Raw genomic sequence first — 47,216 nt, forward strand, 5'->3', positions numbered from 1 at the left:
CGGCGCATGCTGCTTGCGCCAAATTGAATGGGACCGACGTGCGCTGGGTAGGGCCGAACGCGGCACTTTCCTGAAGCGGGAACGCGCCCAAAGGCGTGGATGCTATCAGCAGGCCAAGTGCGGTGCCGGCCAGAATCCGTGGTTGGCGTTTCATCGAAAACTCTCCTTATGGGGTCCCATCCTTGCCGAAACCTATCTTGCGCCGATTGGTTCCGGTTTGGCGTGAATAGAGGCCGCGCAGGGCGATTGGCCGCCCTTTTTAAGGCAACTTCGTGTCTTTCACCCGCCGCCGGCGCATTCCTCCCGTTGCCATGCTTGACCTTGCCGGCGGCTGGGGCCACATGCCGGGGATGGAAACGCCATTCTGGAAAACCAAATCCCTGGAGGCGATGAGCCCGACCGAGTGGGAATCGCTCTGCGACGGCTGCGGCAAATGCTGCCTGTCGAAGCTTGAGGATGAGGATTCTGGTGAGATTTACTGGACCAGCGTCGGCTGCCGGCTGTTCGACGCCCAGACCTGTCGCTGTTCGGACTACGCCAACCGGCTGGCACGCGTCCCCGACTGCGTCGGGCTGACGCCACAGAATGTCCGCACCATCAGCTGGCTGCCCAGCACTTGCGCATACCGGCTGGTGGCCGAGGGCCGCGATCTCTACTGGTGGCACCGGCTGGTGTCGGGCAGCGCCGAGACCGTGCATGAAGCCGGCATGTCGATGCGCGGCCGGGTCAAGGCGAGCGAAACCGATCTCGCCGAGCCGGAAGACTATTTTGATTACATGCTCGACGAGGAGCCGTAAGGCTCGCGCTGGGCCGACGAGCCAGAGGCTCGCGCTGGGACGACGAACCACAGGGTTCGCGCCGGGGACGCCTGACCCTCAGCCAATCGGTTGGATCGGAAACAGGCGGCGTTCCTATCGTTCACCGGGATGGGGACGAATGGTCGGCAATTTCCTTTTTCCCGCCACATGAACCAGAGATGAACGTCAGGTTCGCAAAGAGTTCAGACAGGCCAGCGCATTCTCCCTCCATCGGTTCACGAGGACGGGCGAAAGCCCGCAATAAAGGAGAGAAGACAATGTTCACCACCATCAAGACGGCAGCCCTTTCGGCTCTGGTCGGTCTCGGCACGCTGACGGCTATTCCCGCTCATGCCGACAGCCTCTATCTTGGCTTCGGCAACAACAACGACCCGCGTTTCGGCGTCTATACCGGCGACGACGGCTATCGCTATCGCCGTGATGAACGCCGCGGCGACTGGCGTGATGAACGCCGCGGCGGCTGGCGTCGTGGCTGTTCGCCGGACCGCGCGCTCGACAAGGCCGAACGCATGGGCCTCTACCGTGCCCGCATCGTCGACGTCAGCCGTCGTACGGTGAAGGTGATGGGCCGCCAGGACGGCGACCGCGTCGTGGTCGTGTTCGCCAACGAGCGCGGTTGCCCGGTTATCTACCGCTAAGGCTGAGGCCGGACTCATCCGTACTCATAGAAGCATGATCTTCTGCGTGGATGGGCCTGCTGCGACAATCAACCCGAGAACATGATCTTCTGCGAAGATCAGTTCGGACGGCATGATCCTCTGCGAGGATCAGCAGGGGGACACGACCTTCTGCGAAGGTCAAGCGGCATGATCCTCTGCGAGTATCAGCCGGAGACACGACCTTCTGCGAAGGTCGGTCTGGACTAACCGGCCCCCTTTCCGCCGGAAGGCGAAAAACCCCGCGGGGGCGATCCCGCGGGGTTTTTCATGCGCGTTGGTGGCTGGTGGTCGGATCCGTGGTCGGACAAGCCTCAGCCATGGATCGTCAGAGCCCGCTTACTTCAGTTCGAAGGTGACCGTGACCTGCACATTGTAGGAATTCTCGCCGGCCTGCACCGGAGCCGCGGCACCCGCGGCGTCGAAGGCCTTGGCGTTGATCGGCATCGGCGTCGGCGCGATGTTCTGGTCGGTGATCTCGAGCACCTTGCCGAGGCTGACGCCGGCGGCCCCGGCCAGCGTCTTGGCCTTGGCCATCGCATTGGCGACCGCCTTCTTGCGCGCTTCGGCGACTGTGGCCGCCGGGTTGTCATTGGTGAAGGCGATGCCGCCGCCCTGGTTGACGCCCAGCGACACCGCCTTGTCGAGGATCTCGCCGGTCTTGTCGACATCGCGCACCCGCACCGAAAGCGTGTTGGTCACCTGATAGGCGACCAGTTCGGCCTCTTGGCTGCCGTCCGGCTTGTTGGTGTAGTTGTAGCGCGGGTTGATCTGGATGCCTGCGGTCTGCAGGTCGCGGTCGTTGATGCCGGCCGATTTCATCGCCGCGATCACGGCGGCCATGGCGTCATTGTTGGCGTCGAGCGCGGCGCGCGCGGTCTTGGCCTCTCGCATGACGCTCAGCGTCAGGACCGCCAGATCGGGGGCTACGGTTGCCTCGCCTTCGCCTGACACGATGATGCGAGGCGGCGTCGGCAAATCGGTGGCTCCAGCCATCGCCGGAAAAGCGATTGCAGCGGTGAGCGCGAGAGGCAAAAGGCGTCTGGTCATGAAAATCTCCTTGGTCTGCGATCTACTCGCAAAGGTTGCGTAGAGCGAGATTATGGGTTGATTTGGGCGATCTGCGGAAGCCCGTCGGGAAAGCCTTGTGCGGCGACAGGAAAAACATTATCCAGCCGGCGTGGGGCCTGTAGCTCAATGGTTAGAGCCGGCGGCTCATAACCGCTTGGTTGGGGGTTCGAGTCCCTCCGGGCCCACCATTATCGTTATTTATCAATGGCTTATTGACCGGCTCGCTACGAAGTTCGCCAACAGGTTCGCCAAGCAGTGGTTTGCGCGTTACCAGCCGTACGACTCGGTCCATGCCTTGTACAGCCAAACGCACCTGCGACGCTTGCCGCGAATAGAGCTCTGCATGGTCGATGTCGTCGTGGCCGAGAACGTCCATCATCTGCCTCGTGGATGCCTCCGCTTCGGCGAGATAGACCCCCAGCGACTTCCTCAAACCGTGCAGCGTAAGGCCCTTCGGCAATCCGGCGAGAGCGCACCAGCGTGCCATGGCACCGGTCAGAGATTTGGGCGAGAAAGGATGGCCATAGCCCGTGACCAGGACTGTTTCGCCGCGCCGGTCCGCGGCGTCCAGGATCTTAGCCAGCATGGGAGTTACTGGAACGAAAAGCCGCTTGCCGCCGGTCCTTCCCGGGTTCTTGGCCTGAACAATATCAAATCCATCGAATTGGCGCTCGACACCATCGATCAGAACGCGGTGGGTTACGCGCTGGTCCCATCGCAAGCCTGCGACATCGCCTCGACGATTGCCAAGCCAAAGAGCAAGCCCGTAGCAAGTGCGCGCGGAAGTGCCGACTGGCAGCGCGCCTGGGAGACCGGTGAGGAAGCACAAGCGATGCCGTTCCCTGAAGCGCTTCACAGTCTTCAACGCCGCGCAGTGCGAAAATCTGCCGGATGGGGTCGCGATCGACGCGCCGCGCCCGGCTCTCCACCTGATCGAGCCGAGGGTCGAGGCCCTGATACGCGCGGCCAGAATCGACTTCCGCATCGGTGGCAACAGCGCTTTCTACATGCCGGCGCTCGATTATGTGCAGGTCCCGTCACCAGAGGATTTTTTCGAGCCTATCAACTGGCACCGCACGGCGCTGCATGAGCTTGGCCACGCTACCGGCCATATGTCTCGGCTGACCATGTCGAGCACGCGTTCCGAACGCATGGCCAAGTGGAACGATTCTCCGGATAGAGGAGCTGATGTTTCCGCAGCGTTCGCCGCCAATCCAGCGTGGACAGAGCAGGCGGCGTCTTTGCCTGCCGATCCAGTGGTGGCAGGAGGTGGAGTGCCGCGAACTGGAGGGCGCACCCCGTCATCTGGCGGGAAGCGGAGCGGCCGTTCAGGCCTCTACTACTATTGTCGGCGCGCCGGGCCTGGCATGGCCGATGATGCGAGCCGAAGGATAGCCGTCCGCGACGATCCACTCAACGAGCGCCGCTGCGCGGTCGGCCTCGCAAGCAACCAGCAACCCGCCCGAAGTCTGTGGATCCGTGAGAAGATGGCGTCGCCAGTCGGGCATGCCGGGAGGTAAGCTTATCGCGTCGCCATAACTCGCCCAGTTGCGCCGCGATGCGCCGGTAACGTGGCCGTCGACCGTGAGCGAGGCAGCTTCGGAAAAGAGCGGCACGTCGTGGCTGCAAATTATGAGCGTGCACCCGGAACCGCGTGCCATCTCGAGGGCATGTCCGAGCAAGCCAAATCCGGTCACGTCGGTTACGGCGTGGACGCTCGCATCCTGCGCCAGTTCCGATCCGATCCGGTTGAGAAGGGTGGTGGAGGCGATCATTTCGCGATAGCCGCTCTCGGAAAGCGCCTGCTTCTTGATGGCGGCGGAATAGATGCCGACGCCGAGCCCTTTCGTCAGGATCAAGGCGTCGCCCGGTCTGGCGTCAGAATTGCGTCGGATGTCCTCGGGTCGGCAGGTGCCGATGACTGCAAGGCCGTAAATCGGCTCCGGCGAGTCGATTGAGTGGCCGCCGGCAACTGGGATTCCGGCGTCGGCGCAGACAGCTTCGCCACCTCTGAGGATTTCGCGGACCATGACCGTCGGGATCTTGTCGAGAGGCATGCCGAGAATAGCCAACGCCATGATCGGCCGGCCACCCATCGCATAGATATCGGACAGGGCGTTGGTCGCGGCAATCCGACCAAAATCGTAGGGGTCATCTACCATAGGCATGAAGAAGTCGGTGGTCGCAATGACGCAAGTCGCGCTGTCGAGTTGCCAAACTGCCGCATCGTCGCCGGTCTCCGTGCCGACGAGAAGTTGATGATAGGGACTGGCAGCCGCCGGATCGGCGAGAAGCTGCTGCAGCACTGACGGCGCCAGCTTGCAGCCGCAACCGCCGCCATGGGCGAGGCTGGTCAGGCGCACAACGGGCGCTTTGGTGATTTCAGGCGAGAGGGCGATTGCCATGATCGTCTAGCCTCCTCTGCTAGCACGCTTTAGTGGGGATCAAAGTCAACCGGCATGGAAAATAAGATCGCCCAACGCATGGCACGTTTGGAGCACGCTTGCTTTCAGCGGATTTCGTTGAGTTAGAAAAGCCAAGGGCCCTATCCGGCGTGCGAGGCATCGCCGTCATTGGGTATCGATCGAAAGGCGCCCCGACCCGCGGGAGCTGTTTCATCGCCACGCCTTACTCTATGGCAATGCGTTCATTTTCGTCAATCGCAGTCGCGGTCACAATTCCGATTTGCGGGCCACAAACCTGTTGCAGGAAGGCGGTTCGGAGGGGCACTTTTGCTGCACCGTACGCGCCTTGTTCCTTGGCATTGATTTTATTTGGTCCGACACTAGTTAGTCGGATTGACCGTTGGTTCGAGTTGCCTTGTGGGGCATCGGCTTCGGGAGGAACCCATGAACATCAATCTTTCTCGACGCGCGTTCCTGCAAACAGCAGGCGCGGGCGTCGCCGGTACTTCGCTTGGAGCCCTCGGCTTCGGCGATAGCGAGGCCGCACACGCGGCGGCTATACGGCCGTTCAAGCTCGCGAACACCACCGAAACACGCAACACCTGTCCATACTGCTCGGTGGCTTGCGGCATAATCTTGTATTCGAAGGGCGATCTCAGAAAGGGCGAGCCGGCCGACATCACCCATATCGAGGGTGACACTGATCATCCGACCAATCGCGGCACCTTGTGCCCCAAAGGGTCGGCCCTGCTCGGATTTGTCAAGTCGCCGACCCGTCTGCAACATCCGATGATCCGCAGACCGGGCTCGGACAAGTTCGAGCCGATAAGCTGGGAAGATGCGCTCGGCCGCATCGCCCGCCTGATGAAGGACGATCGCGACAAGAACTTCGTCGCGATGAACAATGACGGCGTGACGGTCAACCGGTGGATCACCACCGGCTTCCTCGCCGCCTCGGCTTCGACCAATGAAACCGCGTTCGCGACCTACAAGGTGGTCCGCAGCGCGGGCATGCTGGTGTTCGACAACCAGGCACGTGTCTGACACGGCCCGACGGTGGCGAGTCTCGCCCCAACATTCGGCCGCGGCGCAATGACCAATTCCTGGACCGACATCAAGAACACGGATCTCGTCGTCATCATGGGCGGCAATGCCGCGGAAGCGCATCCTTGCGGCTTCAAATGGGTCACAGAGGCGAAGGCCAACCGCGGCGCCAAGCTCATCGTCGTCGACCCGCGCTTTACGCGCTCGGCTTCGGTGTCGGATGTTTACGCGCCGATCCGCCAGGGAACGGATATCGCCTTCCTGCTCGGGCTGATCAACTACTGCATCCAGAACGATAAGGTGCAATGGGACTATCTGAAGGCCTTCACTAACGCGACGTATGTCGTCAAGGAGGGCTTCACCTATCAGGACGGCCTCTTCTCTGGCTATAACGAGGCGAAGCGAGACTATGACAAGTCCAGTTGGGACTATGACATAGGCCCGGACGGCTTTGCCGTTGTCGACGCGACATTGGCCAATCCCCGCTGCGTCTGGAATCTGCTCAAGAAGCATGTCGCGGTCTACACGCCGAAGATGGTCGAGCGCATCTGCGGCACCCCGAAGGACCGGTTCCTGAAGGTGGCTGCGATGGTCGCCGAGACGTCGTCTCCGACCAAGGCGATGACCTCGATGTACGCGCTCGGCTGGACCCAGCACTCGAAGGGCTCGCAGAACATCCGCGCCATGGCGATGCTGCAGCTTGTTCTCGGCAACATTGGTATACGCGGCGGCGGCATGAACGCGCTTCGCGGTCACTCCAATATCCAGGGGCTGACCGACCTCGGGCTGATGTCGAACCTGCTGCCCGGTTATCTGACGCTGCCGACCGAGAAGGAGGTCGATCTGGCAGCCTACATGTCGACCCGAGGCTTCAAGCCGCTCCGGCCGAACCAGATGAGCTACTGGCAGAACTACAGGAAGTTCTTCGTAAGCTTCCAAAAGTCAATGTGGGGCAACGCGGCAACTCCGGAGAACGGCTTCGCCTATGACTACCTGCCGAAGCTCGACCTGCCGGGCTACGATCTGCTGCGGGCTTTCGAGCTGATGCACCAGGGCAAGATGAACGGCTATTTCTGCCAGGGCTTCAACCCGCTACAGGCAGCTCCGAACAAGAAGAAGGTGATCGAGTCCCTCTCGAAGCTCAAATACCTCGTCATCATGGATCCGTTGGACACCGAGACGGGCCGGTTCTGGGAGAACCACGGGCCGTACAACGATGTCGATCCGTCGCAGATTCAGACGGAAGTCTACCAGCTTCCCTCCACCTGCTTCGCCGAGGACGACGGCTCGCTGGTCAATTCGGGGCGCTGGCTGCAGTGGCATTGGGCCGGCGGCACGCCGCCCGGCGAGGCCAAACGCGATACCTGGATTATGGCGCAGCTCTATCTGCGCCTGAAGGAGCTCTACACCAAGGAAGGCGGCGCCTTCGCGGATCCGATCGTTAAGCTCAACTGGCCTTATGCCGATCCCGGCGATCCGAAGGCCGAGGAGCTTGCCCAGGAGATCAATGGCAGGGCGCTCGCCAGGGTAACCGACACGGCCGACCCGACAAAGGTGCTGGCCGAGGCCGGAAAGCTCTTGCCGGGCTTCGCCGCGCTGCGCGACGACGGCTCCACCTCCTGCGGCTGCTGGATCTATTCCGGCTGCTTCAACGAAAACGGCAACAACATGGCCAGGCGGGACACCACCGATCCTGACGAAACCGGCGCCTATTCCAAATGGGCGTTCTCATGGCCCGCCAACCGCCGCATTCTCTACAACAGGGCGTCGGCTGACCTCACCGGAAAGGCTTGGGATCCAAGCCGCAAGGTGATCGAATGGGACGGCACGAAATGGTCGGGCTACGATGTCCCCGACATCTTGCCAACGGCAAAGCCCGATCAAGTAGGCCCGTTCATCATGAATCCGGAAGGCGTCTCGCGCCTCTTTACCCGGGGCATGATGCGCGACGGACCATTCCCGGCGCACTACGAGCCATTCGAGTCGCCCATCGCGAACCCGATAGCTCCCAAAGTCCGCGGCAACCCCGCAGCGCGGGTGTTCGAAGGCGATATGGCCCAGTTCGCCGAATCGGCTTCGCAGGAGTTTCCCTACGCGGCGACCTCCTACCGACTGACCGAGCATTTCCACTTCTGGACCAAGCACGTCATCACCAATGCGGTGATGCAGCCGGAATTTTTCGTGGAAATTTCGGAACAGCTTGCGGCCGAGAAAGGCATCACCAAAGGCGGCTGGGTGCGCGTCTGGTCGAAGCGCGGTTCCGTTGTGGCGAAGGCCATGGTGACCAAACGGATCAGGCCGCTCACCTGCGATGGCAAGACCGTCCACATAGTCGGAATACCGCTGCACTGGGGCTTCACGGGAGCGGCGAAGAAAGGCTTTGGCCCCAACATGCTCACCCCCTTTGTCGGCGACGCCAACATCGAGACGCCGGAATACAAGGCGTTCCTTGTCAACATCGAGCCCGTCGCCGGGCCGGTAGCGTAGGAGGAGTAAGCGATGTTTCCTCCACTTCCAAATCCTTCGACGACGGATACCGCACCGCGTTTTTCCGACAAGGACCTCATCCGCCGCTCTGCCTCGACGGTTCCCGCGCCCGAGCAGCAATTGACGGAAGTCGCCAAGCTCATCGATGTTTCGAAGTGCATTGGCTGCAAGGCATGCCAGACGGCCTGCATCGGGTGGAACGACACGCATCCGGAGATCGGCCTCAATGCCGGCGTCTATGAGAATCCTGCCGATCTCACGCCGGACATGTTCACGCTGATGCGCTACAGCGAATGGGACAATCCCGAGACCAACGAACTCGAATGGCTGATCCGCAAGGATGGCTGTATGCATTGCGCTGATCCGGGCTGCCTCAAGGCTTGTCCGGCACCAGGCGCCATAGTGCAGTATTCGAACGGCATCGTCGATTTCGTCCATGAGAACTGCATCGGCTGCGGCTATTGCATCAAGGGTTGCCCGTTCAACATTCCGCGCATCTCCAAAGTCGATCACACGGCCTACAAATGCACGCTCTGCTCCGACCGCGTGGCTGTCGGCCAGGGACCAGCCTGCGCCAAGGCGTGCCCGACCCAGGCGATCGTGTTCGGCACGAAAGACGAGATGAAACAGCACGCCGACGGCCGCATCAAGGACCTGAAATCGCGCGGCTATTCGAATGCCGGCCTCTACGATCCGCCCGGCGTCGGAGGGACGCATGTGATGTATGTGCTGCACCATGCCGACCAGCCGGAGCTCTATTCGGGTCTGCCGAAGGAGCCGAAGATCAGTCCGCTGGTGGAGGCGTGGAAGGGCGTGACCAAATATGCCGGCCTCACCATTCTCGGCGTGGCGGCCGGCGTCGGCCTGCTTCACCATCTGGTCATGGGACCGAACCGGGTCTCCGAGACGGATGAGGAGCATGCCGAAGAGCTGACGGAAGGCAAAAACGATGGCCGCGTATGATGTGAAGCCTAACGAGCAGGTACATCCCGGCAAGCCAGTCATCGTGGACCGCTACACGGTGGGCGCGCGGATCAACCATTGGATCACGGCGGCCAGCCTGATCCTGCTCGCCTTGTCCGGCCTTGCCATGTTTCACCCGAGCCTGTTCTTCCTGTCGCGGCTGTTTGGCGGCGGCCAGTTCACGCGCTTCATTCACCCATGGATCGGCGTCTTGCTCTTCGTTAGCTTCCTTGGGCTTTTCCTTCGGTTCTGGAAGGCCAATTTGTGGAGGCCCGAGGACGGAACGTGGCTCGCCCGTTTCCGTGACGTGTTGTCCAATCACGAGGACAACGTCCCCGAAGTCGGCAAGTACAATGCCGGCCAGAAGCTCGTCTTCTGGTCAATGTCGATCCTCATCATCATCCTGATTTCGAGCGGCGTCGTCATCTGGCAACAATATTTCGCCGCTTACACCACGATCGGCCACCAGCGGATAGCGCTGCTTGTTCATTCGATCGCTGCCGTGGCGATCATCGGCGTCTGGATTATTCATTTCTACTCGGCCATCTGGGTACGCGGCACCATTCCCGCCATGACGCGCGGACGGGTGACCGGCGGCTGGGCGTGGCGGCATCATCGCAAATGGCTGCGGGAACTGATCGCAGGCAAGCCGAACGGACGTTCGGGATCGAATCCCGCCGAATGAGCGGGTATTTGTTTTTACGCAATTCCGGACGGAAAACCGTTATACACTTTTGGTGGAATTGCTCTGGAGCAGTGTCAAGCCGACCACGTGGCCCGTGAGGTTCGTGAGGTTGAAATGCCAAGGCAACAAGATCCGTCACGCCCTGACCCGACAGTAATCGGCGAAGTCTCGGCCCCACCCTTTGCGCGCGTGCCTGATCCGCGGACCTTGTTCATTCGCCGCTCCGAGCGATTGATTGTGTTGGCGGATGACCACCAGCTCGGCCCCTATCTCCGCTTCCTGGCTGCACTGACGGATGCGCAGCACCGCATCCAGGACGGCTTGCCGGAGATCGAATTGCCGACCGCGGAGGCGCGCGAGCGCGCACGAATCTTCGGTATGCCGCCGCTCGATCGCAACCAATTCACTTCGGATGCCGCCCTTGGAATGACGCTCGGCCGCCTGTTGGAAGTGGCAGCTACGATCGAAAAACCCGAGGCTGCCGCAGCCGCCTTGGGCAGGCTCACAAACATCGGTGCATCCAGAGTCGATTCCATGGTGCGCAATGTACTCACCGATGCAATCCCAATCAAAGCGCTTGCCGAGCATGTCTATGTCGCGGCCGCGCTGCAGGTTCACTTCGCCCGCCTCGCGGCATGTCTCGACAGCTCGAAGCTCGTTGCGGTTGCCGACGGCGCCTGTCCGGCCTGCGGTGGGCCGCCCGTGTCCTCGATCATCGTAGGTTGGCACGGCGCACACGGGGCGCGGTTCTGCGCCTGCGCGCTGTGTGGAACATTGTGGAACCACGTCCGCATCAAATGTACGCTGTGCGGCTCGACCAAGGGGATAGGCTATCAGGAAATCGAGGGAGGTCCTGGCACGGTCAAGGCCGAGACCTGCGATGCATGCGGCTGCTATGTAAAGATCCTGTACCAATACAAGGATCCGGCTCTCGATCCGGTCGCCGACGACGTGGCGACGCTCGGCCTCGACCTGCTCGTCCGCGAGGGCGGCCATCGCCGCGGATCGTTCAATCCGTTCCTTGTTGGCTATTGAGGATGCGATGACCACTTCATCCGCAAACCCTTTGCGCAATCTTCCGTCGGTCGACCAAGTGCTGAGGACCACGCTGGCGGCGGCCGCAATCGAGCGCTTCGGGCGTCAGGCCGCGACGGAGGCCATTCGCCGGGCCCTCGCCGATGCACGAATGGCCTCCCGCAATGCCGGAGCCGTCGTGCCGGAGGCGAACGATGTTGCCGGCGACGCGCTCATGCAGCTCAGGGACGGCGAACGCTCTTCCCTGCGTCCCGTTTTCAATCTGACCGGAACGCTGCTGCATACCAATCTCGGAAGAGCTCTCCTCGCGAAAGAGGCAGTCGAGGCTGTTCGGCTGGCGATGCGCGAAGCGGTGGCTCTCGAATTCGATGTCGAGAAAGGCGAGCGCGGCGAACGGGACGATCATCTTCGATCGCTCGTTTGCGAGCTGACCGGAGCCGAGGATGCAACCGTCGTCAACAACAATGCGGCTGCCGTCCTTCTCGTCCTCAACACGCTGGCGCTCGGTCGCGAAGCGATCGTTTCGCGAGGCGAGTTGATCGAGATCGGCGGCTCTTTCCGGATGCCCGAGATCATGACGCGCGCCGGCGCCAGGCTTGTCGAGGTCGGCACCACCAACCGCACGCATCGCAAAGACTATGTCGCGGCGATCGGCCCGGAGACCGGGCTTATCCTCAAGGTGCACACATCGAACTATCGGGTCGAAGGGTTCACGGCCGAGATCCGGGCACCCGAGCTCGCTTCAATCGCCAAGGAGCATGGGATACCGCTGGTCCATGATCTCGGTTCGGGCACGCTGGTCGATCTAGCCCGCTACGGCCTTGGGCGCGAGACGACCGTGCGCGAGGCGGTCGCCGACGGCGCCGATCTCGTCACATTCTCCGGCGACAAGCTGCTTGGCGGTCCTCAGGCGGGTTTCATCGTCGGCAGCAGGGACCTGCTCGCAGCGATCAGCCGCAACCCGATGAAGCGGGCGCTCAGGGTCGACAAGCTTCGTTTGGCCGCGCTCGAGGCGACGTTGAAGCTCTACCGCGACCCCGACCGCCTGGCCGAGCGCCTGCCGACGCTAAGGCTGCTGGCGCGCCCGGTGAGGGAGATTGCAGCGCAGGCAAAGCGCCTTGCTCCCCTGGTTGCTGACGCCGTGGGCGAAGCCTTTGCGGTCGACAAGGTGGAGTGCCGGAGCCAAGTCGGATCCGGCGCGCTGCCGCTCGAAACTGTGCCAAGCGCTGGGCTTGCTCTCAAGCCGCGCTCAGGGAGCAGCCGGGCGCTCGAAGCGCTTGCGGCTGCGCTGCGCGGGCTGGGTGTCCCCGTCATCGGGCGCATCGAAAGCCAGGCGCTCGTGCTCGATTTGCGCTGCCTGGAAGACGAGGCGAACTTCATCGCCAATCTAGCCGGCTTAAATCCGGGAGGAACCGATGCGCTGGCTTGACCGCCTTGCGCGCCGCCCAGCCGAGACGCCTATGGCCGCACGCATGACCGAGGCCCTCGAAGCCGCTCGGCGAGGCGATCATGCCGTGGCTCTGTCCATATGGGAGCCGCTGGCTCACCAGGGCGTTGCCCGCGCTCAGAACAATATCGGCGCCTGCTTCGCCGAAGGGCTCGGCGTCGAGCGTGACGCGGATATGGCCTTTCGCTGGCTGGCGCTCGCCGCCGAGGCAGGAGATCCTGTCGGGCAAAGGAACCTGGCGTCGCTGTATTTCCGCGGCGAAGGCGTTCAGCAGGACTTTCGCCGGGCGGCCGAACTCTATCGGGCCGCAGCGGAAACTGGCGACGGACCGGCGCAGGATATGCTGAGCTGGATGCTGCTGGAGGGCGAAGTGATGGCTCCCGATGCCGGCGAGGCGCGACGCTGGGCGCTTGCCGCGGCCGATCGGGGCATCGCATCCGCGATGACCCGGATTGGGATGCTTTATCACAATGCGCTCGGCGTGCGGCGCGATCCGCACGAGGCTGTACGCTGGTGGCGCCGTGCTGCCATGCGAGGAGACGCCGAGGGGCAGGCAATGCTCGGCGCCGCCTGCCATCTTGGTACGGGCGTGCCGACCGACGCGGTCGAGGCGCTGGCTTGGCTCCTGCGTGCCGAGGCAGGCGGCAGCGCCCTTGCCCACCGCTATCTGGCTGCGGTGCGGGCCGAATTGAGCGCGGGCGATGCCGCTGAAGCCGAGCGTCGCGCCGCCGCGCCGTTGCCGGAGACCGCATCATGATCGTCGGCACGGCGGGACATGTTGATCATGGCAAAACCGCGCTGGTGCATGCGCTGACCGGTATAAACACCGATCGTTTGCAGGACGAAAAGACACGCGGCATGACCATCGATCTCGGCTTCGCCTATTTGCCGGTGCCGGGTGGGGATAGCATCGGTTTCGTCGATGTTCCCGGGCACGAACGTTTCGTACACACGATGCTCGCCGGCGCCAGCGGCATCGACTTCGTGTTGCTCGTGGTGGCTGCCGATGACGGCGTCATGCCGCAAACCCGGGAGCACCTCGCCATCATCGATCTGCTCGGTGTCAAGCGCGGCGCCGTCCTGCTTACGAAATGCGATCTGGCCGGTCCCGAGCATCGCAATGCGGTGGCGAGTGATATCCGCTCGGTGCTTGCCAGGACGATGCTTGCCGAGGCCCACCTGATTCCCGTCTCGGTCGTTACAGGCGAAGGTATCGATGAACTCAGGTATCTCTTGTTCGAGGAGGCGTCGCATCTTGCCCGGCGTGCAGTTTCGGGCCGTTTTCGATTAGCAGTGGACCGCTCGTTCACGCTGCGCGGCGTGGGCACCGTCGTGACCGGCACCGTGCTTTCGGGTTCTCTCGGTGTTGGAGACAACGTGGTCGTAAGCCCGTCGGGATTGCTTGCGCGGGTTCGATCGATCCACGCCCAGAACCGGCCGGCTGAACGTGGTCGGGCCGGAGACCGCTGCGCGCTCAATCTGACCGGCGAAAGGGTTTTCAAGGAGGCGATCCGGCGCGGCGACGTGATCGTCGATCCGAAGCTTCACGCGCCGACGGACCGGATTGATGCACGCCTTCGCGTTCTGCCGGATGAACGCAAGCCGATCGGCCAATGGTTTCCGGTCCGGCTCCACCATGCCGCGACGGACGTTGGGGCACGCATCGTACTCCTCGCAGACGAACCGATCGGGCCTGGCGGCACGGCCAAAGTTCAATTGGTGCTGGACAGTCCGATCGCGGCCGCTGCCGGCGACGTTTACGTGGTGCGCGACACCTCCGCGCAGCGAACCATCGGCGGCGGACATTTTCTCGATCTGCGGGCGCCCAGCCGCAAACGCCGCGCACCGGAACGGCTGATCCAACTCGATGCCCATGCGCTGTTGGCGCCCGAACTGGCCGCCGCCGCACTCCTTGATGCGCCGCCCCACTATTTCGACCTGAAGGGTTTCGCGCGCGACAGGGCGCTTAGTGACCGCGAGACGGAAGGCCTGATCGATCAACTCGGGCTTGTTCGTTTTGCCGTGGGAGAGATGCTTCTCGTGCTGTCGCCGGAGCGCTGGTTGCGATTCAAGCGCGACTTGGCCGCGACCCTGGAGGCCTTCCATGCCGACAATCCGGATTTGCCGGGCGTAGGAATGGAGAGACTGCGTATTGGGCTTGATCCACGTCTGCAGGCGCCCGCTTTCACGGCAGTTCTGCGGAGCCTTTCGCATGCTGGAGAAGTTGCCTTGGATGGCGCCTGGGTGCGGCTGCCCGGTCATGAGGCGCACCTGACGGCAAAGGATGAAACTTTCTGGCTGCAAATCCAGCCTCTCATCGGCGGACCCGAACGGTTCCATCCGCCGAGAGTGTGGGATATTGCCGAGGTGCTGGGCGCGCCGGAGACGGAAATCCGGCGGCTTCTGAAGCTTGCCGGCCGCATGGGGAAGGTCCATGAGGTCGCTCATGACCACTTCTTCCAGCGCGAGGCGTTGGCGCAGATCGTGGAGATCGCGCGCGACCTCGCTGCGTCGATGCCCACAGACGAGTTCACCGCTGCTCAATTTCGCGATCGCGTGGGCAGCGGACGCAAGGTCGCCATCCTTATCCTCGAATTTCTCGATCGGCACGGCGTGACGCTGCGGCGGGGAGACTTGCGCCGCCTGAACAGGCGCAAGCTGGACCTGTTCCGCCTGACAGGCGAGGGTGAGCCGCCGACGGTGCAAATTTCTGGAGGAGCATCGCCCCCGGTGGGGCGTCCGGACTTCAAATCCGGGAGGGGCCGCGAGTCGGTCTCTGGTGGGTTCGACTCCCACTCTCTTCCGCCATCCTGGTGAGCCAAGATGAACCCGACGGCTTCCTATCTGAATGACCTGAAAACGACGGCTGAGACCGCCAGGACAACCGAGGCAAGCTTCAGGCGACAAGCGGCCAATCAGATCGCGGTTCTGGAACAGGAGCGCGCTTTCGCCTTCAGGCGGCTCAACCTCATGCAGGCGATCTCGGACGCCGTGGCCTCGGCCGAAAGTGAGGAGATCGCCGTTGCCAGCGCTTTGGCCGTCCTGCGCTTGCGGCTCGGCTGGAGTGCGGACAGCGAGGCGCGCACGGAAGCGATCACGCATTTTGGCCCAGTTGCGCTTGCGCTGTTCCAGGCCGCGAAGCCGCCCGAGGACGAACCCGCCACCAATATCGGCGTGGCCCTTGCGATTTTTGAGCATTGGTACTCCGAATCCCGGGGATCGCCGTTCTGGCTGCTGTTCGAGCACCAGATCGTGGACACGCCGCTGGTCGATTTTTGACCGCCGGACTTGTCGGCGTACCGGACGTGAAAGCAAAGAGCGGAACGTCGCTTTTTTGCCGACGACACGATGCGGGAACCGGCGCCTCGCTCACCGCCGCAAGCAACTGCTTTGGGCGCGGACGCCGCAAGACGTTCACTCCCATGACATAGGAGCCATATTACGAACTTATGTCGTCGATGTTCACAAATTGACGGGCTACCTGTTGAGGCTCCACACCTACAGCAGGTCGCGATCAACGATGCAGCCCTAGCCACTGTCGTGCGTTCGCCACGGAGACTGGCACTATTGTCGGGACAGCCCTTATGCTCCGCGCTGTTTGCCAGGGGAGATCTTCTGCACGACAGAAGAACCGGCTTTACTCTCAGCGACAAGAAACTTGCACCACATTCGCCAATCGGCCTGTGACATGTGGATTTAGTCGTCGGCGTCGAAGAACTCGATGTCCGCGCCGAGAATCTCGGCGGCGGCACTGGCCTCTGCGGAGCGTCAGCCTTCCTGCTTCCAGGCCCGGGCCCGCCACTTCGAGCGCACACCGAGGATCGCCTTTCGATTCGCGACAGTGGTAGACTGTACCTGGCAGCAGACTGGTTGGAGAAAGCCCCACCGTCATGAAACCGATGACCGAAGAGCACCTTGCGATTTTACGCAGGCACATGGTCGAGATGATTGCGATCCATGCCGACCTTGCAAGCGAAGAACTCGGCAAGGCAACGCTCGATGAGCGGGTGATGGCATCGATGCGGCGGGTCCCGCGGCATCTCTTCGTGCCAGCCCCGGTCGCGCCTTATGCCTACCAGGACATGCCGCTGCCGATCGGCTTCGATAAGACCGTCTCGCAGCCCTTCATTGTCGCTCTGATGACCGATCTCCTTGCTCCCCAACCGCACCAGGCTGTGCTCGAGATCGGTACCGGACTGGGCTATCAAACCGCAATCCTCGCGGAACTCGCCGGACAAGTCTGGAGCGTCGAAATCATCGAGGAATTCGCAAGCCATGCCGAGGCCCTGCTGCAGGGCCTTGGCTTCTCGAATGTCGCCATTCGTGTCGGAGACGGGTCTCGCGGCTGGCCCGAGCACGCCCCATTCGACAAGATCCTGGTTAGCGTGGCGGCTGAGCGGACGCCGCCGGCTTTGCTGAACCAGCTCAAGCCAGGGGGACGTCTGGTTCTGCCTTTGGCGTCTGAAGACGCACAGTTTCTGACTGTCATCGACAAGGACGTGGCAGGGCAACTCAAGACTCGGAAACTCATCCCCGTTCGATTCAGCCGGCTCGAAACCGTCTAATGAGGACCGCGCAACTGACGCGACCGCGCTTTCCGACCGTCAACCGGATGCCAGCCTTCCGCATTTCTTCGCCCGTGGTGAACGCCAAGAAACGATCCGTCTCGGCCAGCGGCGACAGGCAGCTGATTGGGCGCCAGGATGTGACATGGCGGATCGATTGCAAACTTTCTGGTTACCGGCCCAGTGGCAAAGAACGCTCGACCATTTTCGGAGGGGTGCTTTGCCATTTGCCGGTGACTGTGATTGCTGCGCGGCGGAAGCCGAACGCGCTAAAGCGAAATGGTCTACTGACACCGAGTAGGCGTTGAGGACAAACTCAGACGAGTTGCGCTAACTCGGTTGGTCCGAGCTTGCAGAATCCCATGTCCGAAATGACGGGCAGGATGCGAATGCTCCACCTCGCGAAGGAAGTTCATCCCGCCATTTGATAGCTTCCATCTCGACGCGGACCGCGTCCTGAACGTCGATGACCTGATGCACTTCGAATTGGAACGCCGGGCAGATCGAACACATTTTGTGCATTAGCAGCGGGTCATCTGCCTCGGCATGCTGCCACCCCATTCGCCAACCCGCACCACGAAGGCATGTACCTTGATTTCGCTGGGTATTTCCCAGTGCTGAAAGATCTTCAGGATGCGCTTTTGGACGTTCTCGTATTCAATCGCCGATCCCTGTGGCCGCTCGTTCCAATTTACGAGGTATTTCATAATCTCCTCCCTCAATCTCGTGTGACATCATCGGCTTTGTTCGGTTTCTTGTCTGTTGGAGCCGTCGGTCCTCGTCTGTTGCCGCTCCACGTGCGCGAAGGAACAATCGGGTCGGGTCAAGTGCCGGTTTTGACGCCGCAAAATCGAACGCCGTAGACATCACCGCTCCCGCAGGGTGTCGCCGCTGATAGGTCTCGATCTGTTGCAGACCGCCCGCGCGGCCGACAAGACCGGGACAAGCCCCGCTTGAGAGGAATGCCACTTCTCTCGCTAGCTTGTATGTGATTGCCTGCCGAAATTCTGCGGCGTTGTTGGCGGTAACCATGAAGGAGCCCGGTCCTCCGATAACGTGCCGCTCGTAATATTCCGGAATAGTTTCGCCAAGTTCAACGTCGTAACCAATTGGCAGGCCGTTGATCACGATCGCTTTCTGAAGCGCTCTCCGGCGGCTATCCTCTATTGGAGGTCCGTCATTGTTCGTTCCGTCACCGGAGATGTCGATGACCCTGCGCGACGCCCTGAGGGGTAGTTTGTCGAAGGCGTCGGCCGATACGTCGATGGCGTATGAGATCGAAGTTTTCGAACCGTGCGGACCGGCGCGTTGCCGTTCGGACTTCTTTCGAATGGCGTGCGCGATGAAAGACGCGTCATGCGCATCGGACAGGATCGCCCAATCCAATCGTGTCTCCGAAGTGCCCGCGCTCGACCATTCGAGGTAGGTGACGGCGACCTTGCCTTGTGGACCCTCCTTGATCACCTCCAGCACGTCGGCCGATTCCAAAGCGGATGCATAGCCCTCGCGCTCCAAAGCTGCCTCGCTCTGGCTGATGGATCCCGACATATCGGCCGCGAGGACGATAGCGACGTCGACTTCATCGGCTGATGGCATGAGAAGCCACTTCTCGTGAGTCTCGCAGGGGCAAGGCTTCTCGACATGAGAAACATCAGGCGCGGGCTGGCCCACGATCAGTGGAACTGTGCTCAACAGTCCCATGCCAAGAACTGCAGACAAGGATTGCATCTCAATTATCCTTGGGCAGACCGTCCGGTCTTCCGAGACCGTTGACTCCCACGAGCGCGTCGATTCGAGGCACTGTTCCTAGAAAGCCTTTGCCAATTGGTCTGTGAGCGGCTTCGCCTTCCCGAGGGCGCAACGCCCTTCAGCTTCTCGCTCAAAGGATAGCCCTTCGTAGGGACTGCTCATGACCCATTTGGGTCATGAGCAGAAAAAAGGCGCGCCGGAGAATTCGGACCTCACAGTGCAGGACGAATCCAAGAGCGGCGCACGGAAAACTCAGGCGCCGGTCTATGCCGCTAGGATTTCGCTCGAGAGGACTGATGCGGGCGCTGGGTTACTGTTGACGCAATTGGCGCCGCCTTCACGGAGACGGCGTTTCCGATGGAATGCCGCGATGGAGGCGGTGACTGAACTTACAGGGAGCGCCGGCACAGGCCACCTGCGGGGCCTACCGCACAGCGTTTCTATGCCGGGAGCCCGGTTGGATCGGTGATCAGCGGAAAGCTTTCCAACTCGATCGGCTCCGCGAGCGCCGCTCTGAACCTCGACGCTGTCGTGCTCCTGATTTGCCCTATGTTTCTTCCGCGGTATCGTTGCTGGCCAGAATCGGCTGGCTGTTTCATCGATATAGCGCGAGAACACCGAGCCAAGGATAAGCGTGCCACCCCAACTATGGGCCGGACGGACTGCGCCCCGAGTTCGGTTGTTCAAGTCGATATCGGCCGGGCTTCATTGTTGACGCTCTTGCTGCCATTTCCCGGTGTCAGGTCGGCCTATCCCGCGCCCCGCCAGCGGCCGCAGGCCACACAGTCGGGACCCAGCCCAGTCAGGCCGAAATGATCGCCCACAGCTGCGTCACCCCCATCGCGAGAACGAGGATGACGGTTACTCCGATGAACAGCGCCGTAGGTATCTGCTTCAGGTGAGCGCCGAAGCGGCTGCCCGAGAAGTCGTCGACCGCATCGTCCAGCATCGCCTTTAAGTCATCCATGGCGGCCTTGGCTGCCAAGACCCCATAAACCGTGATTGCGACCACAATCGTCGCGAGCGCGAACCTGGCGGCTAATCCCGCTGATGGTGCGTACGCCAGTATCGCGAATATAGTCGCGATACTGGCGAAAAAAACGATAGCATAGGTCTGCGTCAGATGGGCAAGCCGCGCCGCCGCCGCCGCCAGGTATTGATCAACGGTGAGTTTCGCCATGTGCTCCTCCGGCAGGTGACTCGGTACCGAGCTGCAAATGTACCCCACGAAATTGGCGAGGGTCTCTGATTGGCCATGAGGCGCCCGCCATCCAAGGCTACCTTCATTTCCCGGGATCGAAGTTCCATATGTCCCGGTAGAGTTTCCAGCCGCCGTCCGGTCCTTTCTTCCAGACCACCACATACTTGCCGGCGGCATCCACCAGCTTCGAATCCTTGCCCGGTGCCTTGAGGGAGAAAGTCCCGGACTCGTATGCAAGATCTCGGCATTCCTGGACTTCAAGCGTGGTGAGCGCGAGCTCCGATATGCCCATATCGATCGCGCCCTGCCATAGCTTCTGGATATTCTGGCGGCCGTCGACCCGCGCCATATCTGGCGGGAATGCGGCCGCATCATCCGCGTACTTCGACGCGACCCCGGCTGCATCCTTACTGTTGTATGCCTTCACGAACTCGGCACAATCATTTCATCCTCCCGTGTTCCAGTCTCTAGTTACTCGCTGTTTGTATGTTATCACGTTCATACCGATCTCGATGACCAGCTTGCGGCGAAGGGCAGCTGCGTAATCGCGCGGCCCCGTCAGCGATATGGCGAAAGCTTGGGAGCCGCCGATGACGGACCGGGCGAAGTAGGTTGCCAGTGGTTGCTTGGGATCCTCCTCGTCCGGCGGAATCGCTATCGCGTTGATCGTGTATCCCTTGTCAATGGCGTTCTGCCTGCTCGGCTGAACGGGAAGCCCGTCGTTGTTCTCGCCGTTGGAGGAGATGTCGATCACCTTCCTCATCGCGTTTCCCGGAAACCGATCAAGCAGAAGGCTTCCAACGTCGATGGCCGCCGAAACCGATGTTCCGCCCCGGCCGCGACGGATATAGCCGGTGTCGCCGCTCGTTCTGATCACCGCCGCGGCTGCCTTGGCATCTTCCAATCCGCAGATACGGGTCCAGGGCAGCACGGTGCGAGCGTGGCCGACGCTTGACCATTCAAAATATGCCACGCCGATGCAGCCAAGGTAGTTGTCGGAGATGGCGCCGATGATCTCGGGCGAGGTGAGTGCTGCGGCATGGCCCTCGCGTTGCAGGTCGGCGGTCCTGGGGTCGATCGACGACGAGAAATCCACGGCGAACACGACCGCGACGTCTACATTCAGCATCGCCCCATCGACGTTGGCACTATGTGCCGTCGGACACCAAAACGCCGCGGCTGTGAGGGTTGCCAGTCTCAGCAATGAATTGGCCCGCTGTCCCGGGTCTGAGTGAGACCTGGACCTCGAATCCTGATGATGGCGCCCGACCATGTTACCCAGCTCCAAGACAGACCGTTTTCGACGCGCCCGACCACGGCTGGCAGGATTAGTGAGGGCGTTACCGGGAAGGGTCATGGAATGCCTCCTCGTGACCTGGATTGGCGGTGGCAGGAGTGCCCCAGCCCCCCGGGGCGGCTCCAAAGGCGTCGAGAGCGCTGGGGTCAGTTCGCAAGGGCAGGCGTGCCATCGGCATGCGGTTCGACATCGCGACCGAAAGGATCGAGCCGAGAATGATCGCGGCGCCCAACGCGCCGACGGCAGAAGACCGCTCGCCGAGGAAGATCGCCGCAGCCATGGCGCCGAAGACGCTTTCGGCGCTGACGATCACTGCGGCATGGCTGGCGGAGGTGAAGCGCAGGGCGGCAATCAGTATGCCGAAGGCGAGCGCGGTGGAGAAAACCCCGAGCACCAAGAGTTCGGGGGCAGCTTCGGAAGCCGCTGTGAATGAGAGGTTGCCGTGCACCGCCCCGAGCGGAAGGGCGAAGGCTGCTACGCCGAGGAACTGTGCGGCCGCGGCCGTGAGCGGACGCGCATGGGCCTGCATGTGTCGGCCAAGCTCGACCGTCCAGAGCGCATAGCAGCCGGCCGACAGGATGGCGGTGAGATCGCCGCCGCTGAAACCGGCGATCCCGCCTGACAGAAGCAGGCAGCCGATCACGGTCGATCCGGCGGCGAGTATGAGACCCGCCGTTGGACGTTCGCCGGTGAGCAGCCAGGCGGCCAGCGGCGTGATCACCGTTGCCGTGCTGATCAGGAAGCTTGCATTCGTGACTGTGGCGCCGAGATAGCAGAGCTGCTGGAGCACGATGGAGACGGCAAACAGCGCGACCACCCGGACCAGACTGGAAAAAAGGCCGGCGCCGGCAGGCACTCGCCGTTCGGTCAGGACGAAGGGTAGCACAAGCAGTCCGCCAATCAGGCAGCGCAGGCCAACGGCGCTCAGCGCATCGAGGTGATCGAGCACGGTCTTTTGCGCCACATTCCCGAAGCCCCACAGAGCGGCGGCGAACAGGAGAAGCAAGTTGGCCGTGAGCTTCGACATTCGCCGCCCCCCGGAGCCCAACCTGGGCTAGGTTCAGTAGTCTCGGCAAAGCTTCTGTTGTTGGGCCGGATGTCGTCAGAGCAGCCAACATGACGCTCAGCTTCTCGTCCCGGCCGACTAATAGAGGAGGATACTCCCCCGACAGAATGGCTCATGACCCAAACGGGTCATGAGTGGAAAAAGACCCGGCGCTGAAGTTAACTTCAGTAAGTCGCCCGCCGGAAATGGAGCGGCCTAAACCGAATAAAGGCATGTAAAAGCTGGACAGAAAAATAAAAAAGGCGCAACCTTCAAATACTTAATGGGGGTTGAGGGGACAACCCCTGAGTAGTATTGGCCAAATTATCAACTGAAAGTGGCTACCCGTTCTGGATAGTGGCTACCGATTCTGGATACGAATTGGGGATTTTCGGTGGATTATTTGCCGTAGCGCCATAGGCAACAGTCTGTGGGGGAGGTGTTTTGTGTCTCCAGCGTTCGATTTTGCTGTCATCCAAGACTGTCAGGTCGAAGCAGCGCTTGATCCGACTCGGCGGGATAAAGCGATGGAGCGGGCAGCGAAGGCCACCGCAGGCCTCGGCGCGTTGCCTTTCGGTGTCCACGATCTTTTGCCGATCCTGCCGCGCGCACGCTCGGCGTCTCGCGCAATTGAGACTCATGCCAATGGCTGGCGGATTGAAACCGATGGGCGTTCCCGCGAGTCCCGGTCCCGAAACGCCGATTTGAGCCTATCCGCAAAGATACGGACCCGGGCAATCGGTCACCTCACGATGATCGCAAGGAAATTCGCGAAGGTGTGGCCATGAAACAGGAGCGGGTAAACAAGGCCGTCGACGCCTGCTACGAGGCGATCCTGACTCCCGAGACCTGGCCTGACGCCCTTCACGGACTGGCGCGCTCGCTCGACGCCGCGTGCGTTATGTTCTATCCGCGCAACCCCGACAGCAGCAGCAATGATCCTCGGAGTCCCAATCGGTCGCTGCTCGAAATGCCGGCCTCGCACGACTACCGAGACCTCTTGCAGGAGTATATTAAGAACAACTGGTTCCTCAACCACTACCGGGCCGAACGAGGACTGCCCCTGCTTGACGCGGGCAGAACCGTGGTCATCGAAGACGACCTGTCCACGAAAGAGGACCGAAGGCGCCTTCGGCAATACAACGAACTCTACCTGCCTTTCGGATTTCCCGGCTTCGCGATGATTGGCTGCAATGTCGAGGGCGCGCCATGGGCCGTGCCGATGCTGAAAGGCCAGGGTCAGGGCCAGTTCACGCGGGATGACGCGCGATATCTGGAGACGCTGGTTTCCCATTTTCGGCGGCTGATCGCACTGTCCGAGCGCCTGGTCTCCTCGCGGGGCAAGGTCAGCCTCAACGTCCTCGACATCTCGAGCGCCGCGTTCCTCCTGGACTGGCGCGGCCGGGTGGCGCAGCTCAATTCAAGGGCAAGCCAGCTGCTGCACGCGGGGCTCTCGATCACCAACGGGCACCTCCACGCCATGCATCACGAGAGCGACATCGCCCTCCAGCGCGTCGTCGGAATCGCCACGCGGACGCGTTCGTCTACGGCGTTGAAGGATATTGGACCGGTCGCCCTCGCCAGGCCTGGCAGCCGCCCGCTGCTCGTCGACGTGCTGCCCAGCATCGGGATCATAGCCGATGCGTTCCAGTATGCGAGCGCCATACTCATCGTGTCGGACCTCGACGAAAGACCTCTGCATTCCACGGACCGGCTGCGAAACGCCTTCCGATTAACGGCAGCAGAAGGGCGCGTCGCAAGCCTCTTGAGCGCCGGGCACGATATTGGGACGATCGCGGACACGCTGAAGCTTGCGCGCGAGACGGTTCGCAATCAACTGAAGAGCATATTTTCCAAGACCGAGACCAGCCGACAGGCGGAACTGATGTCTGTGATGTCCAGGATCTATCCCAACCACCCGGGGTGACGGTCCGACCGAACGGAGACCCTAGATCTGCCGATGGCACTCTTTGAGGAAGGAAGTCCGTGGGTACTCCCCGACTTAGGTGCAACGCTAGAATGAGCCGATTGGGGATCGAGGACGGTATCATCGACCGTATCTATGAGGCGGCGATCATTTCGGAGCTGTGGCCGGAAGTACTCGACAATCTAAGCCATGCAATCAGTTCTGCAGGAGGCATTCTGTTTACCGCCAGTGCCGGTGAGATCCGCTGGACCAGTTCTCCCGGCACCGCGGAGTTCATGCGCGCATTTGTTGACGGCGGTTGGGACAAGCGCAATTCGCGGGCGACGCGCTTAGCCCCCATGAAATACCCTGGGTTCGTGCACGACCTCGACATCTTCACCAGAGAAGAGGTCGACCGCGACCCGTTCTACACTGAACTCTGTCGCCCTAAGTGTGAGCTTTCAGAGGGTTGTCCATTCGGACCGGACCGAGGAGACTGGAGTTACCAAGCTGCAGCACTCGCCGGAGGGTCCGAATGAACATCCACAAGAATGCCCGTCTCACGCCGCTGCGTCGAGAGGAGATGGCGCTGTCGGTCATTGAGGGGCGTCTTTCCCAAGCCGATGCGGCGCGCACCTACGGCGTGTCGGCCCAGATCGTGGCGCGCTGGGTCGAGCGCTACAAGGCCGAGGGCAGCAAAGGCATGATCGATCGTTCCTCGCGACCTGCCCGTATGCCACAGGCCACCGCCACGTCGATCGCCGAGCGTATCGTGGCGCTGCGGCGGCAGCGTTGGACCGGCAGTCACATCGCCATGGAGGTCGGCGTCTCGCCCGCCACCGTCAGCCGGGTTCTCAAGCGCGCCGGGCTGTCGCGGCTCAAGGATATCGAGCCGGCCGAACCGGTCCGGCGCTACGAGCGCGAGCACCCCGGCGAGATGATCCACATCGACATCAAGAAGCTCGGCCGCTTCAGCCAGGTCGGCCATCGCATCACCGGCGATCCGCAAAAGGGCAAGTCGCGTGGCGCCGGCTGGGAGTTCGTCCATGCTGCATCGACGACGCTTCGCGCATCGCCTTCTCGCAAATCCTGCCCGACGAGAAAAAAGAAAGCGCCATCGCCTTCCTCAAGGCGGCGGTTGCCTACTACGCCAGCCTCGGCGTCGCGATCGCCCGCGTCATGACCGACAACGGCGCCTGCTACAGGTCGAAGGCCTTCGCCAAGGCCTGCCGCGATCTCGGCCTCAAGCACGTCACGACAAGGCCCTATACGCCCAAGACCAACGGCAAGGCCGAGCGCTTCATCCAGACCGCGCTCCGGGAGTGGGCCTACGCCATTGCCTATCCGACATCCGACCACCGCGCCGCCGAACTGCCGGTCTGGCTGCACAGATATAATTGGCATCGCCCCCACGGCAGCCTAAAGTCAAAACCGCCCATCAGTCGCCTCGCCTTAACCGAGGACAACCTGTTGAGGCTCCACACCTAAGGGAGTAGGCTGGGCGGCGGGGACCATCATCGATGTCCCCAACGGTGACATGATGGTCTACAGTTTCGACCGTGCCGTCGAGGCCGGACCGTATGACCGCTCCGCTATTGATTTCCTGGACAGCTTGAGGCCGCATCTGGCGCGTGCGGGCATTATGGCGGCCAGGCTTCACTTGGAACGTGCGAAATCAGCCGTCGATACACTTGCCGCAGTCGGATTGCCGGCGGCGGTGCTCCGCGCGGACGGGCGCGTGGTCGCTGCAAACGGGTTGCTTGAGGATCTGACCCAGCACGTGATCATTAGCGCATTCGACCGCGTACATCTTGTCAGCAAAAGAGCAAACGCGTTGTTGGCCGATGGCTTAAGTCACATTGACGAACTGCCTTCGATCGGCGTCTTGTCTTTCGCATCGCTCGGGCTTAACGAGGAAAAAGCGGTGATGCACCTGCTCCCCCTCCGTCGCGCCGCCCATGATATTTTCAACGGTGCAGCCTGCATCGCCCTCGTTACACCGGTCGGCAAGCTCAATCCGCCGGCGGAGGCGCTCCTTTGGTGACAAGCAGCCCCTACGACTCGTCCCTCTCATCGCGCAAATTAGACACAACGCGGCGGTTCTGCGACCTGCAGGCGGCGTCGCGGCAGTCGCGGACGAGCCTGTCCTTGCCGTAGCCCTTGGCCCACATGCGGTTGCGGTCTATGCCGCCGGCGGCGAGGTAGTCCATCACCGCATCGGCGCGCTGCTTCGACAGCGCCGTTTCACTTGCGCCTGGATCGTCGGCGAAACCCTGCAGCTTGAGCAGCCAGCGCGGATGCTTTGCTAACCAGGCGATCTGGGTGTCAAGGGTGGCCTTGGCGACAGAATCGAGCGCGGCCGAACCTTGCGTGAAATAGGTGCGGCGGCCGACATTGAGGATAAAATCCTCCTCGCTGCCCGGCTGCACGTTCTGGAAACCGGCAATCTCGGTGTTGGTGACGTCGGGGGTAGGAGGGGCCAGCGTGTTGCTGGTCGAGCAGGATGCGGCCAGCACCAGCAGGCCGGCGGCGAGCAGCCGGCGTGTGGTTTCAATCATGCTGTTCATGATGCGCCAATCATTCGACAGTGGTGGAAGCGGGCGCCTGGTCGGCGATGTGCGGTAGGACCTCCACTGCGGTGCCGATCGGGCACCGCTGGTAGAGGTCGATGATGTCTTCCGGGAACATGCGGATGCAGCCGCTGGAAGCGTCGGTGCCGATGCTCCATGGCTCCAGCGTGCCATGCAGGCGGTAGCCGATGTCGGCGCCGTCGCGGTACAGATAGAGCGCGCGCGGCCCGAGCGGATTGTTGGACGCGCCGCCTGCGACCATGGGCGGCAGGTCCGGCTTGCGCTTACGCATTTCGGGGGGCGGGACCCATTGCGGCCACAGCGCACGGCGGTCGATCGTCGCGCGGCCGTACCATTTGAAGCCGTCCTTGCCGACGCCGACGCCGTAGCGGATGGCGGTCTTGTTTTCCATGATGAGGTAGAGGAAGTGGTGGCGGGTATCGACCACGACGGTGCCGACCGGCTCGCTGCTGAAATACTTGACGATCTGGCGATGCCATCTCTTGTCGATCTTGGCGAAATTGGTCTTGCGATAGACAAAATTGTTGTCGCTGGCGGCACCGGCGAAAAAGGATTTTGCCGTCGCGGCTTGAACAATATTGCCAGTTGCACCGACCGCGACCAGCGCCAGGCCGCCGAGCACGACACCCCTGCGTGATAAAACCATCGGCAATCCCCCATGCCGTAAGCCTGACGGACCATAGTCGAGAATTATTTCGCCTCAAAGTGGAAAATGCTGCAGTTGGGGCCGGAAGCGGACTGTCAGCTTTCAGGATGACTGGGCAAGAAAGCCGACCCTTGCGTGCGTAGTGCGGACCGCTTTGCGCCAGAAGCGACCTTTCCGACCAACTGGGGCTAATGGACGACTTCCTGGCTATAGCAGGGCGGGCCTCTCGTCAGGGCGCTGGGTTAGGTGTACCATTTTAGCTATGTTGGGTCCGGGGGCCGGATGATGATCGTCCCTCCATTGAACCGGAAACTGTTGGCGATCCTGGCGGCCGATATGGTCGGCTACTCAAGCGCGATGGAAGCCGACGAGGCGGGCACCATCGCGCGGCTGAGGGCCATTCGCGCCGAACTGACCGATCCCGTGATTGCCCGGCATCAGGGCCGCATCGTCAAGCTGATAGGCGACGGCGCGCTCGTCGCCTTCGACAGCGTGGTTGACGCGGTAATATGTGCCGCGGAGATCCAGCAGGCAGCTGCGAAGCGTAATGCCGGCCTGCTGGCGGCAGAGCGGATCGTGTTTCGCCTCGGGATCAATCTGGGCGATGTGGCACTGGTGGATGGCGATGTCTATGGCGACGGCGTCAACGTGGCAGCTCGCCTGGAGCAGCTGGCCGAGCCGGGCGGCGTGATGGTGTCGGGCACGGCATACGATCATCTCCAGGGCAAACTCGACTGGCCGCTCGATTTCGCCGGCGAGCAGCAGGTCAAAAACATCAGCCGCCCAGTGCGGATGTACCGGCTGAGACTCGACGGCAAACGGGCGCGCCGCCCGCTTGCCGGAATGATGCCGCGCTGGACCAGGACGGCTGCGGCGGCCATCGTGGTGCTGGCTCTGGCGAGTGGAGGGACCTGGTGGTTCTTTCAGCCTGCACCACTGGGGGCCAAGCCGTCGGTCGCGGTGCTGCCCTTCAACAACTTTGGCGGCGACGAGGCCACCGGGCGCTTGGCCGATGGCCTCACCGAGGACATCATCACCGATCTCGCGCAGTTTCCCGAACTCGACGTCGTGGCACGCAATTCGACGCAAGCGTACAAAGGCAAGTCGGTGGATGTCCGCCAGGTCGCGAGTGCGCTCGACGTCGGCTATGTGCTGGAAGGCTCGATCCAGCGCCAGGGCGGTCGGCTGCGGATCACCGCGCAGTTGATCGATGCAAAAACCGGCAACCATCTGTGGTCGGAGCGATGGGACCGGCCTGCTGAAGACGTATTCGCCGTGCAAACCGAGATCGCCGAGCAGGTCACCAACCGTCTCGGCAACGGCGTGGGGCTAATACAGGGAGCGGGGCGGGCTGCAGCGAAGCGTAAACGGCCGGACAACTTGACTGTCTATGACTACTATCTGCTCGGAACCGAAAGGATTGAAAAGATTACCGCAGCGGATGAGGAGGAGGCCATCAGGCTGCTCAATCTTGCTGTCAAACTGGACCCGGAGTTCGCCCGCGCCTGGGTGGAACTTTATCATGCTCATAACATATTGGCTGGCTTCGGTATCAATCCCGAGAGCGAGATCAAGGCGGCTGCCGATGTAGCCGAACGCGCGGTGCGGCTCGATCCGAGCGACGCCGAGGCGCACGCCGTTTTTGGCATGAGCCTCAAAGACAAGGGCGACAACGCCCGCGCCAAGGTCGAGTTGGACACGGCCCTCCGCCTCGCTCCCGGTTCGGCCGAAATCCTGACATTCTATTCCGGCTTTGCGTCAGGCTTCGACGAACCCGAACGCGGCGCTCAGTTGGTCGACCAAGTTATACGGCTCGACCCGAATTACCCGATGTGGGCAACTGCTTTCTACTCCACTGCCTATTTTATGGCTGGCCGCTATGAGGACGCCTTGAAGATGCTGGAACGCAAGACGCCCGATAACTACGGCAAATGGGAATGGGTGATGCGTAGCAGCTCCCTCGCGGCACTGGGTCGAACCGATGAGGCGAATGCTTCGGTCAGGGAAACTCTCAAGCACTACTCGGATTTGACCGTCGAGGGCATGGTCAATGAATTCAGCTTGAGCAAGACGGAGCGCGGTCGTTTCATCGAGACAATGCCGCTCGCCGGCTTCCCGCTTTGCGCCAAGCCCGGAGCGCTGGCAAAACTCGCCAAACCTGTGCGGCTGCCGGAATGCGAGGCGGGGGAGGCGCAGCCTCTTGGGCAGCCATAGAACCAGCTCGGCGCAAAGGGGAGACGTGAGTCGCTGATCGCGCCGGTATTGGCGGCCCGCTGTCGCCGTGATGACGCATATGGTTGTGACGCCGGGCGAAGCTCCCGCTAGCGAACGAAGAAACTTAGTATGTCCGGAATTGGGCCGACCGCGGACCGGCAGCTTCTAGGCTGCAGACGTTAGCAAGCCGACATTCCGGGCTCCGCGAAATGCTCGGCCTGCGACCTCCCAACTGTAGGTCTAGTCGGCACTCCGGGCCGGCGCGAGACAACCACATCAGCAAAGCGTCCGAGCGTGGCGAGCATGTAGCGAACGCCGAAATCCCCCGTGGCCTAGCCCTTGGTCTTCCCGATGCTGCGTTGGATCGCCAAACGACTGCATGACTTAGAAAAAGTCCATATTACCCTTAGGAGCGCCTTCCGCGGGCGCCATAGGATGCGTCCGATGCCTCGCAAATCAAAATCCGTCGGGAGGAGCAAAGAAGCAGTTTGCGTGATCTTCGGTTGGGTGCAAGCAAATGTGAAAATGGCTGTCTCCGGACGGAATGGTGTCGCCATACGGAATTCGGAAAAAGTGTTGCCTTGTGACGAGGTGATGGTCGCCCGGATTGAGCAGCACTCTGAAACCATCAGGGCCGGTGCTCACACTGGTATTCGGAATTTCTTGGCAATCGCCTCTCTCTTGGTCGCCTCCGCAGCAAGCAGGTGGATAGGTCCATCCCGATTCGGTGTCGTGGGCGCCAGCGCCATTCCAGCAAGACAGCATCGCTAGGGTAGCTGAGAAACACCAAGCGCGATTCATCTGTCGTGTTCCGGCGGACAGCAGGTGGCAAATCCGCCGGCAAGTGTGAGCGAAGTCCTGCCGGATGTAACGAAAGGACTCCGATCAAAGGGCGATATTTTCCCGATCGGCGTCTTCGTCTGGCCCGTTTCGGTAGAAGAGCGTTTGCTACCAACCATATCGTCTCCAAGGAAGACCTGATGCGCGCGGTTTGGGGAGGAGGCGTCGTCACCGAGGAGAGCCTCGTTCAAATGCGTGACCGACATTCGCCAAGCATCGGGAGACAACGACCACCCGCTGTTAAAGACAGTGCCGAAACGCGGCTATGTCTTAGTGCGTCGGGCGACCTGCGCGCGGTTCGGTCAGCGCTGGCTGGCTCATTCAGGAAGCCCTGCCGTTCGCAAGGCTGTTGCCAGTGCGTCCATCAAGTACGGCCGGAACAGGTTAGTTCGCACGTAGCCGCCGACCGAGAAATTCGGCGCCACCTCGATCAGTCGTGTTGCCGCAGAGTGCGCGGCTTCGACATTGCCAAGGCCGACGTGGCTGGCCGCCAAATAGGCGTACGGGATGCTGAAGCCGGGATTGGCCCGGACCGCCAGAGCGGCGTATCTGGCCGCGTCGGCAAAGGCGCCGGCAAAAAGGTGGGTCAGGGCTAGTGCGCAGTAGGGATGGTAGCTCAGTGGATCGTCGAGCGGGCTCAGCCGCAGCGCCTTGTGCGCATGTTCCACCGACCGCTGGTGTCGCTCACTGTGGGCACTGACCAAAGCGCTGAAGCCAAAGGCTAAGGCCGAATTGTGGTTCAATGCGAGGGCCCGGTCGAGCACCTCAACGGCGGCGTCGTAGTCCCGGGTGAGGTTGGCGCGGACGAACGCGCCGATGCTCATCGCCTGCGGGTCGTCGCTGTTGATGCCTAACGCAATGTCGGCGTGGTTGAGTGCGGCCGCCTTGTCTGCGGGATCCAAACCGTTGCGGAGGTAGCGCTGCTCGTGACACCATGCGGCGTAGCCATGCGCAGCGACATAGTCCGGCTGAAGCTCGATCGCGCGCGCCAGCAGTTGCAGGGCCTTGTCGGTCTCGACGGGCGTGTTCGCATGCGCGTGCGGCAGGGCCCGAAGGTAGAGATCGTACGCGTCCAGACTTTCGGGCCGCTTGCGGCGCGCGCGGTCGATCTCCGCACGACGGACACTCGGTTCGATCGAGCCCACGATCTGCTCGGTCAACTGATCCTGGAGATCGAACACGTCCGTTGCCGCGCCCTCGAACCTGTCGGCCCAGATATGAGTGGCCGATGCGCCGTCGACAAGCTGGGCATTCAACCTCAGTCTCCCCCCGGACTGCCGCAAGCTGCCCTGCAGCAGGTAGCGAACGCGCAGTTCAGCGGCGATTGTGCGTGGATCGGCTTTCTCGCCCCTGAAGTCGAAGGAGGAATTGCGTGCGATGACGAACAGGCCCGGGATCTTCGAGAGGTTGGTGATGATGTCCTCGACCAGGCCATCGGCGAAGTAGTGAGGCTCGTCGCCGCTCATGGTGGCGAACGGCAGCACGGCGATCGAAGGGCCGCCGAGCGCACTCTCGTCGCCACGCTCCAGCGACAGGCGGTAGCCCCGTCGCGAGACGGTGGCCAAGACCGCATGCCGTTGGTCGCCGAGCGCTCGCCGGATCTCGTGGATGCATTGAACGAGACTGTCGTCGGTAACGGCGGCGCTTCCCCAGACGGCTTCAAGCAGCTCGGCCTTGCTGACCAGCCTGTTCGCGTTCTGGACGAGGTGGCGAAGGACCGCATAGGCCTGCGGCCTGAGGGCGATTGCGTCGCCATCAACAAGACGGAGCGTCTCGCCTTCCAGGTCAACGACAACCTTGTCGTTGAGGACAAGGGCGGCAGTTGCTGGCGAACCGACCATGACGATCCCCACGTGTGACGGATTCCGTCGCCTAGCATACACGAGGACTTCGCCGACGGCTCTCCATCCTTTCAGGGCTCTGGCCGGCGCAATTTCGGCAAACGATCGGAACTCGCCCGTTACTCGGACGAGGGTCGTCGCAACGAAGCACGACCGCGCAGGAGGGAATAAACGATGTCTCCCACCCGATCTTGTCCGGTCGCTCCGCGATCGCGCGTGACGCTCCTGGTAGCCGCCATTTGCGGTTCGGTGCTTCCCAAGGTCGACCGCGGCGGGTGAGTGTGATTTTTTATGGAATGAGGGCCCCGTTTTGGAGTGCGCCCCTGAAACCCTTGATAAGACCCCTCTCGCCCCAGTCGCTAGCAAGAATCATTTGGCACGGCAGCTTTGGAGAAGTTTCATTGGTGCCTGGATGACCGATAATGCGGCGCATCGCCGCCAGGCAGCATTTGGGGCCGAAAGCCGAAGGGCCGCTTCCGGGACGTGGGGAGAGAGCCGACCTTCGCGTCCAACAATAGCGCGGGCTGCTTCGCGCCAGCTCTACCCCTTCGCCGACCTGCCTCGAACCCGGACCGACGGCGATCGCGCTTTGGGCGGGGCGGAGCGGCTTCATGCCGACTACGCGCTAGATCAGCCCGATGCCGCCTTGGCGCGCTCTGCATCGCACGATTTCATGTGGATCATGTTGGGGTTGCCTTTGAGCTCCGCCGCGGTCGCGCAGGCCCGGAGTCCGGCCTTCCGTGCGCCTTCTGCAACCAGCTCTGAATTGTGCCCGGGGGCGATTGACCACTTGGTCACAAACTTCTCTGCGGTCCACCCGGGGTCTTGTTTGAGCACCTCCTCAGCTACTTTCTTCGCCTCGTTCGGCTGGTTCAGGTAACCATACAGCATCGCAGTAAATGATATCTCATTGAGCGAAGGGTTTTGGTAAAGCGTTACATACTTAAGCGATTTATCAAACTGTTCGCTAAAAAAGTACGACCAGTAAAGACTAATATTATACCAGTTTGGGTAGTAAGGATTTAGCAAAATAGCTCGTTCCGAGAGGCGAACGGCCCGTGCGGTATCTTCTTGATTAATATTCATGGCAATCAGCGCAAGAGTGTCGGCGTCGTTTGGCGCGAGGGATTCCGCCTTGTCAAACTCGACAAGGGCTTGCGCCCCCTCACCATTCCAGGCGAGGGCCTGGCCGAGTGCGCCATGGGCCTTGTTGCTGTTGGGATCGAGCTCCACGGCTTTTCGGGCAGCCTCCAACTGCTTTGACAGTGCCTGTTCAGGAGAAACAGCAAACCCATAGCCAAACATGTAGCTATAGACGTAGGCTAAACCGACGTAGGCCCGTGCCATCTGCGGATCGAGGTCTATGGCCTTGTGGAACAGCTTCTCTGCTTCGATCAACCCATCCTTGGTGATACCTCCCACCGGGGTGAAGGCCATCTGGTCGGCCATCAAAAGGGTGTCATAAGCCGTCAGACTATTGGGTGGCTTGTGCTGGGCGAGTTTCAATTGCGATTTGCGAATGACACCGACTTGTGACCCCAAGGTATTTGCGATCTTCGCAGTGACGTCGCTCTGCACCGCGAAGATATCCTCGCCGGATCGGTCGTAGCGCTCGGACCAAAGGTCGGCGCCTGTGGCAGCGTCGACAAGCTGCGCCGTGATGCGAACGCGATCGCCGTTCGCCTGCAAGCCACCCGTGAGAACATACCTCACGCCCAGATCGGCGCCGACCTGGCGGACGTCCACGGCCTTGCCCTTGTAAACGTCGGTCGAGTGGCGTGCGATGACGAGAACATGGTCCGATTGGGACAGGTCGGTGATGGTGTCTTCCGTAATCCCGTCAGCGATCCGATCCCATTTGGGGTCCTTGCCGAGGTTGTCGAACGGCAGGACGGCAATCGACGCGTAATCGACAGCCACACCCGATGATTTCCACCAGCCCTGGATGCCAAGAACTGCACCGAGGGCTACCGCCACAACTGCAGCCAACCTCGCCAGTATTAGCCATCTGTCGCGCAAGCGCCGAGCCTTGAGCAGGCGGCGCCGAGGCTGCCCATGCAGATTCACCCGGTAGACCGGCACAGGTTCGGCGATGTTCTTCACGCGCTGCTCGCCCATGGCCTCGAAGGCGAAGGCAAGCTTCTTCTCCACTTCCTTGGCCACCTTGCCGGACACGTAGATGCCGCCAGGCTCCGCGATCTGCTCCAGGCGCGCAGCTATGTTGACTCCTTCGCCGAAGCGGTCGTCGCCCTCGACGATCACCTCGCCCAGATTGACGCCGATACGCACCTGGAAGCGCTGATCCTCGGGAACGGCCGCATTGCGCTCTGCGAGGCCTCCTTGAAGCGCCACGGCGCATTCGACGGCGTCCATGACGCTAGAGAACTCTGCCAGCAGACCGTCGCCCATGAGCTTGAAGATATGGCCATGGTGGCGGGCGATCTCGGGTTCGAACAGTCCCTTACGGCCCGCCTTGACACGCTCGAACGTGCCCTGTTCGTCCTGCTCCATCAGTGCGGAGTAGCCAACGACGTCCGCGGCGAGAATTGCAGCAAGCTTACGGTCCATGACCGTCCTCCCATGCTCGGGCGCATCACACTGCACGACTGATCAGTACCACAAGCTTGGGAAAAGCGCATTGGGGACGCCGACTTCACCCACCCATCAGCCGGTGAGCACGCGAGATCGATCAAAATCGCGGCAAGCCGACATCGAGTGGATTTCTCCGCCATGTCGAGCATGCGGTTCGTTAGCCTCACCCTGCGGTGACGAGGATGCCGCGTGGGTGGTCCAGTCCGGCCAGCGCGCTCTGGGGGGCCGAATGCGGACTGGCGGCTTTCAGTGCGCAACAATGGCAATGGCTTTCAAGAAAGCTGGACGATTCCCTCAAGCGCCGCATATACCGAAGTTCGCAGCCAACGATCCATGCCGCGGGCAAGGCCGGGGTCGCCGCTCAGGAAAAGGCCACCCCTTTCTTTCTCACGCTCGATGCTGGAGCGGCCCTCCAGGATGGCCCCCAGCGAAACAACGCTGGTCTCGACGTAAAGATCGACGTCCCGGCGGGGGTCGAGCGAGCATAGCTCGGGCAAGTCCGCGCCTGGCTCGACCACAAACCAGTAATGGGGAGACTTCGGGGGGGGGTCGTCGCGGAAATGGAAGCGGATGACGGCGCGCCGCCGCGGCAGTTCAGCGAGGTCGATCTTTCGCCGCACGGCCCACATGAGGGTCGAAACATCCACGTCGCCGAGAGCGATTTCCGCCTCGATGTTGCATTGCGCCCATTCCGCCAGCGCATTCATCGCCGGCTCGAGCTTGATTGACTTCTCTGTGCGGAAATAGCCGATGGTGCCCGTCGCCCCGTCCTCGACGCGCTCGACCAGGCCCAACGCTTCCATCTCCTTGAGCCGCCTAGACAAGAGGGCGGACGAGACGTTGCCCACCCCCTTGCGAATGTCATTGAAGCGGGTCGAGCCGTTCCAGAGCTCGGTCAGGATTTGGATCGTCCAGCGCGGCTCCAGGAACTCGCAGGCGCGCGAGATCGGGCAGACCAATCCGTAAGGCCGTCGCGTCATGGCTGAGCGCTCCCTGCCGCAGGTTAGGCCTTGCGGAGGTCTAAGGCCAGTTCACAATCGGAAGCGGTACGCTTCCGAAGCTGCCCTGGCGCCTTCCCGCCTTCTGCCGTCATGGTGGTTGTCATTCGAGCATCCCCGATCAACGGAGGTTACCATGACCTGGCGTAAGATGACGCAAACGAGACTAGGCCGGACCGTACTGCGCGTGTCGGGCACTTTCCTGATCGTTCGCTCGGACGCAACAAGGGACGCATGGCGGGTCGCTTGTGGCCGCGCAACGTCAACTACTGAGGGAGGAAAGACATGTCGGCTAAAATCCTGCAAATCAACTACAAGCTCAACGGGCCGAGGGCCGAGTACGAGAGAGAAAACCTGCCCTATGCTCAACCCATCGCGGACATACCTGGCCTGCGCTGGAAGGTCTGGATCATAAACGAGGCCCAAAGCGAAGCTGGCGGGGTCTACCTATTCGACGATGATGCCGCAGTGAAAGCCTTCTTGGACGGGCCAATTATTGCGGAGATGAAAGGGGACCCGACGTTGAGCATCAAGGCGTTTGACGTGATCGCAGAACTCACGACCATTACACGTGGTCCGGTGAAGTAGTATTCTCGGAGGTTGGAAGGGCGCATGTTGCGGAGATGCCGACGTCGGATGCTTCCTGACCGCGCGGTGCAGTTGCCGCGACGAGACAGGCGCGATGCAATTACGCCCCGGGAACACCCAGCCATGGGGAGCATCACCCCGCGCCGCTTGCCTTCGCGCCACCACAGCCGCAGCTGTTCCAGCAGTTGCGGCGAGAGCATGGCGATGCGGTCCCTGCGTCCCTTGCCCTGTTCAACGCGGATCAGCATGCGTGTGGAGTCGATGTCGTCGACCTTGAGGTGCGCGACCTCGGACACGCGCAGACCAGCGCCATAGGCGACACCGAGCGCGGCCTTGTATTTGATGCCTGGCGCCGCTTCGAGCAGCCGCGCCGCTTCCTCAACGCGATGGTCGCCGGGCCCAGGCCGTTCTCATGCTGATGCAACTGGAAGCGCCGGATGTCCTCGATCGTCGCCGTGTCGGGAGCGCAGACAAGGAACGCGGCGAAGCGCCGGACATGACGAATGTAGTCCTGCTGCGTATGCGGTCCCAGACCCCGCATCAGCATGTCCTGCTGCTGCATGCGCTGGCGAAGCGGCGTGGTCGGAGCATCGGTCGACAAGGTAGCCATGGCCAGTTCCTCTCGCTGAAGGGAACTCCATGGTCGGATCGCGGGCTCTACCTGCTCAAGACCAATGCCTGTCGCACCATCTCAGAACGAGGCGCCCCTCCCGCGAAGCGGGTTCGTGCATGAGGCGCAAAGCTGACGTTAGCGGCGAATTTGAACCGAATACCCCGTCATCCCATATTCATGACTTGTGCTTCGAAAGTCGCAAAAAAGGCGGTGTGGAACGCAAGATGCGAGAACACGAAGGCGATTGACTCATTGGGTGATGACGCCGTTGTCCGCAGCACAACGAGCAATTCGATTGAGCCCGGTGCGGTTTCGAGCTAGTGCGAGGCCATCAACTGGTCACGTGCCAAAATGACGCCGCTCCTACATTGGAATGCGAGCTCGCCGTCCGATATTGGGGGGATGAGAAGCCTGTTCAGAATCTAATTTGGGCAGGGTCGCCCGCCGTCCCCAGTCCTCCGGACGAACGCTGATGACCGCAGCAAACAAATTAAACTGACGATCCTCTGACTTACCGATAACCAATCGTTGCGCGGCGGGCATATTCCTCCTCGAAGCGCTCACGCTCGAAGAACCAGATTCGCATTGTCCAACCGGTCGCGCAGCATGCTCCAGCCGAGCAAAATATTGGGCGCATGCCGCAGTATCGCATGGAACGGGATCGGCGCTGGCGCCACAACGGGCAGCGGCAAGTCAGGGGCGTCGGTTCCAGCGGCCCAATCGGCCAGCACCTTGCCCATCGCCGTGGTCATGGCAATGCCGCGGCCGTTGCAGGCGCGCCCGGCGATCAGGCCGGGACCGAGGTCGATCAGATGCGGCAGGAAATCCGGTTCGACCGCTGCTATTCCCGACCAGCTGTAGGCAAGCGGCGGCAAGTCGGGCAGGTCGAGATTCTGGCCAAGCCGCCGCCAGATTGCCTGCGGTACACGCGTATCGGCGCCGGCGCCAAGAATATGCATACCGCCGCTGATCAGCCGGTTTTCGGCGTCGAAGCGGAAGGTGAACAGATTGCGCCTGGTGTCGCCGACACCTTGCCCGCCGGGCAGCAGCCGCGTGCGCATTTCGCGCGGCAGTGGCGCTGTCGCGATCTGGAAGACTTTCAGCGGGAAATAGGTTCGCTGCAATGACGGATTGAGGGACCAGCCATAGGCGTTGGTGGCGATCAACACCTTGGCAGCGCGTACCGATCCCGAAGGCGTTTTCAGCATCCAATCATCGGCTATGCGATCAACCGAGGTGACGCGCGTCCGCTCGAAGATCTTCGCGCCAGCTTTCTCCGCCGCATCGGCGAGCCCGCGCGCGTATTCGACCGGGTTGAGTACGCCGCCAGAACGATCCATCCAGCCGCCGACATAGCCTGGCAGGCCCGTCAGCGCCTCGACCTCCTGCCGATCCAATGTGACTGCCGGCCGGCCACGCTGCGCCCATTGCCCGGCACGTGACTTGACCTTCTCGAAGGCGGCAAGCGAATGCGCCGGCTGGATCCATCCGCTCTGCACCGCGCCGCAGTCGATGCCGTGCTGCCGGATCAAGCGGAACACCAGATCGGCACTGCCGGCGGCGAAATCGATCAGCCTTTCGCCACGTGACGGCCCGAGATGGGCCAGTATGTCGGTCGGGTCCATCTTGGCGAAGTTCGGCACGACGAAGCCTGCATTCCTGCCGGTCGCGCCCCAGGCGATGAATTCGGCTTCGAGAACGGCGACGGAAAGCCCTTTCCCGGCCGCGTGCAGCGCGGTCGATAGACCGGAAAAACCGCCGCCGACAATGGCGAGGTCGACATCGCGCCCACCTTGCAGCGCGGGCCGCTCGCGGCGATAGCGGCTGACCGCATGCCAGAGCGAAGCGCTATGCGTTTCCTGCCGGGGCACGGCATTCATGACCCGGAACTGCTCTTGGCCTGAGCGATCTTCGTCCGCCTGCCGAACCATGGCCGCCGCGGCCTGTCGCCGAACAGGCCGTTCGGCCGGATCAGCAGGATGACGCAGAGCATGACGCCGATGGCGGCGATCTGCAGCGCGGCGGCGCGCGCCTGCTGTTCCGGCGGGAACAGGATGCTGGTCAGCGTGCCTGACCCCGCCCATATCGCCCACACCAGGATGCTGCCGATGACGGCGCCGAGATTGCTGCCCGAGCCGCCGACGATCAGCATCACCCAGATCTGGAAGGTCAGGATCGGCAGGTAATTGTCCGGCGCGATGAAGCCGGTGAAGTGCGCCTGCAGCGCGCCGGCCAGCGCCATGATGGCGCCGCCGGTGGCAAAGGCCTGGACGCGGTAGAAACGCGCGCTCTTGCCCAACGAAATCGCTGCCCGTTCGTCCTCGCGCAGCGCCTTCAGCACGCGCCCCCAAGGGCTGCGCGACAGATGCTCCAGAGCGAGGTAGGCGATCAGTGTCACCACCGAAACGACGGCAAGGTTCGACAGGTTGAACAGCAGCGGCGTCTCGGCCAGGCTGCCGAAGGGGCGCGGGATGAAGCCGATGCCGAACGGTCCGCCGGTCAGCTTCTGCGCGTTGAGCGCGACCAGTTGCACGACGACGGCGACGCCGAAGGTGGTGATCGCCAGATAGTCGGATCTGAGCCGCAGCGTCGCCATGCCGGTAAGGGCCGCGGCGATGCCGCCGACGACCATGGCGCCGAGCCAGCCAACAAGGATCGGCAGGCCGAAGCCGCCCAGCCGCGCGGCATCGTCCGGTGTGGTCAGCATCGCCGATGTATAGGCGCCGATGGCGACGAAGCCGGCGAGGCCGACATTGAACAGGCCGGTCAGCCCCCACTGCAAATTGAGCCCCAGCGTGACCAGCGAGAAGATCAGCGCGGTGGTCAGGAAGAAGGCGCCGTAGCCGAGCAGGTCCATCAGCGTTCCCTCACACCAAACAGGCCGATCGGCCGCACGAACAGCACCGCAATCAAGATGATGAAGGAGACCGCGGCGCGCCATTCGGCGCCGATCAGTTGCACCGCGCCGGCTTCGGCCAGCCCGATGATCAAGCCGCCGAGTACGGCGCCCGGGATGCTGCCGATGCCGCCGAGAATGGCGGCGGCAAACATCGGCAGCAGCATGTCGAAGCCCATGAATGGGCGGATCTGCACCAGAATGCCGATCATCACGCCGGCCACGCAGGCGAGCGCCCCGCCGATGACCCAGGTGACGCGCACCACGCTGGCGACGTCGATGCCGACGATGCGGGCCAATGCCGCATTCTGGCTCAGGGCCTGCATCGAGCGGCCGGTCTGCGTGCGCGTCATCAACAGATGCACGCCGAGCACCAGCACGGCGGTCAGCATCAGCAAGGCGATCTGGTCGGGGGTGATGCGGATGCCGAAGCCGATCGGCATGGCGATCTGAATCGCCCGGCTGAAATAGGTCGGCCGCGAGCTGAAGGTGAATTCAAGCAGGCTTCTCAGCGCCATCGAGGCACCGAAGCTCGCCATCACCACGATGATCGCCTGGCCTTGTGAGCGCAGCCGCGCGAATAGCACCTTGTCGAGCAGCAGCGCCAGCAGGGCGGTGAAGGCCATGCCCACGACCAATGCGACAATCAGCGGCCAGCCGAAGGAGAGGGGAGCAATGGGTGCCACCTTGCCGACCATCGCGCCGATGGCGCTGACGACGGCCAATGTCGCATAGGTGCCCCAGGCCATGAAGTCGCCATGGGCAAAGTTCGAGAAGCGCAGGATCGAATAGGTGAGCGTCACGCCGATGGCACCGAGGCCGATCATCGAACCGGTCAGCAGCCCGTCGACGACAAATTGCAGGTTCATGCCGCACCTCCTTTCTCGACATGCAGCGGGCGCTGGCCGAGATAGAGTTCGGCGATCATCGGATCGTTCCACAGTTCGGAAGCGACACCCTCGTGCCGGTCCTTGCCTTCGACCAGTACATAGGCGCGGTCGCCGATGGCGAGCGCTGCCTTGGCGTTCTGTTCCACCAGGAGGATGGTGACGCTGGATTTGCGGATGCCGGCCAGCATCTCGAACACCATCGAGACGAATTTCGGCGACAGGCCGGCCGACGGCTCGTCGAGCACCAGCACCTTGGGGTGGACGATCAGCGCCCGTGCGACGGCCAGCATCTGCCGTTGCCCGCCCGAAAGGTTGCCGGCGGCGGTTCGCCGCTGGCGGACGAGGTCGGGAAACGCCACATACATCTCCTCGATGCGCGCAGGAATCTCGCGCCGTTCGAGGATGCCGCATGCGACTTTCAGATTGTCCTCGACCGACATGAGAGGAAAAATGTTTTCGGTCTGCGGCACGAAGGCCAGGCCTAGCCGCACCATGGTGTGCGCGGGCGCGGCAGTGATGTCATTGCCGTCCAGAAGCACCGTGCCGCGGCTGATCGGGACGAGGCCGGCGATAGCCTTGATGAAGCTCGACTTGCCGGCGCCGTTGGGGCCGAGCACGACGACGATCTCGCCCCTGCCGACGGTGATCGAGGCGCCACGCACGATCGGCACGCCGGGTTCATAGCCGGCTTCGAGATCACGGACATCGAGGACGGTCTCGCTCATGCCGCGCCTCCGAGATAGGCCTCGATGACGCGCGGGTCGCGTGCGACCTGTTCGGCCGTGCCTTCGCTGAGCAACTGGCCGCTCGCCATGACGAGGACGCGATGGCAGAGCCGCGTCACCATGTCGATGTTGTGCTCGATCAAAAGGAAAGTGATGCCTCGCGCATTGATGTCGCGGATGCGGTCGATGATGACTTCGAGCAGCGTTGCGTTGACGCCGGCCGCCGGTTCGTCGAGCAGGATGATCGCCGGGTCTGCCATCATGACGCGGGCGAGTTCGAGCAGTTTGCGCTGGCCGCCGGAAAGCACGCGCGCCGGCTCATGCGCGAGATGGGTGAGGGTGACCAGTTCCAGCAGTTCGAGCGCCTTTGTCCTGGCGGCCCTTTCCTGCGCCGCCACGCGCCACGGGGTGACGAAGTTGGCGAGCAGCCTTTCGCCGGCCTGGCCCTGTGCCGCCAGCATGATGTTTTCGATCAGTGTCAGATTGGGCAGCGGGCGCGGGATCTGGAAGGTGCGGCCAAGGCCACGACCGATGCGCAGATGTGCGGCTTCGCCCGAGACAGGCGTGCCATTGAGAAGGATCTCGCCGCTGGTCGGCAATATGCTGCCGGCGAGCAGATCGAACATCGTCGTCTTGCCGGCGCCGTTGGGGCCGATCAGGCCGAGGATTTCTCCAGCCCTGACATCGAACGAGACATCGTTCACGGCGACAAGGCCGCCGAACCGCCTGACGACATTCCTTGCCGTCAGAACCGGCGCGCGGGTTTCCCCTTGCCGTTTGGTTGCCTCGCTCATCAAACCCTCTGGCCGAAGACGATCATTGCCGTCTCCTGATTATGATTTGTGATCACACTTGCTTTGATCACGCTATTCGGGTTTAATTTCATCCGCAAGCCGAAAACCGGCCAAGAACGGAATTCCATGCAGAAGGCTGCCATCGAAAAGAACAACGAGGCGATCGCGGCCCAGCTTGCGCCGGTCGGCCGCGAAACCGTGCAGGACCGTGTCTATTCCGAACTGCGCCGTGCCTTGATCGGCGGCCTGTTCGAGCCGAGCCAGGTGCTGACCATCCGTGGCTTGGCTGACGCCTTGGTCACCTCGACTATGCCGGTGCGCGAGGCGCTCGGCCGGCTGATCACGGAAAAGGCGCTGGAGGCGCTGCCCAACCGTTCGGTGCGCGTGCCGCCGATCACACTGGAACGCCTCGATGATCTCCTGCGGGCCCGCATCCTGATCGAGGGCGAGGCGATCGCGCTGGCCGCGCCCCGCATGGGCCCGCGCCAGATCGCCACCATCGAGACCATTCTCGGTGAATGGGACGAGATGCGGGCATTGAAACACAAGAAGGACGTCGATCGCGAAGTGACGCTCAACCAGAGCTTTCATTTCGAGATCTACCGCTCCTGCGGCTCGGCCGTGCTGATCCCGATGATCGAGAGCCTGTGGCTGCAATCCGGCCCCTGCATCCGTGTCGCAATCTACGCCTTCTCGGAGGCCGGCGAGGTCGACACCGCCCAGTATCACCGCCGCATCGTCACGGCGCTGTCCACGCAGGACGCGCAGGCGGCGCGCGAGTCGCTGGTCGCCGACATCAGTCGACCCTTCACCTTCCTGCGCAGCAAGCTGCAAGCTGCCGCCGCGAAAGACCAGACATGACCGCCATCAGAATCACCGAGCCGCGCTCGCAGCTTTCCGTCACGGCGCTGTTGCTGCCCGAGAAGGCACCGGAAAACGCCGCCTTCCTATCGGAATATCTCGGCATGCCACGCGTCGTTCCGGGCATCCATGCGATGTGGACGGGGCCGGAAATCTCCTGTCCGGTTCCCGCAGCCGATCTCGAGGGCCAGGCCTATGCCAGGCCGTTGCCGGCCGAGAACGCGACGCTGAACCCGCAGCCGGGCGATATCGTGCTGTCCTATGTGCCGCCACGCATGTGGGGCGGCAACCCCAACGCGATCTTCGATATCGGCCTGTATTACGGGCAGGGGGCGCGGCTGCTGTTTCCGATCGGCTGGCTGGCCGGCAGCGTGGTGGCGCAGGTGCCGCCTAAGGAGCGCGAACAGTTCGCCGCCGCATGCGGTGTTATCCGCCGCAATGGCGCCTGTGACATCACTTTCAGCCTGGTGGAGGCCTGAAATGGCTGACGACAGTTTCGAGCTGTTCGATCTTCGCGTCGAGGCGGTCATCCCCGAGGGAAAACCGATCTACTGCGGTGCCAAGGCTGGCGACTATTTCGAGCTCAAGGGCGAGATGCTGTCGATGCCGGCAGGGCAAGGTTTCTCGATTTATTCGCTCGCCGCCGTGCTGCCGCTGCTGGCGGCGAAGCAGCGCCCGACGGACAGGAACGACTGGATGACCTCGGACGCCGAGATCGCTTGTCCCGATCCCAATTGCGCCAGCCGATTGCGGATCGTCAGGATGGGCAAGCGGCGGTTCAACCATGCCGAAACCACGGCCGTGCCGCTGCCGAAAGAGAATGACCTGACATGACCACCAAAACCTTCGAACTCGGCCCCGGCTACATGATATCGCGCGTCATTCGTGGCGGCTGGCAGCTGGCCGGCGGCCACGGCGCTGTCGACCGCAGCCAAGCGGTGGCCGATCTGATCGCAACCTTCGACGCCGGCATCTGGACCTATGATTGCGCTGACATCTACACCGGCGTCGAAGAGCTGATCGGTGCCGCGCGCCTGCGGCTGGCCAGCGAGCGCGGTCTCGATGTTGCCGCCAGGATGAAGGTGCACACCAAGCTGGTGCCCGACCTTGAACGACTGGCCAGCATAAGCCGCGACTATATCAGGGGCATCGTCGACCAGTCGCTGCGGCGGCTGAAGACCGAGCGGCTCGACCTCGTGCAGTTCCACTGGTGGGACTATGCGCAACCTCGCTATGTCGATGCGATGGGCTGGCTCGATGAACTCCGGTTGGAAGGCAAGGTGCGCAATCTCGGCACCACCAATTTCGACACGCCGCGGCTGGCCGAAATCCTCGCCGCCGGCATCCCGCTGGTCAGCCAGCAACTGCAATACTCGGTGCTCGACCAGCGGCCGAGCAAGAGCCTGGCGGCAGTCGCTTCGAAGAACGGCGTCAGCTTCCTCTGCTATGGCTCAGTCGCTGGTGGTTTCCTCAGCGACAAATGGCTTGGCGTGGCCGAGCCCGCCACGCCGCTCGAAAACCGTTCCCTGGTCAAATACAAACTCATCATCGATGATTTCGGCGGCTGGGACCTGTTACAGGAGCTGCTTCAGGCGCTGAAGGCCGTTGGCGATCGCCGCGGCGTCGACATCGCCACCATCGCCAGCGCCTGGGTGCTCGAACAGCCGCAAGTCGCCGCTGTCATCGTCGGCGCTCGTAACCAGGCGCATGCGCTCGCCAACGCCAAAATCATGGATATCGCGCTCGATGCCGAGGATCGGGCGCGGATTGCAGCCGTCATCGCGCAAGGCACTGGCCTTGAGGGTGATGTCTACACGCTGGAGCGCGACCGTCACGGCCGTCACGGCTCGATCATGCACTACAACCTCAATGCGGGGAAGAAATGAGCGGCGAGCGCTCCCTGTTTTCACGCGCCAGCGCCGAGGTTATCGACCTGCATCGCTTCTTCGTCGACTGGTTCGTTGCCGCGCGAGCCAACACGGCAGACTTCGGCCGCTTCGAACGCGCCATGGGCGAAGACTTCAGCATGGTGGCGCCGGACGGCCAGGTCCTGGATCGGGACGCGGTCGTCGATCATGTCCGTACAAGCCGCGCCTCTTGCGACGACGGTTTTGCCATTTCGATCGACGACATCCGGCCCGGCTGGCAGGACGCCGATACCATCGTCGTCCTTTACGTCGAGGCCCAGCTGCGCGGCGGCAAGCGCAGCCGCCGCCAGTCGAGCGCCGTCTTCACCACCAGTTCATCGGCGCCCAACGGCGTCGAATGGCGGCATCTGCATGAAACCTGGCTGCAGGTGCCGGAACGCTGAACAGGCTCCAGAGATCAAATACAGTTGAGTAACGAAAGGGGAACAACAATGACAAAGACGATACTCCAACTCACCACAGCACTTGCTCTCGTGACGATGGCGGGTGCGGCACAGGCCGCCGATTGCAAGATCACCGTCGGCCTCGTCATGGAGTTGACAGGCCCGGCCGGCGAATACGGTCAGGCCGGCGCCAAGTCGGTCGAGATGGCCTTCCGCGACATCAATGAAGCCGGCGGCGTGCGCGGCTGCGACCTGGCGACCGACACGCGTGACAGCCAGAGCCAGGGCAACATCGCGGTCGACGCCGCCACCCAGCTGGTTCAGGTCAAGAAGGTGCCGGTCATCATCGGCGGCATCATCTCCTCGGTGTCGATCCCGATCCTGACGTCGGTCACAGCGCCGGCCAAGATCGTCCAGGTCTCGCCGGCGTCGTCCTCGCCGACGCTGACCGCGCTCGGCCGCGACGGCAAGACCAATGGTATCTTTTTCCGCACCATCACCTCGGATGCGCTGCAGGGCGTCGCCGCGGCCAAATATGCCGTCGACAAGGGCTTCAAGAAATTGTCGATCATCCATGTCAACAACGACTTCGGCGTCAACATGGTGGCCGAATTCTCGCGCGCCTACAAAGCGCTCGGCGGCACCATCGTCTCCGACACGCCTTACAATGAGAAGCAGTCGAGCTATGCCTCGGAAGTCACGGCGGCGATGGCCGGCGAGCCGGACGGCCTCTATCTCGTCAGCACGCCGGTCGACGGCGCAACGGTCGCCCGGACCTGGATTTCGCAAGGCGGGGTGCAGAAATTCCTGCTCAATGACGGCATGAACAGCCCGGACTTCATCGAGTCCGTCGGCGCCGATTACCTGAAGGAAGCTTACGGCACATCCTCCGGCACCAGCCCGACCGCCTCGACGGAGTATTTCACCAAGAACTACAAGGAATTTTCCGGCATCGAACCGTCCAACCCGGCGGCCGACCGCTCCTACGATGCCGGCGCCATCGTTGGCCTCGCAATCGCCATTGCCGGTTCGGAGGATCCGGCCAAGATCAAGGACGCGATGTACAAGGCGGTCGATCCGGCAGGCACGCCGATCTTTGCCGGCAAGGAAGGGTTCGCCAAGGCGCTCGGCCTGATCAAGGACGGCAAGCCGATCCGCTATGAGGGTGTCATCGGCCCGGTCACCTTTGACAAATTTGGCGACATCACCGGCCCGTTCCGGCTGTGGAAGATCGTCGACGGCAAGGTGACCACCGATGGCGAAATGACCACCGACGACGTCAACGCCCTGCGGGCGAAACTTCAGTAAGAACTTGTCGCGCGGGCAGGCGCGAAAAAGCGGAGGATACGGGGGGCCCGCCCCCCCCCCCCGGGGGGGTTTTAAAAAAGAGAACGGGCGGCGCAAGATTAGGTGGTTTTTAGGGTGGGTGAGGGGTGTTTTAT

Annotated in this window: 42 protein-coding genes, 2 tRNA genes and 5 pseudogenes (1 of these 49 only partly in view); 26 read left to right on the forward strand and 23 right to left on the reverse strand. The window is 62.3% G+C overall.

Features of this window, described 5'->3' with window-relative positions; all coding sequences use genetic code 11:
- On the reverse strand, window positions 1–154 hold the beginning of the coding sequence (locus tag NKJ90_RS33595) for an OmpA family protein (protein ID WP_031260918.1). 2,063 nt of this gene lie to the left of the window's left edge; 154 of the gene's 2,217 nt are visible here — the first part of the coding sequence; its start codon is at window positions 152–154; its stop codon lies off the left edge, out of view.
- Window positions 155–350: 196 nt separating this feature from the next.
- On the opposite strand from NKJ90_RS33595, the gene NKJ90_RS25150 reads away from it, so the two are divergent.
- A complete protein-coding gene (locus tag NKJ90_RS25150; RefSeq protein WP_023761812.1) occupies window positions 351–797 on the forward strand; it encodes a YcgN family cysteine cluster protein in 447 nt (148 codons plus the stop codon).
- Between the two features lie 278 nt (window positions 798–1,075).
- Window positions 1,076–1,456 (forward strand): hypothetical protein, encoded by a 381-nt coding sequence (locus tag NKJ90_RS25155; RefSeq protein ID WP_023761811.1) that lies wholly within the window; start codon window positions 1,076–1,078, stop codon window positions 1,454–1,456.
- Between the two features lie 357 nt (window positions 1,457–1,813).
- On the opposite strand, the gene NKJ90_RS25160 is transcribed toward NKJ90_RS25155, so the two are convergent.
- The gene (locus NKJ90_RS25160) at window positions 1,814–2,524 is read right to left on the reverse strand and encodes an SIMPL domain-containing protein (RefSeq protein ID WP_023761810.1); all 711 of its coding nucleotides are present in this window, start codon (window positions 2,522–2,524) and stop codon (window positions 1,814–1,816) included.
- Between the two features lie 133 nt (window positions 2,525–2,657).
- On the opposite strand from NKJ90_RS25160, the gene NKJ90_RS25165 reads away from it, so the two are divergent.
- Window positions 2,658–2,733, forward strand: a tRNA-Ile gene (locus NKJ90_RS25165).
- A gap of 83 nt (window positions 2,734–2,816) precedes the next feature.
- Here the strand turns inward: NKJ90_RS25165 and NKJ90_RS25170 are convergent.
- Window positions 2,817–3,344, reverse strand: a pseudogene (locus NKJ90_RS25170) (tyrosine-type recombinase/integrase); the annotation flags it as partial.
- Here NKJ90_RS25170 and NKJ90_RS25175 point away from each other — a divergent pair.
- Window positions 3,342–3,669 (forward strand): annotated as a pseudogene (locus tag NKJ90_RS25175) (zincin-like metallopeptidase domain-containing protein); the annotation flags it as partial. The pseudogenes NKJ90_RS25170 and NKJ90_RS25175 overlap by 3 nt on opposite strands.
- Before the next feature lie 204 nt (window positions 3,670–3,873).
- On the opposite strand, the gene selD reads toward NKJ90_RS25175, so the two are convergent.
- The gene (gene selD / locus NKJ90_RS25180) at window positions 3,874–4,950 is read right to left on the reverse strand and encodes a selenide, water dikinase SelD (RefSeq protein ID WP_031260916.1); all 1,077 of its coding nucleotides are present in this window, start codon (window positions 4,948–4,950) and stop codon (window positions 3,874–3,876) included.
- Window positions 4,951–5,394: 444 nt separating this feature from the next.
- Between selD and fdnG the strand changes: the two genes are divergently transcribed.
- The 10 genes and pseudogenes from fdnG (at window position 5,395) to NKJ90_RS25230 (ending at window position 17,176) form a co-directional block, all read left to right on the forward strand.
- Window positions 5,395–8,481 carry a formate dehydrogenase-N subunit alpha gene (gene fdnG / locus NKJ90_RS25185; RefSeq protein WP_084025639.1) on the forward strand — a complete coding sequence of 1,029 codons (3,087 nt, stop codon included), beginning with the start codon at window positions 5,395–5,397 and terminating at the stop codon, window positions 8,479–8,481.
- A gap of 12 nt (window positions 8,482–8,493) precedes the next feature.
- Window positions 8,494–9,444 (forward strand): formate dehydrogenase subunit beta, encoded by a 951-nt coding sequence (gene fdxH / locus NKJ90_RS25190; protein WP_023761805.1) that lies wholly within the window; start codon window positions 8,494–8,496, stop codon window positions 9,442–9,444.
- Window positions 9,431–10,129 (forward strand): formate dehydrogenase subunit gamma, encoded by a 699-nt coding sequence (locus tag NKJ90_RS25195; RefSeq protein WP_023761804.1) that lies wholly within the window; start codon window positions 9,431–9,433, stop codon window positions 10,127–10,129. The genes fdxH and NKJ90_RS25195 overlap by 14 nt, the downstream gene beginning before the upstream one ends.
- Before the next feature lie 114 nt (window positions 10,130–10,243).
- Window positions 10,244–11,164 carry a formate dehydrogenase accessory protein FdhE gene (gene fdhE / locus NKJ90_RS25200; RefSeq protein WP_023761803.1) on the forward strand — a complete coding sequence of 307 codons (921 nt, stop codon included), beginning with the start codon at window positions 10,244–10,246 and terminating at the stop codon, window positions 11,162–11,164.
- Window positions 11,165–11,171: 7 nt separating this feature from the next.
- Complete coding sequence (selA, locus tag NKJ90_RS25205; protein WP_352487105.1) at window positions 11,172–12,593, forward strand: L-seryl-tRNA(Sec) selenium transferase; 1,422 nt, start codon at window positions 11,172–11,174, stop codon at window positions 12,591–12,593.
- Window positions 12,580–13,368: a tetratricopeptide repeat protein gene (locus NKJ90_RS25210; RefSeq protein ID WP_023761801.1), complete on the forward strand. Its 789-nt coding sequence runs from the start codon at window positions 12,580–12,582 to the stop codon at window positions 13,366–13,368. Before selA ends, NKJ90_RS25210 begins: the two co-directional genes overlap by 14 nt.
- Window positions 13,365–15,200 (forward strand): annotated as a pseudogene (selB, locus tag NKJ90_RS25215) (selenocysteine-specific translation elongation factor); the annotation flags it as partial. The gene NKJ90_RS25210 and the pseudogene selB, both read left to right, overlap by 4 nt.
- Before the next feature lie 123 nt (window positions 15,201–15,323).
- Window positions 15,324–15,419: transfer RNA gene (locus NKJ90_RS25220), tRNA-Sec, on the forward strand.
- Window positions 15,420–15,581: 162 nt separating this feature from the next.
- Window positions 15,582–15,890 carry a hypothetical protein gene (locus NKJ90_RS25225; RefSeq protein ID WP_156938611.1) on the forward strand — a complete coding sequence of 103 codons (309 nt, stop codon included), beginning with the start codon at window positions 15,582–15,584 and terminating at the stop codon, window positions 15,888–15,890.
- Window positions 15,891–16,501: 611 nt separating this feature from the next.
- The gene (locus tag NKJ90_RS25230) at window positions 16,502–17,176 is read left to right on the forward strand and encodes a protein-L-isoaspartate(D-aspartate) O-methyltransferase (RefSeq protein WP_352487107.1); all 675 of its coding nucleotides are present in this window, start codon (window positions 16,502–16,504) and stop codon (window positions 17,174–17,176) included.
- 521 nt (window positions 17,177–17,697) lie between these two features.
- Here the strand turns inward: NKJ90_RS25230 and NKJ90_RS25235 are convergent.
- The 6 genes from NKJ90_RS25235 to NKJ90_RS25260 form a co-directional block, all read right to left on the reverse strand.
- Window positions 17,698–17,883, reverse strand: coding sequence for a DUF3303 domain-containing protein (locus tag NKJ90_RS25235; protein ID WP_245266843.1), 186 nt, complete (start codon window positions 17,881–17,883; stop codon window positions 17,698–17,700).
- Entirely contained in the window at window positions 17,834–18,904 is a 1,071-nt protein-coding gene (locus tag NKJ90_RS25240) for a DUF1194 domain-containing protein (protein ID WP_050589601.1), read from the reverse strand. The genes NKJ90_RS25235 and NKJ90_RS25240 overlap by 50 nt, the downstream gene beginning before the upstream one ends.
- Before the next feature lie 823 nt (window positions 18,905–19,727).
- Entirely contained in the window at window positions 19,728–20,105 is a 378-nt protein-coding gene (locus NKJ90_RS25245) for a hypothetical protein (RefSeq protein ID WP_023762442.1), read from the reverse strand.
- A 103-nt stretch (window positions 20,106–20,208) separates the two neighbouring features.
- Window positions 20,209–20,553 (reverse strand): YybH family protein, encoded by a 345-nt coding sequence (locus tag NKJ90_RS25250; RefSeq protein ID WP_352487110.1) that lies wholly within the window; start codon window positions 20,551–20,553, stop codon window positions 20,209–20,211.
- An 18-nt stretch (window positions 20,554–20,571) separates the two neighbouring features.
- Window positions 20,572–21,399 (reverse strand): DUF1194 domain-containing protein, encoded by an 828-nt coding sequence (locus NKJ90_RS25255; protein WP_050589600.1) that lies wholly within the window; start codon window positions 21,397–21,399, stop codon window positions 20,572–20,574.
- A gap of 67 nt (window positions 21,400–21,466) precedes the next feature.
- Window positions 21,467–22,450 carry a DMT family transporter gene (locus NKJ90_RS25260; RefSeq protein ID WP_023762439.1) on the reverse strand — a complete coding sequence of 328 codons (984 nt, stop codon included), beginning with the start codon at window positions 22,448–22,450 and terminating at the stop codon, window positions 21,467–21,469.
- An 802-nt stretch (window positions 22,451–23,252) separates the two neighbouring features.
- On the opposite strand from NKJ90_RS25260, the gene NKJ90_RS25265 reads away from it, so the two are divergent.
- From NKJ90_RS25265 to NKJ90_RS25280, 4 genes and pseudogenes are all read left to right on the forward strand, one after another.
- Entirely contained in the window at window positions 23,253–24,395 is a 1,143-nt protein-coding gene (locus tag NKJ90_RS25265) for a helix-turn-helix transcriptional regulator (protein ID WP_023762438.1), read from the forward strand.
- A gap of 101 nt (window positions 24,396–24,496) precedes the next feature.
- Window positions 24,497–24,913 carry a hypothetical protein gene (locus tag NKJ90_RS25270; RefSeq protein WP_156938634.1) on the forward strand — a complete coding sequence of 139 codons (417 nt, stop codon included), beginning with the start codon at window positions 24,497–24,499 and terminating at the stop codon, window positions 24,911–24,913.
- Window positions 24,910–25,862, forward strand: a pseudogene (locus NKJ90_RS25275) (IS481 family transposase). Before NKJ90_RS25270 ends, NKJ90_RS25275 begins: the two are co-directional and overlap by 4 nt.
- A 52-nt stretch (window positions 25,863–25,914) precedes the next feature.
- Window positions 25,915–26,418 (forward strand): hypothetical protein, encoded by a 504-nt coding sequence (locus NKJ90_RS25280; protein ID WP_156938633.1) that lies wholly within the window; start codon window positions 25,915–25,917, stop codon window positions 26,416–26,418.
- A gap of 10 nt (window positions 26,419–26,428) precedes the next feature.
- On the opposite strand, the gene NKJ90_RS25285 is transcribed toward NKJ90_RS25280, so the two are convergent.
- Window positions 26,429–26,941 (reverse strand): OmpA family protein, encoded by a 513-nt coding sequence (locus NKJ90_RS25285; protein WP_023762433.1) that lies wholly within the window; start codon window positions 26,939–26,941, stop codon window positions 26,429–26,431.
- Window positions 26,942–26,951: 10 nt separating this feature from the next.
- The gene (locus NKJ90_RS25290; RefSeq protein WP_031261187.1) at window positions 26,952–27,611 is read right to left on the reverse strand and encodes a L,D-transpeptidase; all 660 of its coding nucleotides are present in this window, start codon (window positions 27,609–27,611) and stop codon (window positions 26,952–26,954) included.
- Window positions 27,612–27,896: 285 nt separating this feature from the next.
- On the opposite strand from NKJ90_RS25290, the gene NKJ90_RS25295 reads away from it, so the two are divergent.
- Window positions 27,897–29,825 carry an adenylate/guanylate cyclase domain-containing protein gene (locus tag NKJ90_RS25295; protein WP_031261186.1) on the forward strand — a complete coding sequence of 643 codons (1,929 nt, stop codon included), beginning with the start codon at window positions 27,897–27,899 and terminating at the stop codon, window positions 29,823–29,825.
- 456 nt (window positions 29,826–30,281) lie between these two features.
- On the opposite strand, the gene NKJ90_RS25300 is transcribed toward NKJ90_RS25295, so the two are convergent.
- The 4 genes from NKJ90_RS25300 to NKJ90_RS25315 all read right to left on the reverse strand — a co-directional run bounded on the left by NKJ90_RS25300 (window position 30,282) and on the right by NKJ90_RS25315 (window position 36,078).
- A complete protein-coding gene (locus tag NKJ90_RS25300) occupies window positions 30,282–30,626 on the reverse strand; it encodes a hypothetical protein (protein WP_084025712.1) in 345 nt (114 codons plus the stop codon).
- A 356-nt stretch (window positions 30,627–30,982) separates the two neighbouring features.
- Window positions 30,983–32,506: a winged helix-turn-helix domain-containing protein gene (locus NKJ90_RS25305; RefSeq protein ID WP_023762430.1), complete on the reverse strand. Its 1,524-nt coding sequence runs from the start codon at window positions 32,504–32,506 to the stop codon at window positions 30,983–30,985.
- Window positions 32,507–33,136: 630 nt separating this feature from the next.
- On the reverse strand, window positions 33,137–35,074 hold the full coding sequence (locus NKJ90_RS25310) for an adenylate/guanylate cyclase domain-containing protein (protein WP_352487111.1): 1,938 nt from the start codon (window positions 35,072–35,074) through the stop codon (window positions 33,137–33,139).
- Window positions 35,075–35,370: 296 nt separating this feature from the next.
- On the reverse strand, window positions 35,371–36,078 hold the full coding sequence (locus NKJ90_RS25315; protein ID WP_023762428.1) for a winged helix-turn-helix transcriptional regulator: 708 nt from the start codon (window positions 36,076–36,078) through the stop codon (window positions 35,371–35,373).
- Window positions 36,079–36,381: 303 nt separating this feature from the next.
- On the opposite strand from NKJ90_RS25315, the pseudogene NKJ90_RS25320 reads away from it, so the two are divergent.
- Window positions 36,382–36,615 (forward strand): annotated as a pseudogene (locus tag NKJ90_RS25320) (YdhR family protein); the annotation flags it as partial.
- Here the strand turns inward: NKJ90_RS25320 and NKJ90_RS33600 are convergent.
- The 7 genes from NKJ90_RS33600 to NKJ90_RS25355 all read right to left on the reverse strand — a co-directional run bounded on the left by NKJ90_RS33600 (window position 36,540) and on the right by NKJ90_RS25355 (window position 42,602).
- Window positions 36,540–37,028: a tyrosine-type recombinase/integrase gene (locus NKJ90_RS33600; RefSeq protein ID WP_245266844.1), complete on the reverse strand. Its 489-nt coding sequence runs from the start codon at window positions 37,026–37,028 to the stop codon at window positions 36,540–36,542. The pseudogene NKJ90_RS25320 and the gene NKJ90_RS33600 sit on opposite strands and share 76 nt — an antisense overlap.
- Window positions 36,926–37,294, reverse strand: a complete 369-nt coding sequence (locus NKJ90_RS33605; protein ID WP_245266842.1) for a phage integrase N-terminal SAM-like domain-containing protein — start codon at window positions 37,292–37,294, stop codon at window positions 36,926–36,928. Before NKJ90_RS33605 ends, NKJ90_RS33600 begins: the two co-directional genes overlap by 103 nt.
- Before the next feature lie 563 nt (window positions 37,295–37,857).
- On the reverse strand, window positions 37,858–39,177 hold the full coding sequence (locus NKJ90_RS25335; protein WP_023762424.1) for an NAD(P)/FAD-dependent oxidoreductase: 1,320 nt from the start codon (window positions 39,175–39,177) through the stop codon (window positions 37,858–37,860).
- Complete coding sequence (locus NKJ90_RS25340) at window positions 39,174–40,157, reverse strand: branched-chain amino acid ABC transporter permease (protein WP_031261183.1); 984 nt, start codon at window positions 40,155–40,157, stop codon at window positions 39,174–39,176. Before NKJ90_RS25340 ends, NKJ90_RS25335 begins: the two co-directional genes overlap by 4 nt.
- A complete protein-coding gene (locus NKJ90_RS25345) occupies window positions 40,154–41,062 on the reverse strand; it encodes a branched-chain amino acid ABC transporter permease (RefSeq protein WP_023762422.1) in 909 nt (302 codons plus the stop codon). The genes NKJ90_RS25340 and NKJ90_RS25345 overlap by 4 nt, the downstream gene beginning before the upstream one ends.
- Window positions 41,059–41,808, reverse strand: coding sequence for a branched-chain amino acid ABC transporter ATP-binding protein (locus NKJ90_RS25350; protein WP_023762421.1), 750 nt, complete (start codon window positions 41,806–41,808; stop codon window positions 41,059–41,061). The genes NKJ90_RS25345 and NKJ90_RS25350 overlap by 4 nt, the downstream gene beginning before the upstream one ends.
- Complete coding sequence (locus NKJ90_RS25355; RefSeq protein WP_023762420.1) at window positions 41,805–42,602, reverse strand: ABC transporter ATP-binding protein; 798 nt, start codon at window positions 42,600–42,602, stop codon at window positions 41,805–41,807. Before NKJ90_RS25355 ends, NKJ90_RS25350 begins: the two co-directional genes overlap by 4 nt.
- A gap of 126 nt (window positions 42,603–42,728) precedes the next feature.
- Between NKJ90_RS25355 and NKJ90_RS25360 the strand changes: the two genes are divergently transcribed.
- The 6 genes from NKJ90_RS25360 to NKJ90_RS25385 are packed head-to-tail and all read left to right on the forward strand — an operon-like array spanning window position 42,729 to window position 47,082.
- The gene (locus NKJ90_RS25360) at window positions 42,729–43,463 is read left to right on the forward strand and encodes a GntR family transcriptional regulator (protein ID WP_084025714.1); all 735 of its coding nucleotides are present in this window, start codon (window positions 42,729–42,731) and stop codon (window positions 43,461–43,463) included.
- A complete protein-coding gene (locus tag NKJ90_RS25365) occupies window positions 43,460–43,942 on the forward strand; it encodes a DUF3830 family protein (RefSeq protein ID WP_023762418.1) in 483 nt (160 codons plus the stop codon). The genes NKJ90_RS25360 and NKJ90_RS25365 overlap by 4 nt, the downstream gene beginning before the upstream one ends.
- A 1-nt stretch (window position 43,943) precedes the next feature.
- Window positions 43,944–44,297: a TIGR04076 family protein gene (locus tag NKJ90_RS25370; protein WP_023762417.1), complete on the forward strand. Its 354-nt coding sequence runs from the start codon at window positions 43,944–43,946 to the stop codon at window positions 44,295–44,297.
- Window positions 44,294–45,349 carry an aldo/keto reductase gene (locus tag NKJ90_RS25375; RefSeq protein WP_023762416.1) on the forward strand — a complete coding sequence of 352 codons (1,056 nt, stop codon included), beginning with the start codon at window positions 44,294–44,296 and terminating at the stop codon, window positions 45,347–45,349. The genes NKJ90_RS25370 and NKJ90_RS25375 overlap by 4 nt, the downstream gene beginning before the upstream one ends.
- Window positions 45,346–45,774, forward strand: a complete 429-nt coding sequence (locus NKJ90_RS25380) for a DUF4440 domain-containing protein (protein ID WP_023762415.1) — start codon at window positions 45,346–45,348, stop codon at window positions 45,772–45,774. Before NKJ90_RS25375 ends, NKJ90_RS25380 begins: the two co-directional genes overlap by 4 nt.
- A gap of 48 nt (window positions 45,775–45,822) precedes the next feature.
- On the forward strand, window positions 45,823–47,082 hold the full coding sequence (locus NKJ90_RS25385) for an ABC transporter substrate-binding protein (RefSeq protein ID WP_031261180.1): 1,260 nt from the start codon (window positions 45,823–45,825) through the stop codon (window positions 47,080–47,082).
- Window positions 47,083–47,216: the final 134 nt, after the last annotated feature.

The sequence above is a fragment of the Mesorhizobium sp. M0051 genome (assembly GCF_040323235.1).
In the GTDB taxonomy this organism is placed as follows: domain Bacteria; phylum Pseudomonadota; class Alphaproteobacteria; order Rhizobiales; family Rhizobiaceae; genus Mesorhizobium.

Excerpts from the sequence above, each read along its gene's own strand:
- NKJ90_RS25150 (WP_023761812.1), top strand. The coding sequence starts at position 351 with ATGGAAACGCCATTCTGGAAAACCAAATCCCTGGAGGCGATGAGCCCG.
- NKJ90_RS25155 (WP_023761811.1), top strand. The coding sequence starts at position 1,076 with ATGTTCACCACCATCAAGACGGCAGCCCTTTCGGCTCTGGTCGGTCTC.
- NKJ90_RS25160 (WP_023761810.1), bottom strand. The coding sequence starts at position 2,524 with ATGACCAGACGCCTTTTGCCTCTCGCGCTCACCGCTGCAATCGCTTTT.
- selD (WP_031260916.1), bottom strand. The coding sequence starts at position 4,950 with ATGGCAATCGCCCTCTCGCCTGAAATCACCAAAGCGCCCGTTGTGCGC.
- fdxH (WP_023761805.1), top strand. The coding sequence starts at position 8,494 with ATGTTTCCTCCACTTCCAAATCCTTCGACGACGGATACCGCACCGCGT.
- NKJ90_RS25195 (WP_023761804.1), top strand. The coding sequence starts at position 9,431 with ATGGCCGCGTATGATGTGAAGCCTAACGAGCAGGTACATCCCGGCAAG.
- fdhE (WP_023761803.1), top strand. The coding sequence starts at position 10,244 with ATGCCAAGGCAACAAGATCCGTCACGCCCTGACCCGACAGTAATCGGC.
- selA (WP_352487105.1), top strand. The coding sequence starts at position 11,172 with ATGACCACTTCATCCGCAAACCCTTTGCGCAATCTTCCGTCGGTCGAC.
- NKJ90_RS25210 (WP_023761801.1), top strand. The coding sequence starts at position 12,580 with ATGCGCTGGCTTGACCGCCTTGCGCGCCGCCCAGCCGAGACGCCTATG.
- NKJ90_RS25225 (WP_156938611.1), top strand. The coding sequence starts at position 15,582 with ATGCAGGCGATCTCGGACGCCGTGGCCTCGGCCGAAAGTGAGGAGATC.
- NKJ90_RS25230 (WP_352487107.1), top strand. The coding sequence starts at position 16,502 with ATGAAACCGATGACCGAAGAGCACCTTGCGATTTTACGCAGGCACATG.
- NKJ90_RS25235 (WP_245266843.1), bottom strand. The coding sequence starts at position 17,883 with ATGAAATACCTCGTAAATTGGAACGAGCGGCCACAGGGATCGGCGATT.
- NKJ90_RS25240 (WP_050589601.1), bottom strand. The coding sequence starts at position 18,904 with ATGCAATCCTTGTCTGCAGTTCTTGGCATGGGACTGTTGAGCACAGTT.
- NKJ90_RS25245 (WP_023762442.1), bottom strand. The coding sequence starts at position 20,105 with ATGGCGAAACTCACCGTTGATCAATACCTGGCGGCGGCGGCGGCGCGG.
- NKJ90_RS25255 (WP_050589600.1), bottom strand. The coding sequence starts at position 21,399 with ATGGTCGGGCGCCATCATCAGGATTCGAGGTCCAGGTCTCACTCAGAC.
- NKJ90_RS25260 (WP_023762439.1), bottom strand. The coding sequence starts at position 22,450 with ATGTCGAAGCTCACGGCCAACTTGCTTCTCCTGTTCGCCGCCGCTCTG.
- NKJ90_RS25265 (WP_023762438.1), top strand. The coding sequence starts at position 23,253 with ATGAAACAGGAGCGGGTAAACAAGGCCGTCGACGCCTGCTACGAGGCG.
- NKJ90_RS25280 (WP_156938633.1), top strand. The coding sequence starts at position 25,915 with ATGGTCTACAGTTTCGACCGTGCCGTCGAGGCCGGACCGTATGACCGC.
- NKJ90_RS25285 (WP_023762433.1), bottom strand. The coding sequence starts at position 26,941 with ATGAACAGCATGATTGAAACCACACGCCGGCTGCTCGCCGCCGGCCTG.
- NKJ90_RS25290 (WP_031261187.1), bottom strand. The coding sequence starts at position 27,611 with ATGGTTTTATCACGCAGGGGTGTCGTGCTCGGCGGCCTGGCGCTGGTC.
- NKJ90_RS25295 (WP_031261186.1), top strand. The coding sequence starts at position 27,897 with ATGATCGTCCCTCCATTGAACCGGAAACTGTTGGCGATCCTGGCGGCC.
- NKJ90_RS25300 (WP_084025712.1), bottom strand. The coding sequence starts at position 30,626 with ATGAATCGCGCTTGGTGTTTCTCAGCTACCCTAGCGATGCTGTCTTGC.
- NKJ90_RS25305 (WP_023762430.1), bottom strand. The coding sequence starts at position 32,506 with ATGGTCGGTTCGCCAGCAACTGCCGCCCTTGTCCTCAACGACAAGGTT.
- NKJ90_RS25310 (WP_352487111.1), bottom strand. The coding sequence starts at position 35,074 with ATGGACCGTAAGCTTGCTGCAATTCTCGCCGCGGACGTCGTTGGCTAC.
- NKJ90_RS25315 (WP_023762428.1), bottom strand. The coding sequence starts at position 36,078 with ATGACGCGACGGCCTTACGGATTGGTCTGCCCGATCTCGCGCGCCTGC.
- NKJ90_RS33605 (WP_245266842.1), bottom strand. The coding sequence starts at position 37,294 with ATGGCTACCTTGTCGACCGATGCTCCGACCACGCCGCTTCGCCAGCGC.
- NKJ90_RS25335 (WP_023762424.1), bottom strand. The coding sequence starts at position 39,177 with ATGAATGCCGTGCCCCGGCAGGAAACGCATAGCGCTTCGCTCTGGCAT.
- NKJ90_RS25345 (WP_023762422.1), bottom strand. The coding sequence starts at position 41,062 with ATGAACCTGCAATTTGTCGTCGACGGGCTGCTGACCGGTTCGATGATC.
- NKJ90_RS25350 (WP_023762421.1), bottom strand. The coding sequence starts at position 41,808 with ATGAGCGAGACCGTCCTCGATGTCCGTGATCTCGAAGCCGGCTATGAA.
- NKJ90_RS25355 (WP_023762420.1), bottom strand. The coding sequence starts at position 42,602 with ATGAGCGAGGCAACCAAACGGCAAGGGGAAACCCGCGCGCCGGTTCTG.
- NKJ90_RS25360 (WP_084025714.1), top strand. The coding sequence starts at position 42,729 with ATGCAGAAGGCTGCCATCGAAAAGAACAACGAGGCGATCGCGGCCCAG.
- NKJ90_RS25365 (WP_023762418.1), top strand. The coding sequence starts at position 43,460 with ATGACCGCCATCAGAATCACCGAGCCGCGCTCGCAGCTTTCCGTCACG.
- NKJ90_RS25370 (WP_023762417.1), top strand. The coding sequence starts at position 43,944 with ATGGCTGACGACAGTTTCGAGCTGTTCGATCTTCGCGTCGAGGCGGTC.
- NKJ90_RS25375 (WP_023762416.1), top strand. The coding sequence starts at position 44,294 with ATGACCACCAAAACCTTCGAACTCGGCCCCGGCTACATGATATCGCGC.
- NKJ90_RS25380 (WP_023762415.1), top strand. The coding sequence starts at position 45,346 with ATGAGCGGCGAGCGCTCCCTGTTTTCACGCGCCAGCGCCGAGGTTATC.
- NKJ90_RS25385 (WP_031261180.1), top strand. The coding sequence starts at position 45,823 with ATGACAAAGACGATACTCCAACTCACCACAGCACTTGCTCTCGTGACG.